The organism is Actinosynnema sp. NPDC002837 (assembly GCF_040295345.1).
Taxonomy (GTDB): Bacteria; Actinomycetota; Actinomycetes; order Mycobacteriales; family Pseudonocardiaceae; genus Actinosynnema.
On the sequence record NZ_JBEOVG010000070.1, the window covers coordinates 1 to 49,040 of the forward strand.

The 49,040-nt window shown below is 71.7% G+C and carries 43 protein-coding genes and 2 pseudogenes; 26 read left to right on the plus strand and 19 right to left on the minus strand.

Translation table 11 applies throughout. The features are described from left to right. Positions 1-138 precede the first annotated feature (138 nt). From ABTZ99_RS33305 to ABTZ99_RS33315, 3 genes are all read right to left on the minus strand, one after another. Positions 139-1,362: an ABC transporter substrate-binding protein gene (locus ABTZ99_RS33305; RefSeq protein WP_499616969.1), complete on the minus strand. Its 1,224-nt coding sequence runs from the start codon at positions 1,360-1,362 to the stop codon at positions 139-141. A 263-nt stretch (positions 1,363-1,625) separates the two neighbouring features. Beyond that, positions 1,626-2,597 (minus strand): arabinan endo-1,5-alpha-L-arabinosidase, encoded by a 972-nt coding sequence (locus ABTZ99_RS33310; protein WP_499616972.1) that lies wholly within the window; start codon positions 2,595-2,597, stop codon positions 1,626-1,628. A gap of 313 nt (positions 2,598-2,910) precedes the next feature. After that, the gene (locus tag ABTZ99_RS33315; RefSeq protein ID WP_498775528.1) at positions 2,911-3,768 is read right to left on the minus strand and encodes an alpha/beta fold hydrolase; all 858 of its coding nucleotides are present in this window, start codon (positions 3,766-3,768) and stop codon (positions 2,911-2,913) included. A 129-nt stretch (positions 3,769-3,897) separates the two neighbouring features. Here ABTZ99_RS33315 and ABTZ99_RS33320 point away from each other — a divergent pair, with 129 nt between their 5' ends. The 5 genes from ABTZ99_RS33320 to ABTZ99_RS33340 all read left to right on the plus strand — a co-directional run bounded on the left by ABTZ99_RS33320 (position 3,898) and on the right by ABTZ99_RS33340 (position 7,636). Then, positions 3,898-4,464, plus strand: coding sequence for a CGNR zinc finger domain-containing protein (locus ABTZ99_RS33320; protein WP_498775526.1), 567 nt, complete (start codon positions 3,898-3,900; stop codon positions 4,462-4,464). Positions 4,465-4,547: 83 nt separating this feature from the next. Continuing rightward, positions 4,548-4,835, plus strand: a complete 288-nt coding sequence (locus ABTZ99_RS33325) for a hypothetical protein (RefSeq protein WP_498775524.1) — start codon at positions 4,548-4,550, stop codon at positions 4,833-4,835. A gap of 43 nt (positions 4,836-4,878) precedes the next feature. Continuing rightward, positions 4,879-5,442, plus strand: a complete 564-nt coding sequence (locus ABTZ99_RS33330; RefSeq protein ID WP_498775522.1) for a YdeI/OmpD-associated family protein — start codon at positions 4,879-4,881, stop codon at positions 5,440-5,442. 309 nt (positions 5,443-5,751) lie between these two features. After that, positions 5,752-7,212: a family 43 glycosylhydrolase gene (locus tag ABTZ99_RS33335; protein WP_498775520.1), complete on the plus strand. Its 1,461-nt coding sequence runs from the start codon at positions 5,752-5,754 to the stop codon at positions 7,210-7,212. Positions 7,213-7,219: 7 nt separating this feature from the next. Beyond that, positions 7,220-7,636, plus strand: coding sequence for an RbsD/FucU family protein (locus ABTZ99_RS33340; RefSeq protein ID WP_498775518.1), 417 nt, complete (start codon positions 7,220-7,222; stop codon positions 7,634-7,636). 55 nt (positions 7,637-7,691) lie between these two features. On the opposite strand, the gene ABTZ99_RS33345 is transcribed toward ABTZ99_RS33340, so the two are convergent. Next, entirely contained in the window at positions 7,692-8,498 is an 807-nt protein-coding gene (locus tag ABTZ99_RS33345) for an SGNH/GDSL hydrolase family protein (protein WP_499616977.1), read from the minus strand. Between the two features lie 84 nt (positions 8,499-8,582). On the opposite strand from ABTZ99_RS33345, the gene ABTZ99_RS33350 reads away from it, so the two are divergent. Then, positions 8,583-9,158 carry a TetR/AcrR family transcriptional regulator gene (locus tag ABTZ99_RS33350; RefSeq protein ID WP_498775514.1) on the plus strand — a complete coding sequence of 192 codons (576 nt, stop codon included), beginning with the start codon at positions 8,583-8,585 and terminating at the stop codon, positions 9,156-9,158. A gap of 14 nt (positions 9,159-9,172) precedes the next feature. Here the strand turns inward: ABTZ99_RS33350 and ABTZ99_RS33355 are convergent, their stop codons facing one another. Next, on the minus strand, positions 9,173-9,511 hold the full coding sequence (locus tag ABTZ99_RS33355; protein WP_498775512.1) for a VOC family protein: 339 nt from the start codon (positions 9,509-9,511) through the stop codon (positions 9,173-9,175). Positions 9,512-9,627: 116 nt separating this feature from the next. Further along, entirely contained in the window at positions 9,628-9,813 is a 186-nt protein-coding gene (locus tag ABTZ99_RS33360; protein ID WP_498775699.1) for a hypothetical protein, read from the minus strand. 173 nt (positions 9,814-9,986) lie between these two features. On the opposite strand from ABTZ99_RS33360, the gene ABTZ99_RS33365 reads away from it, so the two are divergent. Beyond that, positions 9,987-10,412 carry an Hsp20/alpha crystallin family protein gene (locus tag ABTZ99_RS33365; protein WP_498775510.1) on the plus strand — a complete coding sequence of 142 codons (426 nt, stop codon included), beginning with the start codon at positions 9,987-9,989 and terminating at the stop codon, positions 10,410-10,412. 60 nt (positions 10,413-10,472) lie between these two features. Further along, a complete protein-coding gene (locus ABTZ99_RS33370) occupies positions 10,473-10,682 on the plus strand; it encodes a DUF2795 domain-containing protein (RefSeq protein WP_499616982.1) in 210 nt (69 codons plus the stop codon). A 6-nt stretch (positions 10,683-10,688) separates the two neighbouring features. Here the strand turns inward: ABTZ99_RS33370 and ABTZ99_RS33375 are convergent, their stop codons facing one another. Together ABTZ99_RS33375 and ABTZ99_RS33380 are read right to left on the minus strand one after the other, a co-directional pair. Beyond that, on the minus strand, positions 10,689-11,909 hold the full coding sequence (locus ABTZ99_RS33375; RefSeq protein ID WP_499616984.1) for a DUF6239 family natural product biosynthesis protein: 1,221 nt from the start codon (positions 11,907-11,909) through the stop codon (positions 10,689-10,691). A gap of 4 nt (positions 11,910-11,913) precedes the next feature. Beyond that, the gene (locus ABTZ99_RS33380; protein WP_498775504.1) at positions 11,914-12,471 is read right to left on the minus strand and encodes a hypothetical protein; all 558 of its coding nucleotides are present in this window, start codon (positions 12,469-12,471) and stop codon (positions 11,914-11,916) included. Between the two features lie 1,271 nt (positions 12,472-13,742). Between ABTZ99_RS33380 and ABTZ99_RS33385 the strand changes: the two genes are divergently transcribed. Beyond that, positions 13,743-14,558, plus strand: coding sequence for a helix-turn-helix domain-containing protein (locus ABTZ99_RS33385; RefSeq protein WP_499616988.1), 816 nt, complete (start codon positions 13,743-13,745; stop codon positions 14,556-14,558). A gap of 1,001 nt (positions 14,559-15,559) precedes the next feature. On the opposite strand, the gene ABTZ99_RS33390 is transcribed toward ABTZ99_RS33385, so the two are convergent. Together ABTZ99_RS33390 and ABTZ99_RS33395 are read right to left on the minus strand one after the other, a co-directional pair. Continuing rightward, entirely contained in the window at positions 15,560-16,255 is a 696-nt protein-coding gene (locus ABTZ99_RS33390) for a TetR/AcrR family transcriptional regulator (RefSeq protein ID WP_498775500.1), read from the minus strand. Between the two features lie 435 nt (positions 16,256-16,690). Further along, on the minus strand, positions 16,691-16,972 hold the full coding sequence (locus ABTZ99_RS33395; RefSeq protein ID WP_499616991.1) for a hypothetical protein: 282 nt from the start codon (positions 16,970-16,972) through the stop codon (positions 16,691-16,693). A 1,066-nt stretch (positions 16,973-18,038) separates the two neighbouring features. On the opposite strand from ABTZ99_RS33395, the gene ABTZ99_RS33400 reads away from it, so the two are divergent. Then, the gene (locus tag ABTZ99_RS33400) at positions 18,039-18,785 is read left to right on the plus strand and encodes a helix-turn-helix domain-containing protein (protein ID WP_498775498.1); all 747 of its coding nucleotides are present in this window, start codon (positions 18,039-18,041) and stop codon (positions 18,783-18,785) included. Positions 18,786-19,211: 426 nt separating this feature from the next. Next, a complete protein-coding gene (locus tag ABTZ99_RS33405) occupies positions 19,212-19,946 on the plus strand; it encodes a helix-turn-helix domain-containing protein (RefSeq protein WP_499617030.1) in 735 nt (244 codons plus the stop codon). 139 nt (positions 19,947-20,085) lie between these two features. Here the strand turns inward: ABTZ99_RS33405 and ABTZ99_RS33410 are convergent, their stop codons facing one another. Both ABTZ99_RS33410 and ABTZ99_RS33415 read right to left on the minus strand, forming a co-directional pair. Then, positions 20,086-21,150 carry a cobalamin-independent methionine synthase II family protein gene (locus ABTZ99_RS33410; protein WP_498775494.1) on the minus strand — a complete coding sequence of 355 codons (1,065 nt, stop codon included), beginning with the start codon at positions 21,148-21,150 and terminating at the stop codon, positions 20,086-20,088. A 26-nt stretch (positions 21,151-21,176) separates the two neighbouring features. Then, complete coding sequence (locus ABTZ99_RS33415; protein ID WP_498775492.1) at positions 21,177-22,157, minus strand: hypothetical protein; 981 nt, start codon at positions 22,155-22,157, stop codon at positions 21,177-21,179. 437 nt (positions 22,158-22,594) lie between these two features. Here ABTZ99_RS33415 and ABTZ99_RS33420 point away from each other — a divergent pair, with 437 nt between their 5' ends. From ABTZ99_RS33420 to ABTZ99_RS33480, 13 genes and pseudogenes are all read left to right on the plus strand, one after another. After that, positions 22,595-28,381 (plus strand): SDR family NAD(P)-dependent oxidoreductase, encoded by a 5,787-nt coding sequence (locus tag ABTZ99_RS33420; RefSeq protein WP_498775490.1) that lies wholly within the window; start codon positions 22,595-22,597, stop codon positions 28,379-28,381. A gap of 1 nt (position 28,382) precedes the next feature. Then, positions 28,383-28,841, plus strand: coding sequence for an acyl-CoA thioesterase (locus ABTZ99_RS33425; RefSeq protein WP_498775488.1), 459 nt, complete (start codon positions 28,383-28,385; stop codon positions 28,839-28,841). Further along, complete coding sequence (locus tag ABTZ99_RS33430; RefSeq protein ID WP_498775486.1) at positions 28,838-29,344, plus strand: flavin reductase family protein; 507 nt, start codon at positions 28,838-28,840, stop codon at positions 29,342-29,344. Before ABTZ99_RS33425 ends, ABTZ99_RS33430 begins: the two co-directional genes overlap by 4 nt. Before the next feature lie 34 nt (positions 29,345-29,378). Further along, the gene (locus ABTZ99_RS33435; RefSeq protein WP_498775484.1) at positions 29,379-30,386 is read left to right on the plus strand and encodes an SDR family NAD(P)-dependent oxidoreductase; all 1,008 of its coding nucleotides are present in this window, start codon (positions 29,379-29,381) and stop codon (positions 30,384-30,386) included. 65 nt (positions 30,387-30,451) lie between these two features. Continuing rightward, entirely contained in the window at positions 30,452-31,990 is a 1,539-nt protein-coding gene (locus tag ABTZ99_RS33440; protein ID WP_498775693.1) for an acyl-CoA carboxylase subunit beta, read from the plus strand. Positions 31,991-32,111: 121 nt separating this feature from the next. Next, positions 32,112-32,711, plus strand: coding sequence for a hypothetical protein (locus tag ABTZ99_RS33445; RefSeq protein WP_499616997.1), 600 nt, complete (start codon positions 32,112-32,114; stop codon positions 32,709-32,711). Positions 32,712-32,876: 165 nt separating this feature from the next. Continuing rightward, positions 32,877-33,848 carry a carotenoid oxygenase family protein gene (locus ABTZ99_RS33450; RefSeq protein WP_499617000.1) on the plus strand — a complete coding sequence of 324 codons (972 nt, stop codon included), beginning with the start codon at positions 32,877-32,879 and terminating at the stop codon, positions 33,846-33,848. A gap of 154 nt (positions 33,849-34,002) precedes the next feature. Next, a complete protein-coding gene (locus tag ABTZ99_RS33455; RefSeq protein ID WP_498775478.1) occupies positions 34,003-34,548 on the plus strand; it encodes a TetR/AcrR family transcriptional regulator in 546 nt (181 codons plus the stop codon). Positions 34,549-34,954: 406 nt separating this feature from the next. Further along, positions 34,955-36,826, plus strand: coding sequence for an FAD/NAD(P)-binding protein (locus ABTZ99_RS33460; RefSeq protein WP_499617003.1), 1,872 nt, complete (start codon positions 34,955-34,957; stop codon positions 36,824-36,826). 388 nt (positions 36,827-37,214) lie between these two features. Further along, a pseudogene (locus tag ABTZ99_RS33465) lies at positions 37,215-37,334 on the plus strand (PEP-utilizing enzyme); the annotation flags it as partial. Positions 37,335-37,340: 6 nt separating this feature from the next. Beyond that, positions 37,341-38,339: a putative PEP-binding protein gene (locus ABTZ99_RS33470; RefSeq protein ID WP_498775691.1), complete on the plus strand. Its 999-nt coding sequence runs from the start codon at positions 37,341-37,343 to the stop codon at positions 38,337-38,339. A gap of 221 nt (positions 38,340-38,560) precedes the next feature. Then, complete coding sequence (lexA, locus tag ABTZ99_RS33475; RefSeq protein ID WP_498775475.1) at positions 38,561-39,220, plus strand: transcriptional repressor LexA; 660 nt, start codon at positions 38,561-38,563, stop codon at positions 39,218-39,220. 150 nt (positions 39,221-39,370) lie between these two features. Next, the gene (locus tag ABTZ99_RS33480; RefSeq protein ID WP_498775474.1) at positions 39,371-39,793 is read left to right on the plus strand and encodes a DUF6292 family protein; all 423 of its coding nucleotides are present in this window, start codon (positions 39,371-39,373) and stop codon (positions 39,791-39,793) included. Between the two features lie 9 nt (positions 39,794-39,802). On the opposite strand, the gene ABTZ99_RS33485 is transcribed toward ABTZ99_RS33480, so the two are convergent. Further along, positions 39,803-40,033 (minus strand): hypothetical protein, encoded by a 231-nt coding sequence (locus ABTZ99_RS33485; protein WP_499617008.1) that lies wholly within the window; start codon positions 40,031-40,033, stop codon positions 39,803-39,805. A gap of 168 nt (positions 40,034-40,201) precedes the next feature. On the opposite strand from ABTZ99_RS33485, the gene ABTZ99_RS33490 reads away from it, so the two are divergent. Next, on the plus strand, positions 40,202-41,851 hold the full coding sequence (locus ABTZ99_RS33490; RefSeq protein WP_499617011.1) for a serine/threonine-protein kinase: 1,650 nt from the start codon (positions 40,202-40,204) through the stop codon (positions 41,849-41,851). Between the two features lie 24 nt (positions 41,852-41,875). On the opposite strand, the gene ABTZ99_RS33495 is transcribed toward ABTZ99_RS33490, so the two are convergent. Further along, entirely contained in the window at positions 41,876-42,283 is a 408-nt protein-coding gene (locus ABTZ99_RS33495) for an STAS domain-containing protein (RefSeq protein ID WP_499617014.1), read from the minus strand. An 83-nt stretch (positions 42,284-42,366) separates the two neighbouring features. Further along, entirely contained in the window at positions 42,367-42,990 is a 624-nt protein-coding gene (locus tag ABTZ99_RS33500) for a hypothetical protein (protein WP_498775468.1), read from the minus strand. Between the two features lie 42 nt (positions 42,991-43,032). Between ABTZ99_RS33500 and ABTZ99_RS33505 the strand changes: the two genes are divergently transcribed. Further along, a complete protein-coding gene (locus ABTZ99_RS33505) occupies positions 43,033-43,746 on the plus strand; it encodes a MerR family transcriptional regulator (protein WP_499617018.1) in 714 nt (237 codons plus the stop codon). A gap of 79 nt (positions 43,747-43,825) precedes the next feature. Here the strand turns inward: ABTZ99_RS33505 and ABTZ99_RS33510 are convergent, their stop codons facing one another. The 4 genes and pseudogenes from ABTZ99_RS33510 to ABTZ99_RS33525 all read right to left on the minus strand — a co-directional run. Beyond that, positions 43,826-44,176, minus strand: coding sequence for a hypothetical protein (locus tag ABTZ99_RS33510; RefSeq protein WP_499617021.1), 351 nt, complete (start codon positions 44,174-44,176; stop codon positions 43,826-43,828). A gap of 373 nt (positions 44,177-44,549) precedes the next feature. Beyond that, a complete protein-coding gene (locus tag ABTZ99_RS33515; RefSeq protein WP_499617024.1) occupies positions 44,550-47,159 on the minus strand; it encodes a CHAT domain-containing protein in 2,610 nt (869 codons plus the stop codon). Positions 47,160-47,251: 92 nt separating this feature from the next. Further along, complete coding sequence (locus tag ABTZ99_RS33520; protein ID WP_499617027.1) at positions 47,252-47,461, minus strand: hypothetical protein; 210 nt, start codon at positions 47,459-47,461, stop codon at positions 47,252-47,254. Positions 47,462-48,101: 640 nt separating this feature from the next. Next, positions 48,102-48,701 (minus strand): annotated as a pseudogene (locus ABTZ99_RS33525) (RNA polymerase sigma factor); the annotation flags it as partial. Between the last annotated feature and the right edge of the window lie 339 nt (positions 48,702-49,040).

Here is a 49,040-nt window from a genome sequence, read left to right on the forward strand (position 1 = left end):
GCACTACCCCGATGACCCACGGCCACAGGAACTGGTACCCCGCCTGGCCGCCGCCCGGCTGGCGGGCCCGCTGGCGCGCACCCGCCTGCCGCGACGTGGCGACCTCGGCGCCGCGTTCCGGCGCGATCGTCGCCCGGCTCACGACCCGAGGGTCTCTTCCGCCTCGGTGAAGAACTGGTCGACCGCCTGGTCCACGGAGATGCGGCCGTACTGGAGCTCTTCGGTGATCCGGATGAACGCCTGCTCCAACGTCCCGGCGCCCTTGGGCGGCGCGGGAGGCGTCTTGCCGAACTTGTCCTTCAACCCGTCCTCGTACGCCGCCACGGCGGCCAGCGGGCCTTCGAGCTGCGCCGCCGCGCGCTGCGCGTTCGTCGGCGGCAGGCCGCGGTTCGCGCCGAAGATCTTGCCGACCTCCGGGTCGTTGACCATGAACGACACCAGCTTGGCCGCCGCCGCCGGGTGCTCGCTCTTCTGCGACACGCTCAGCAGCATCGACGGCTTCAGGTACTGCCCCCCGGCGTCCGGCTTGTCGGACGGCACCGGCCCCAGCTTCAACTCCGCCTTGGCGCCCTTGTCGTAGCGGGCCATGAAGTTGTCCCAGCCGAGGTCACCGGCGATCAGGTCCATCTCCAGCGCGTGCGAGGGCTTGATCTGGACGCCCTTCTCGATCGGCAGGGTGACCTTGGCCTCGGCCAGCGCCTTGCCCTCCTCGAGGAACTCGGCCAACCGCGGCTTGTCGAAGCCGAGCTTGCCGTCCTCGGTGTAGAGCTGCTTGCCCTCCTGGCGCAGCTGCAGCTCCAGGTTGTAGTAGCTGCCGATGTAGTTGCCGCCGCCGGGCACGCCGGTCTTCTCCGCGATCGTCTTCACGGCGGCCCGGTAGTCGTCCCAGGTCCAGCCTTCCTTCGGCTCCTCGACGCCCGCCTGGGCGTACAGCGCGGGGTTGTAGATGTAGCCCCACGTGTTGCCGCCCGTCGGCACGCCGTACAGCTTGCCGTCGATCTCGCCGGCGCCCTTGAGCCCTTCGAGCAGGTCACCGAGCTCGAGGTTCTTGCCGTCCTGCTTCTTCAGGTCGTAGAGCGCGTTGCGGTCGGAGTACTCGCGGATGTAGGCGAAGTCCATCTGCATCACGTCGGGCGCGTTGCCGCCCGCTGTCTCGGTGGCCATCTTCTGCCAGTACGCCTCGAACTCCTGGAAGCTCGGCGTGACCTTGATCTCCGGGTTCTTGCTCTGGAAGAGGTCGATCGCCTTCTGCATCAACTCGGCGCGCTCGGCGTTCCCCCACCACGAGAACCGCAGCGTGGCGGGACCGGCCTTGGTCTCGTCGCCGCCGCCGTCGCCGCTGCCGCCGCAGGCGACTGCCAACAACGCGACCATCGACGTCGCCAGGACTCGGCCTCTGAAACGTTTCAGTGCACCCATTCGGATAACCCTCCGGTCTCGACCGCTTCCCGACGTGACGCGCGGCGCAGCAGGGAAAGCGCTTTCCGGGAGGCTACGAGCAGGTTGCGCGAACGTCAATGCCCACTTTGGAAGCCGTGCGGCCGCCGAACGGGCGTCGCGGACCGCGGCCGTCGCCACCGCCCACCGCGAGCCGCGGCGGACGGTGGCGGACGGCCGGTCGGCGATCATCGGACGTACGGCCACCCTGCGGAATCGAAGGCCAGCAGGTTGATGCCCAGTCGGGACGCGCCGTCGTCACCGTAGTAGTGGTAGACGAGGATGTCGCTGTCCACGTCCGAGAACACGTCCTGGTGCCCGGTGCCGTGGACGCTGCCCTGGCCGGCGAGGATCTCCGTGCCGCCGCCGGAGGTCATGGCCGTGCCGTTGCGGGCGACGTAGGGGCCGGTGACGCTGGTCGACCGGCCGACCATGATCCGGTAGGTGCTCTGCGCGCCGCGGCAGCAGTAGTCGAACGACACGAACAGGTAGTAGTAGCTGCCGCGCTTGACGATGTTCGGCGCCTCGATCGCGCCGCCGTTGCGCCCGGCGATGGCGCGGATCGTGGAGTCGGAGCGCAGGCCCGTGGACGGGTTCAGCGCGATCATCTTCAGGCCCGACCAGAACGAGCCGAAGCTCAGCCACCAGCGACCCTGGTCGTCCACGACGAGGTCGGGGTCGATGGCGTTGAAGTTGTCGCTGGTGCGCGTCTCGATGACCAGGCCGCGGTGGGTCCACGTGCCCGCGTTGCCGCTGGGGCTGGTGGCCAGGAAGATCGCCGACCGGTTCGAGCCGAACGACGAGGCCGAGTAGTACAGGTAGTACTGCCCGTTGCGGTAGGAGATGTCCGGCGCCCAGAGGTTGCGGCTGCCGTTGGTGTAGGTGGTGGTCCAGGAGGCGCCGTTGGGGAAGGCGGCGCCCGCGTTGTGGAAGGCGGTGCGGTCGGTCGAGGTCTTCAGGCCGATGCCGTCCGCGGTGTGCGCGACGAGGTAGCTGCCGTCGGGCCTCTTGACGACGCTGGGGTCGTGCACCCGGATGTCGCCGGTGACCACGCCTGGTCCGGGGTAGGCCGACGCGGGCGGCGCGGCCACGACGGTCACGCCGGTGACGGCGAGCGCGGTGACGAAGGTGGCGAAAGCGCGTTTTCTCAGTGCAGCCACGGGTTTCCTCGATGCTCTCGGGGTGGACTGGACGCGGCGGCGTTGGTGTCCTGAATGGACTACAGCGGTGCTGGGAGCGGGGAGGCTCGGCGTCTCGACCCGGCAGCGAACGGCCTGCGCGGACTCATGCTTCGCCTCCTTGCGAGCAGAATCGTGACGCGCCTCCGGTCGCCTGCCGGGTCGGCCGGACTGGGAGCGCTTCCTGGGCACCGTAGCGCAGGCCGGTTGAGGCGGGCAAGCCTGCCTGTTAGCGATAACAGGCAGGCTGTGCACCTGGGACGGCTGTCGCTGTTAGCGCTCACAGACCGCCTGATCAGCCCAGGACCCGCCCGAGGAAGCCGCGGACGTACCCGGCGATGGTGTCCAACTGGTCCTCCAACGCGAAGTGGCCGGTGTCGAGCAGGTGGATCTCGGCCTCGGGCAGGTCGCGCCGGAAGGCCAGCGCGCCGTCCGGGCCGAAGATCTCGTCGTGGCGCCCCCACACCGCGAGCAGCGGGACCTGCGTCTCGCGGAAGTACCGCTGGAACGCCGGGTACGCGTCGAGGTTGTTGCGGTAGTCCCGGAACAGGGCCAGTTGCACCTCGGCGTTGCCGGGCCGGTCGAGCAGGGCCTGGTCGTGCGCCCAGGTGTCGGGGTCGATCCGGCTCGGGTCCTTGACGCCGTGGGTGTACTGCCAGCGGGTGGCGTCGAGCGTGAGCAGGGCCCGCACCGCCGGTTCGGTGTCGGGGCCGGGGTTCGTGGCGTAGGCGAACAGCGGCTCCCAGAACGGGGTGAAGCCCTCGGTGTAGGCGTTGCCGGACTGCGTGATGACGGCGGTGACGCGGTCGGGGTGGCGTGAGGCGATCTTGAGGCCGATGGGTGCGCCGTAGTCCTGGACGTACAGCGCGAACCGCCGCACGCCGAGGTGCTCCAGCAGGCCGAGGGTGATGTCGGTGAGCGCGTCGAACGTGTAGTCGAACTCGTCGACCGACGGCGCGGCGCTGTGGCCGAAGCCGACGTGGTCCGGCGCGATCACGCGGTAGCGGTCGGCGAGTTCCCCGATCAGCCCGCGGAACATGTGCGAGCTGGTGGGGAAACCGTGCAGCAGCACCAGGACGGGGGCGTCGGCGTGGCCCGCCTCCCGGTAGAACACGCGCTGCCCGCTGATGTCGGCGTACCGGTACGAGGTCATCGGCTGCTCCTGACTCGAGGGATCTAACCGTTCTAAGTCATTTGAACGGTTAGGTACGGCGCTCAGGCAACCAGGTCCGTGTTAACCTGTCAAGCGACTCAGAACGGTTAGACCAGGGAAGGGGAGCCGGTGCTCGGTGCCGATGACGCCGTGACCGGCGCGTTGCTGGCCAAGGGCTGGCCCGCGCGCCCGCTGGCGGACCAACCCCTGGGCATCGACCTGCTGAACACCCGGTGGGTGGTCGGCGGTGTCGCCTACGACCTGCTCGACCACGACGACCTCACGGTCGCTTGGCTCGCGGACCGGGAGCTCCCCTCCGCCCGGCCCGTGTCGCGGCGACCGCTGCGCGAGGCCCGTGCCGCGGTGGCCGCCGTGATCGCGGACCCGGCCGACCACGCCGCCCTCAACGCCCTGCTGGACCACGGCCGGGTGCGGTTGGCGGTCGACGAGCGCGGCCGGGTCGAGCGGGACGACGTGCCCGACCCGCGGTGGCGTGCGGCCTGGGCGTGCCTGCGCGACTTCGTCGTGGTGCGCGAGGCGGCGCCGGACCGCGTCCGCAAGTGCGCGAACCCGGAGTGCGTGCTGCACTTCCAGGACGTCTCACGCACCGGCAGGCGGCTGTGGTGCTCGATGACGGGCTGCGGCAACCGGCTCAAGGCCCGCCGCCACCACAGCCGGGTGCGCGCCACGCCGTGACCGCTGTCAGGTCGGCGGCGTGGCGTGACCGCCACGCCTGACGCCCGTGCGTCAACCGGCGGCCGTTGGGGTATGGCAAGGCCATGACGGACCAGGAACCGCTGGACCTCGGCGCGACGGAACTCCCGGAGGCCGAGGAGGCGCGCGTCAGGCGTGCGCACGACCTCGACCGGCCGGAGGTGTTCGACCGGCGCAACGACGTCGACCGCAGGTCCCGGACCAGGGCGAACCTGCTGCCCGAGGAGGAGCGGACCGGCAGCGCCGACCCGGAGGCCCAGGCCCGCGAGGTGCTGCGCGACTCCGACGTGCGCACCGAGATCCCCGAGTCCGCGCCCGACACGATGGCGGAACGGCGCGAGTCCGATGCCTGAAAGTGCTCACTCGGTGAGCACTTTCACCCCGCACGATGGGTCCATGAACGCGCTCACCGACACCCGGGCCCTCGACTTCGCCGACGCCGCCGAGTGGGAGTCGTGGCTGGCCCGGCACCACGGCACGAGTGACGGTGTCTGGCTCAAGATCGCCAAGAAGGGGTCGGGCCGGACGTCGGTCACCATCGCCGAGGCGCTCGACGTCGCCCTGTGCTTCGGGTGGATCGACAGCCACCGCAAGGGCCTCGACGCCGAGCACTACCTCCAGCGCTACTCGCCGCGCCGACCGGGCAGCTCCTGGTCGCGGGTCAACGTCGAGAAGGCCGAGGCGCTCATCGCCGCCGGGCGGGTGCGCGAGCCCGGCTTCGCCGCGATCGAGGCGGCCAAGGCCGACGGCCGGTGGGACGCGGCCTACGAGCGGCAGCGCGACGCCACCGTGCCGCCCGACCTGGCCGAGGCGCTGGCCGGCGACGAACGCGCGCGCGAGGGGTTCGAGCGGCTCGACCGGACGCGGCAGTACGCGTTGTTCCTGCGGCTGATGAAGGCCAGGACGCCGGCCGCGCGCGCCGTCCAACTGCGGCGGATCGTGGCCGAGCTGGCGGCGTGACCGGCGAGTCCACAGTGGATCTTCAAGTGGGGGCCGGGTGGGCGGACGGGGGAGAGTCGCGTCCGCCCACCCGGCAAGTCGGTGCTCGCGTTGTCGGCGAAGGTAGCGCAATGTTATCGCTAACACCAGCCCTGGCCGCAGAACACGTCGGTAACCAGCCGCTTTGGCGCGCGAAGGTGAAGCGGACGCGGCTCGCCGGTTCCGGGACCTCAATCGTCTCGTAAAGAGGTATTGAGGCGCGAGGACCTGCGCTGTTAGCGTTAACAGTGCCGCATTCGCATCCCGACGCGCCACGATGGAGTGGAACCGATGAACAGTGCCGTTCTCCGGTGGAGGGCCCGCAGGCTGGCGGTGGTCGCGGTGGTGGCCGTGACCGCTCTGGCGGGGCTGGTCGTCACGCCCGCCGCGCACGCCTCGCCGGCCGTGCAGTACACGAACCCGCTGGCGAACCAACGGGCCGACCCGCACATCTTCAAGCACACCGACGGCTACTACTACTTCACCGCGACCGCGCCGGAGTACGACCGGATCGTCCTGCGCCGCGCGACCACGATCCAGGGCCTGGCCAGTGCCCCGGAGTCGGTGATCTGGCGCAAGCACTCGTCGGGTGAGATGGGCGCGCACATCTGGGCGCCGGAGATCCACTTCATCAACGGCAAGTGGTACGTCTACTTCGCCGCCGGCCGGACCGACGACGTCTGGCGGATCCGCCCGTACGTGCTGGAGAACTCCAGCGCCAACCCGCTGACCGGCACTTGGACCGAGCGCGGCAAGGTCAACGTCCCGTGGGACACCTTCTCCCTGGACATGTCGACCTTCGTGGTCAACGGCGTGCGGTATTTGACCTGGGCGCAGGCCGAGCCGGGCATCTCCACGAACTCCAACCTCTACCTCGCCCGCATGGGCTCCACCCCGTGGTCCATCACGGGGTCGGTGGCCAGGCTGACCGTGCCGACGCTGGCTTGGGAGACCCGCGGCGGGGTGAAGGTCGCCGAGGGGCCGTCGGTGATCCAGCGCGGCGGCCGGGTCTTCCTGACCTACTCCGCCAGCGCCACGGACGCGAACTACTGCCTCGGCATGCTGACCGCGTCGGCGTCCGCCGACCTGCTCAACCCGTCGTCGTGGACCAAGGGCGCGAACCCGGTGTTCGCGTCCAACGCGTCGACCAGTCAGTACGGTCCGGGGCACAACTCGTTCACCGTCTCCGAGGACGGGCAGAGCGACATCCTCGTCTACCACGACCGCAGCTACCGCGACATCTCCGGCGACCCGCTGCGCGACCCGAACCGCCGCACCCGCGTGCAGAAGGTCTACTGGAACTCCGACGGCACGCCGAACTTCGGCATCCCGGTCGCCGACGGCGTCACGCCCGTGCGGCTCAAGTCCTACAACTACCCGGACCGCTTCGTCCGGCACTGGGAGTACCGGGCGCGGGTCGAGGCGGACGTCAACCCGCTGGCCGACTCGCAGTTCCGCGTCGTGACGGGCCTGAACGGCTCCGGCACGGTGTCGCTGGAGTCGACCAACTTCCCCGGCTACTACCTGCGGCACCGCAACCACGAGATGTGGGTCGAGCGCAACGACGGCAGCGCCGTCTTCCGCGCCGACGCCTCCTTCCACCGCCGCGCGGGCCTGGCCTCGGGCTCCGCGGTGTCCTTCGAGTCGACCAACTTCCCCGGCCAGTACATCCGCCACAACGGCACGACCGTCAACCTGACCACCGCACCCGACGCCGTCGCACGCGCCGACGCCACGTTCATCCTGGAGTGACCGAAAAGTGCTGCGCTTCCCGTTGATCCACCCGCCGCTGCTGCACGCCCTGGCCACGGCGGGCCACGGGTCCAAGGTCCTGCTCGCGGACGCCAACTACGCGCACCGGACCAACGTCCACCACCGGGCCGAGGTGATCCACCTCAACCTGCGCCCGGGCCTCGTCACGGTCGACGAGGTGCTGGAGCCGGTGCTGTCGGCGATCCCGGTGGAGGCCGTGCACACCATGCGGCCCGACGACCTGGGCACGCCGGAGGCGTGGACCGACTACCAGCGGGTGCTCGGCCCCGACCTGCCGCTGCAACCGTTGGCGCGGCAGGACTTCTACGCGGCCTGCCGCGCGCCGGAGCTGGCGGTGTGCGTGGCGACCGGTGACGGCCGGCACTACGCGAACGTGCTGCTGACGGTCGGCGCCATCTCCTGATCCCCGGTCCCCCGACCCGCGTGCGCCGGCGTGCGCGCGGGTCGGGGGACCGGACCTACCGGCCGGGGTCCGGTGTGGACAGCCACCCGTCGACCAGGTCGGTGACGATCGCGCCGCCGCGGTCGCCCAGGTGGACGTGGTCCACCAGCAGGCGCAGCCCGTTGCCCCGCGCCACCTCGTCCCACTCCCGCCCGAGCAGGTAGTGCTCGGCCGCGGCCAGGTAGGCCACCCCGAAGTCGAACCCGAACGGCGTCGGCTCGTCGGTCCGCTCGCGCAGCGCCTCCACCATCCGCTCGTGCACGGGCAGGTAGGACAGCCCGGCCACGGCGGCGACCTCCTCGATCGCCGCGTTGTAGCCGCGCAGCTCCACGTTGAGTCCGCCGTCGAGGTCCTCGCCCAGCGGCGGCAACGACAGCAGCGCGATCCGGGCGGTCGTCCCGGCCTGGACCCGCGCCACGATCGCGCGCAGGTTGGCCCGGTACTCGTCGAGCGGGACGTCCCCGCGCACGTCGTTGGTGCCGATCAGCAGCGTGACCGCGTCCGGTCGGCACGCCACCACGTCCGCGTCGACTCTCGCCAGCAGGTCGGCAGTGGTGTTGCCGTTGACGCCCGCGTTGACCAGCCGGTGGCCGCGCTCCCGCAGGGCGCCCACCCAGTCCGCGCCGAGCGTCCCCCTGGTCATGCTCGCGCCGGCCGCGACGACGACCGGCCCGGACCCCGGCACGCCGTCCCCGCCGCACGCCTCGGCCGGCGGGTTCACCGGCGACCGCACGAACGTCAGGTACCCCACGGCGCCCGCCACGCCGAGCACTCCCACCAGCACCGCGCACAGGGCGATGACCGCCCGCTTCCTGCTCCACATGCCGTCCCCCAGAGAGGTTAGTGAACACTAGCCCCTATCGTGAGCTAGTATTCACTAACCTGTCAAACGGCGAGGTGGGACGGCATGGGCACACGGGAGCGGATCCTCGACGCGGCGGCGGAGATCCTGCGCACGCGCGGCGTCGCGCAGGCCACCACCAAGGAGATCGCGCACGCCTCGGAGGTCTCCGAACCCACGCTCTACAAGTACTTCGGCGACAAGGAACGGCTGCTCCTCGCCGTGCTGGAGGAACGGCTGCCCGGCCCGTCCCGGGTGTCGGTCCGGCCGGGGGAGGGCGACGTCGAGGACAACCTCGCCGAGCTCGCGCACGCGGTGCTCGACTTCTACCAGCGGTCGATCCCGATGCTCGCCGCGCTGCTCTCGGACCCGCAGCGGATGGCCGCCCACCGGGTGGCGATGAGCAGGCACGGCGGCGGTCCGGAGCAGGCCGCCACGCCGTTCGCCGAGTACCTGCGGGCCGAACGGGCGCTCGGCCGGATCGCGTCGGACGCCGATCCGGACGCGGCGGCGTCACTGCTCGTCGGCGCGTGCTTCCAGGAGGCGTTCCTGCGCTACTACGCCGGAGGTCCGGATGCCGCCGCCGCACCACGTGCGCACGCCGAAGCCCTGGCCCGCGCGGTCGTCAGGCCGCTGCGCTGAGGCGACGGGAGAGTTCAGCCCAACGGGCTGTGCAGGATCGCCGCGTACCCGTCGGGGCCCACGGCCACGCAACGCCGCTCGTGCGGGCCGGTGGTGATCTCGCCGACCTGGAACCCGAGGGCCTGCGCGCGGGTCCGTGCCTCGTCCAGGTCGGGCACCTTCACCAGCATCGCCGGGCCGTCGTGGACGCGGTCCGCGCCGGACAGGGCGAACCGCCCGCCCGCCACGTCGAACTGCGCCCAGCGGTCGCCGTCCACGAACGTCGGCGCGACGCCGAGCAAGGCCGACCACCGCTCGACCGCGCCGGCGAGGTCGTCGGTCGGGACAACGGGGGCGATGCGTTCAGCGGTCACGTGATCGACGTTAATGACGCCGCACAACGCGGTCAACGCCCTGGCGGCGGATCGAGCAACAATGAACAAGGCACTTCGGACGGTCCGTGCCGGAACCGTCCGAAGTGGAGGATCGGCTACCGCGGTTCGTCGATGCCGGGCACGGTCACGTCGTCGTCCGCGGGCGGCTCGGGATCGCGCCACTCCTCGGCCCGGCTCGGGCGGTTGCCGCGCAACGTGCCCTCCAGCTCGTGCTTGAGCTCGTCGTCCTTGACCGGGCCGTGCTTGCTGCTCTCGCGGTGCATGGGCGCGTCCTCCTCCATGCTCCTGGGGATGGGTGCTTGCCCGGGTGGAATACCCCGGCGCGTTCGGCCGAACCGCGCTCACCCGTCGGCCTCGCCACGGACGGTGTCGATTCACCCGATCGACTCAGCATGGGCGGTGCCCGACCGGGGTACTTCCCACTGAGACGACCAGGTAAACGGGAGGTGGCGTCGTGGTCGAGCGGCTGACAGTCCGACGCCGAGACCCCGGCACGGGCCCCTGCTGCGGGCCGGATCCGGTGGTGGAGATGGACGTGTGGTGGGATCGGATCGGCCGCAACCTCGGCCGGGACTGGGACCTGGCCACGGCCGACGAGCGGCCCCTCCTCGTCGACGTCGCGGTGACCGAGCAGGCCTACTTCTTCGCCACCCTGCTGCACGACGTGCGACCGCGCGACGTCCGGGTCGAGATCCGCGACCAGGACCTGCGGTCCGACGGCACGCCGATCCGGCGTGACCGGGTGGGCATCACGGTGCGCCCGGCCGATTCCCCGCGCAGCTACTACTACTGCGCGACCGTGCCGGCCGAGGTGGACGTGGAGCGGATCGACGCGTGGCTGCTCGACGGGATGGTCGTCGTGCGGGTGCCGACCAGGTAGGCGTTTCGCGGACGGGGTCGGGGGTATCGCACCGGCAGGCGCGAAAGAGCTGGAGGAGTCATGGCCGGGACGCTGACCCGCGACCACCTGAAGGACTGCCTGACCGACGTCGACTTCCCGGCGAGCAAGGACGACCTGCTCGACGCGGCGATCCGCAAGGGCGACCCGACCGCGGTCCAGGCGCTGCGGGCGATACCGGAGACCGACTACGCGAGCCTGCACGAGGTGTTCGGGGCGGTCGAGCTCGGCGGTGGCGACAAGCCGCGGTGAGGGCCGTCAGCCGGACCAGGCCGCGAGGCCCGAACGGGACGGCGTGGCGCCGGGGAAGGCGGCCGACAGCGTCTGCGCGTACCGGCGTGCCTCGGGCGTCGTCAGGTCCGGCGGCGCCAGCCACGGCGCGAGGTGGTGCCGCGTGCCCGGTGGCGGTGTGCCGCCGAGCACCAGGACTTCCGAAGAGCCTGGCGTGATGGCGTAGCCCAGGCGTGCGGCCTCTTCGCGCACGACGGCCTCCGCCTCGGCCGCGCGCCGCGAGTCGTCCGCCACGACGGAGAACGGCCCGCCGATCGACGCGACCTCCGCGCGCAACGCCACCGAGTCGGCGCCGGTCAGCCCGGGCCACGGCAGGTCGCCGCGCTTGCCGGTCAGCTTCGCCGCCAACACCGCCGACGCGTACTCCGGGCCCTCCGGGCCGCGGATGTCCGGGCCGGTCCACGCCACGCGGCCGGTGTCCACCGGGACGGTGGTCCGGGTGCCCTCCCGGTCCAGCCAGAGGTCGCTGCGCCCCTCCGGCAGCCACACCAACGCCCACCGGCCCGTGGTCCCGTCCCGCGTCTGCGCGGGCACCAAGGCGTTCGGCGCGTTGCCGACCGAGAGCGGTGCGTCGGTGGTGTGCACGATGTTCCAGCCGGGCATGTGCGGCACGACGAGCACGTCCACCGGGCTCTCGCCGAGGGCCACCCGGGTCAGCAGCGGGTCGCCGGCGGCCGGGGTGGCGAGCTGCCCGGCGATCGTGACCTGGCCGAGGCCCGCCAGCAGGGTCACGCCCACGGCCGCGCCGACGACGCGCACCACCGCGGTCGGCGGGCACAGCGCGAGCCAGGACACCGCGACGAACGCGGCCATCAACGTGATGTAGGCGAACGACGACGGCGGTCCGGCGAACCACGTGCCGGCGGCCACCGTCGCGAGGACGGCAGCCACCACCACGAGCCGGCCGATCACCGGCCGCTCGACGCGCAACGCGGGAGGCACGGCGAGCAGGCCGATCAACGCCACCGCGGCCAACGGCGGCATCCACGACGCTTCCGCGATGAGCAGCACCACGACGCCGCCGATGCCCGCGAACCCGGTGACCGCGCGTCGGGTCGACAACCCCGACGCGGCGGGCACGAACGGTCGGGCCAGGGCCCAACCGGCGACCACGGTCACCGCGCCGAGCAGGATCAGCCGCAGGAGGGTGAAGCCGAGCGGCAGGCCGACGGCGCCGTGGTTGTGCATGCGATCAGGCCGCTGCGCCGACCGCGCAGGTGCACTGCATCTCCGCGCGCTCCTCGCGCGTCGGCCGCATGTGCAGCACCATCGCGATGACCATCGGGATGAACACCACGGTGTTGTAGAACAGGTGCAGCTCCACCCGCGGGATGATCAGCTGGATGATGCTCGTCGGCGCCGGCTTGCCGAGCAGGTTCGTCGACGCGGACGCCTGGATGATCAGCAGCAGGTGCTCGATGTGGTGCCAGAACTGCAGGCCGAGCGCGACCGTCCACCACGTCTTCGAGCGGCCGACGAACCCCTTGCGCAGCGCGAAGAGGAACACGAGCATGACCAGCGCGTAGCCGTAGTGCATGACCTCGGACGTGACCAGCCACGGGAACCACAGGCCCAGCGCGCCCTTGGCCTGTGGCACGGGCCAGCCTAAGGCGTAGATCTGCACGGCCTGGGTGATGTGCTCCACCCAGTGCGCGACCACGATCAGCGTGAAGGCGTAGAGCGCGGGCTTGTGCCGGAGCGTGTTGAGCGGACCACCCGTGGAATGGGTATGGGCTTGAGTGTCGACCATGGATTTCCTCCTGCTGCGCCGGCCTCGGTCGGGCCGATTGCCCTGACCAGCGACGATACCGGGTTCGGGACGCGCCAAGAACGCCGTTGTGCGGAGTGCGCAATCGTGGAGAAGGTCATTGGTCCACGCGCCGGTACGGTGGTCGTCCCCGATGACCGCGCGGCAACCGCACGTCGACTGTATAGCGTTCCTATGCGCTGCTCCTCTTCTGGTTTGCGGTTGTGGTATCAGCTCTCACGGCCCTCGCCGGTGGCAGGAATGCACACTTTCGCCGGACGCGGGATTGCGCGGCGCGTGCTATGGCCGGCGGGGTGTGGCGAGCGTCCGACCCGGTTCTAGTAGGAACTTCATACCAGCAAGTTGCTTTTTAGGACCAAGATCGGTAGCGTGTGGTTCACGACGTCGACTGCGGACCGAAGCTTCGGGGGTGCCGGTGGCCGCGACCTTTCAGGTCGTGTTGCCGGGCACCGCGATGGCCGGATTCCGTGCCGATGCCGTGCTCCGACTCCGCGACGGGACCCCCAGCTCGTCCGAGCGGAGCGCACGGGCGGTCCGCTGAGTGACCGCCGCTGGCGCGGATGGGCTGGTACCGGCCCATCCGCGCGGCCGCACGCGCGTACCCCGCGGGCCCCAACCCGCCGGGTGCGCCGTGCTGTGCTGTCCCGGGTTCGCCCTGTCGCGCAACGGGATCGGCGTGGTCGGGCCTTGGTCGCCGGGTCGACGGAGGGTCGCGTTGGGCGGCCGTCGTCCGCGTGAATGGCCGGTGATGGCCGGAATGGTCGTTGTGCGGCGATCGGGCGTTGTGCGCGCGTTCATCCGGGTGGTGGTCGGCGCATCTTCGGGATTGCGGCATTCAGGCTGAAGCGCGCGGCGGCTGATCGCCGATATATCCATGGGGACGACCTCCGGCGGCCGATCGGGTGGTCCGGGGTCCGACCGGGCGACTGGGGCCGCGGTCGCCGGCGTCACCCGAAAGGCGCAGTATCCGACTCCAGTTGATGACGGAATGTGAGTCCGGGGTCGGCGGTAAATGGAGGCGAGCGGCGTTCACGATTCCATCGGATGGGGCAAGGGCTCATCACCGGACGTGCTCGTCAACCGCATCCTTGCTGCTTGTGCGCGCTGTCGCGCCCCTGGTAGCTTGCCGGAAATCGTCAGCACGGGGGGCACTGGGGTTTCACTGGGGATTTACTGGCGGTTCACTGGGGGACCGCGACAGGCTGGTACGCCGATTCATCGCCGTTCGATGAGTCGGCCGGCCGGTCGGGGTGATGCATTCACCGGTCATTGACTACGAATTGGGGGTCGTAGTGGAAGGTGTAATTGAACGTGCCGTGGGTCGGGTCATCGACTTCATGCACGAGAACCTGGGTGAGCAGTTCACGATAGACGACATGGCCCGCACCGCCATGTACAGCAAGTTCCACTTCTCACGAACGTTCCAACGCGTTACCGGCGTCTCGCCCGGCCGATTTTTGGCCGCGATCCGGGTGCAAGAGGCCAAACGGCTGCTCGTGTGCACCTCGTTGACCGTGACCGACATCAGCCATCGGGTGGGTTACACGAGCGTCGGGACGTTCAGCTCGAAGTTCCGCGCCAGTGTCGGCGTTCCGCCGACGACGTACCGCCAGCTGGGCGGGCTGACCGAGCCGACGCCGCTGCCCAGGCGCAGTCCCGACAACCGCACGTCCACCGTGCAGGGTGAGGTGCGCGCGCCTCTGGGTTGTCCGCCCGCGATCATCTTCCTGAACCTGTTCCCCGAACGGGTGCCGCGCGGGAAGCCGGTCCACTGCTCGATGCTGCAACGGCCGGGACCGTTCGTGCTCACCAACGTGCCGCCGGGGACTTGGCACTTACAGGCCCATTCCGTGGCGCTGGGCCGGGGCGGCGCCGTGCCGGACCGGGGGTCGTTGGGCCGGAACCGCGTGCTGAACGTGGGGTCGTGCGGTCCGGTGGTGGTCAGGCCGGGTGCGCGGGTCGAGAACGTCGACCTGAACCTGCGCCCGATCGACGCGCTCGACCCGTCGGTGCTGCTCGCGCTGCAGTACATCCGCACGGTGGCGGTGGACGCGGCCGCCGCGAGCTGACGGCGCTTCCCGGATTACCCGCCGCCCCAACCGGGACGGCGGGTCATCGTCGCGTGCCGAGTCGGGGCCCCGGGCCCCAGTCGCGCGCTGCGTCGGACTGTGGGGCCGTCGCCGCGCCGAGTCGGGACTGCGGGGCCGGCGCCGCGCGTCGAGCCGTCGCCCGGGCCCTCGTCGTGCGCTGCGTCGGACTATGGGGCGTCGCTGCGCGCTGAGTCGGGTCACTTCCCCGGAGCCGAGCTCGGACTCCGCGGCACACCCGGGGCGGGCGAATGGCCCAGTGATTCGCGAATGGCCCAATGCCCCTTCGGAGCGCCGTAGCCATCGGCCGCCGCGTGGAATGTCCCAGGACCAGCCGGGGGGAGCAGGAATCACTCCGGACCGTGAGGGCCCGAACCCACCACGGCGTTCACCCGATTGCGAGTCGCGCCAACGCGCGACACAACGCGTGACCCCGCCAACCCCCGCCAACCCCGCCACACGCGGTCCAGGAGCGCCCGATCCGCTACCAGGACCGCTACCAGGACCGGGCCTGGCGCGGATGCAAGACGACCTCCCGCGCCGCACCGCGCAGGTAACTTTCGCATCGTTGCAAATCAATATGAATCCGCCCGCCACCATCCGCATCCCGTCGTGTCCGAAGTGGACGATGCACGACCTCGTGACGCACCCGGGTTGGTCGACGCCTGGCGGACGTTGGAGCTGGGCCTGGGCTCGGATGTCGACGCGCGGATCGACGGCGGTGGAAACAGCCCCGCAGTACCGGTGATGGGCGGCCCGGTCGCTGCCGGCGTTCGTGCGAGGCCGGTTCGCCTGATCTGCCGGGGCCAGGCCGTCGGGTGCACGCGTTCGCGAGGGGGCGGTTGCCCGGTCCGTTCGGGCCGGGTGCCGGGTGGTTCGCAGGTCTGTTCGCCGGGTCCGCCGTCACCTGCCCGTGGAGGCGGGCGGTGCGGTCCGCTGACCCGTGGAGGCGGGTGGTGCGGTCCGCTGGGCCGTGGAGGCGGTCAGCGGCGGGTGCCGGTGACGGCTCCCGCGGGCTCCGAGTCGGCCCCCGCCTCGCGTCGCCGGCGCTTGGTCGACGCCGCCATCGAGGCGGCCACCAGGGCGGGATCGTCGCCGACGCCGATGAGCAGGCCGTTGAGGATCGAGTCGTAGCAGCGGTCGGCGTCGACCGGGTCGATCAGGTAGCCGCCGAGCTCCAGGTTGACCAGGCCGTGCGTCGCGATCCACATCTGGTGGGCGATCAGCAGCGGGTCGTTCTGGCTGAACCGGCCCGACTCGATGCACCTCGTGGCGCAGTCGACGACCGTGACCAGCGTGTACCGGCCGTACTGGCGGTCGTCCTCGGTGAGGGAGAAGCCGGCCAGCGACTGCCCGCCGAACATCACCGCGTACAGGTGGGAGTTCGCCTTGGCGTTCTGCCGGTAGGCGTACCCCAGCAGGATCATGTCGGCCACCGGGTCGTCGGTCCGCCGCACCTGGGCGAACTGGCGCTCCAGGCGCGTGAAGCCCTCGTGCACCATCTCCCGCACGAGGCCGCTCATGCTGCCGAAGTGCGTGTAGACGGCCATGGTCGACGTGCTGGCCTCGGCGGCGATCTTCCTGGTGGACAGCGCCTCGGCGCCGTGCTCGGCGAGGAGCCTCGCCGCGATGTCGACGAGGGCGGCACGGGTTCCGGGATCCAGCTTGCGTGGACTCACCTTGACAGTGTTGCACAACGCCGTTATTCTTTGTGTAACGTTGTTATGCTAACTTGCGGCATCCGTGTGACTTTTCCACGCCCCGAACGAGGGTGGACGGCACCCGGACGAGCCCGGCACCGCGGTCGGACACCCCCAGGTCCGCCCCGGAACGGTCGGATCGTCGCGGCGCGTGGTCAAAGGTCTCGGAGCGTGTTCGCGCTGATCGGTCGCGCGACCGGGCGCTCGCACGGGTCGCGCCGGGTGTGTCGCGGCGGCGAGGCCGCGCCGACGCCCGGCACGGCGGTGACGCGGCGTGGTGGCCGTGCGTCGACACCGGACTCGTCCCTCGCCGGACCGTTCGGCAAGCCGAACCGACATCCGTCGCGCTCTTGCGGAGCGCGGCTCCATCACGGTGCAAACCCAAGCGAGAGAAGGAGAACGGCCGACAGCCGTCTACAGTGGAGCGTTCCACCGCCGCGCCGCCGGCGGCGGGGTGGGGCGAGGCAGCGGTCGGGGGATTGCCGCTGCCCCGCCCGTGGTGGAGCGGGCGACTCGGTGCGCCGACCTCTCCTCCACCACCGCGGGCGCCACCGCGGAGCCGGCCTGGGGTGCCGAGTCCGCGATGGGCTTGAGGAAGCTGGTCGCCCTGGCGACCACGGCGATCGACGACGGGTGCGGGGGATCGGCGGAGCCGCCGGTGGCCCGCGGGCCACCTGTCCGCGGTTCTGCGCTCATTCCCACTTCCCGTTTCCGGCCCCGGTGATCGGCGTCGGGGCGCCCGGCTGTCGGACGTTCGCCCGTGGCTTCGGTCGACGGTTCAGTTCATGTAAGGGAACCATCCCTAGCATCTGGTCCGGGCAACGCTAACGCAGGTCGCATCGGTCAAGCAAGTGGTGTTCTTGCGGGCGTTCGCGGGTTCGCGGGGGAATGGGAGGAATCGGTCGCGAAGCTGTCGGGCATAACGCCGGGCAGTCGGCTTTCGAGCGTGATCGACGGCCTGGTTCCCCGGCCGGGCCGGCGGTGTGGACGGCTGTGTGGACGGCTGTGCCGGCCTGCGGGATCCCGATGTGGGTCCACGATCCGGGAGCTTCGGGGGAGTGCGCCGACTTTCGCTCGTGGAGCCGCGACAGGGTCCGGAGCGCTGGTAGGCTAATGGAGGGAATCGTCGGGTGGAATTTCCCGGCGGCGATCACTGCCCGTGATGCCGGCCGACGTGGCATCGTTCATCAGGGGCAGGGGAGCGGTGGCCGTCGGGGCCGACCGGGTGGCCGCCGGGTGACGGCCCGACGCCGTGCGGCGACCGTTTCGACGCCTGTCAGGCGATCGGTCCCGCCGCCGGCGGGCACGGGTGGACGTCGACGGGCGTGGTTCCCGTCGGGATCGGGTGGGGCCTTCGCGGTGGCCGCTCGAGTGGTCACTCTTCGTGACCGAGGACGGGGCGCTTCGGTGCTCGGATGCGTCCGCGTACCCCCGTGCGGCCCTGTCGGTTGGGCACAACGGCCCACAGTCGTCTCGCAGATTGCGGTTCTGGTTCCGGGGTAATTACCAGCGGCACCCGGCCCTGCTAGCGTCCTTCACGGTGCGGAGTTATGGGGGCTTCGCACAAAGGCCATCTGGGGTGGTGAAGATCGGGCCAGCGAGAAGTGCCGCCGTATTCACGAAAATGGGTGGGTACGGATAGGTTCGCGCCGCACCGTCGCGGCTTTCCCAACGGCTCCCATCAGCCGGTTCGTGTTGATCCGGCTTGTCGGCGCCGTGCCGCGAATGATCCGATCGCAATTCAGGCCGAAAGGTAAATACCGTGCACGATGCCGTCCGTCGCGCCATCAAACTGATGCGCTCGAACTACTACGAACCACTTACGCTGCGCGATGTCGCAGCAGCCGCGCTGGTCAGTCCGTTCCACTTCTCGCGTTTGTTCCACGCGACCGTGGGCATGCCGCCGGGCCGGTACCTCGCGGCCGTCCGATTATTCGAAGGCAAACGGCTGTTGTTGACCACGTGGATGACGGTCGCCGACATCGTCTCCACGATCGGGTACAGCAGCGTCGGCACGTTCACCACCAGGTTCACCCGTGCGGTCGGCCTCTCGCCGACGCAGTACCGCAACCCCGAGGTCAGCGGTCTGCTGGCGGCTGTCGCGCTGCCGGACTTCGACAACCCGCTGGAGACCGGCTCCCGCGTGTTCAGCGCGATGCCGACGCCCCGGTACGGCGGCAGCGGTTCGGTGGTCGGCACGCTGGAGGTGCCCGCGCAGGCCGACGCGTCGGAGGTGACCGTGGGGATCATCGACGACCTGATCCCGGCCTTCGGGCCGGCGCCGAGCACGCTGGTCGAAGGTCCGCTCGACCGCGAGCTCGTGGTCGGCGCCGCGGCCACCCGCTGCATCGCGGTCGCGTTGCGCGGCGCGAACCCCCGTCCCGGGGTGGGGCTCGCCGGTGGGATGGGGCACACGATCGCCGTCGGCGCGGGGGAGCACCTGCGGGTCAACGTCCGGTTGCGCGATCGGGCCCAGGAGCCCGCGGCGGTCGGCGCGGGGTGGCGGTAGGCGTCATCGCCGGCGCCCCGCACCGCAAGGGTGAAGTAGACCGGTCCGGACCCGGGGAGCATCCTCGAGCGGACCGCCGGCCGCGGCGGCCGGACAGCGACGGGAGGACACGTTGGCCAACCTGCACCGGTCGCCGCGGCGTCGTGTCCTGGCGCCGTTCGGGTCGGGAACGGGTTCCCCGGTGCGCGGCCGCACCGGGTGGGCACGGGTCGAGGGGGACGGCGTCGGGCGGCGCCGGCCGGACCTGGTGGGGGATCACGCGGATCCGGCCGCGGCGTGCGGTCGGTCGGCGGGGGTCCGACTTGGGCTGACGGCGGGCCACCGCGAGCGGGAGACCGCTGCCGTTCGGGGCGCTCGCCGGTACCGCGTGAGCGAGGGGGATGGAGGAGTGTTGTGCAGAGTGCGGTAGAGCGCGCGATCGACACGATGTGGAACCGTTACCACGAGCCGCTTTCACTGGACGACATGGCGGACACCGCGATCTTGAGCAAGTTCTACTTCTCCAGGGTCTTCCGGACGCTGACCGGCACGTCGCCGGGCCGGTTCCTCACCGCGGTCCGCCTCACGAAGGCCAAGCAGCTGCTGCTGGAGACGTCGTTGAGCGTCACCGAGATCTCGTACATGGTGGGGTACAACAGCCTCGGCACGTTCACCAGCCGCTTCACCCGCAGCGTCGGCGTGCCGCCCGCCCGCTACCGCGCGCTGTCCTTCGGCGGCATGCTCTCGCTGTCGTCGTTCTCCGGACCCGCGAGCGGGACCCGGGCCGGCGCGGTGGCGGGGTGGGTCGGCGTGCCGGAGACCGGGACGCCGGTGCGGGTGTACGTGGGGGCGTTCAAGGACCCGATCGCGCAGGGCATCCCGGTCGCGTGCGACATCCGGGACGGCGCGGGGCCGTACCGGCTGGAGGCGATGCCCGAGGGCAAGTTCCACCTCCGGGCCGCCGTGGTCGCGGTCGACGACCTCGACCCGAACCCGTCGAAGAGACGGCCGCTGTTCGTCGGCGGCACCGACGCCGTCACCGTGTCGACGGGTCGGACCGCGGAAGCGGACATCGAGACCAGGGCGGCGTGCCCGCTGGACCTGCCGATCCTGCTCGCGCTGCCCGAGCTCGACACCCGCAACGCGCCCGACGCCGAACTGGCCGTGCCGTCACCGGGCTAGCACGCCGATGCCCGACGCCCTCCGCCGCCACCCCGGTCACCCGCCGCGCCGAACGTCCGGTGTGGACGGTGCGGCGCGGGCCGTCCGGGCGAGGACGTCGGCACGGCCGCAAGACCGTGCCGACATCGCGCGGCGCCGATCAGGCTCCGAGCGCCTCCGCGGCCAGCCTCGTGCCCTCGACGCGCGCCGAGATCTTGGCGAACGCCGTGTCACGCGAGGTGGAGGTGTCGTCGGCGAACGGGGCGAACCCGCAGTCGTCGCACGTGCCGAGTCGCTCCACGGGGATGAACTCGGCCGCCTCCAGCACCCGGTCCCGCACCTCCTCGGCCGTCTCCACCCGGGGGTCGATGGAGTCGGTCACGCCGATGAAGATCCGCGCGTCGGCGGGCAGGTGCTCCTTGATCACCGCGAGCACCCGCCGGCGGTCGGGTTCGCTCGCCAGCTGCACGTAGAACCGGCCGGCCTTGATCCGGAACAGCTCCGGCAGCAGCTCGGCGTAGTCGACGTCCGCGCTGTGGGTGGAGTCCCAGTCGCCGCCGGGACACGTGTGCACGCCGATCCTGGCCCGGTCCGCCTCGGAGAACCGCTCCAGCACCGCGTTGTTGAGCGCCACGAAGTCCCGCAGCAACCCGCCCGACGGGTCGAGCTTGAGCGACAGCCGTCCCTCGGTGAAGTCGAGCTGCACCACGGACGCACCCGCCTCCAGGCACGCGCGGATGTCGGCCTCGGTCTCGTTGACGAGGTCGGCGGTGAACTCCTCGCGCGAGTAGCCGTCGATCCCGTCGGCCGGGTAGAGCAGGCTCAGCGCGGACGGCGCGATCACCGGCTGCTTCACCGGCAGCGACGTGAGCCGTTGCGCGTTGCGCAGCTGGTCCACGGCGTGCGCGGCGTAGCGGAACGGCCCGCTCGTGAGCACGGGCAGCTGCCGGGTGTGCCCGTCGGCGAACGGCACGACCGGCCCGCCCGCCGCCAGGTCGGCGATGCCCGCCACCGGGTAGGTCAGGAAGCTCGGCTTGTCCTGCTCGCCGTCGGTGACCACCGGCGAACCGGTGGCCTCGAACCGGCTGACGGTGTCGGCCAGCGCCTTGTCGGTCAGCGCGCGCAGCTCGGCGGCGTCGATGCGGCCTTCCGCGTGGTCGCGGAAGCCCTGCACGAGCTCCGCGGGACGCGGAACGCTGCCGATCGGCTCGGTCGGAATGCCCATGTTCGTCCTTGTTCCCCTCGAAGTGGTCAGGCCCACGGAGCCGTCGGGTACCACGGGATGATCTCCCGCCGGGCCAGCAGCCTGATGTCCCAGTACATGAAGGTGAAGACGCCGGCGACGATCAGGGCGACGGCGGTCACAGTGGCGATCCTGCTCGGTTTGGCGGTGAGCCACCGCTGCAAACGGCCGCCCGTGAAGTAGGCCAGCGCGAGGAACAGTAGGGCCATGATGATGATGTTGCCAACCGACTGGAGGGTGAATGCGGCGGCGCCGTACAAGGGGTTGCCGCTCTCCGCCGCGTCGCGGAACATCTTCCGGAACAGGCCGAACGGGCGACCGATCAGGAATCCGCCGATCAGCACGCCCATGAACACCATCGGCGCGTTGGGGAACCGCTGGGAGATCTTGCGGAACGGGTCGCGCACCAGGCCCAGCGCGGCGAGCCCCAGGTAGAACATCACCAGGCCGATGACGCCGAACACGATCAGCGACTGGATGCTGCGGCTGCTCAGCGTGCCCGGCGCGTTGGCCGCGGTGGAGAACTGCGGCATGCGCGTGCCGATGATGCCGACCAGCACGCCGTACAGCGCGGACACCGGGATCATGCCGACGGCCAACCACCCGATCGGCTTAAGCGTGGCGGCGAGCTTCGCCCACCGCGACCCGGCGGAGCCGAGCATCGGGGCGACGGCGCCGAACGCGGCGATGTTGCACGCGGTGAACGTGCCCGCGATGCCGCTGACGAAGGCGAACGCGATGCCCGCCGCGATGCCCTGGATCGGGGTTTCCTTGGCGTCGTGGCCTAAGAGCGAGTTGGCGACGTTGTCACCGATCACCGAGTCGACGAAGTGGGCCGACCACACGACGGTCAGCAGGAAGCCCGCGATGGAGGCGAGCAGGACGATGAGCCCGCGCCTGCGCGGGAAGTTGCCGGTGACGAACGTCGACGTGCCGACGGTCGGTGTCAGCTCCAGTTGGTCCTTCTGGTTGGTGCCGGTGCGCGCCATGTGATCCCTCTCCGGAGCGGGTGGTGCGGGGGACAGGAGCCCCTGGTGGTGAGCGGCGCTCGTGGGGCCCGGGAAGCATCTCAGTGTGATGCAACGTGGATTTCTTCATTCGTGCGCACTTGCTGAGCCGAACGGATCGACCTCGCCGGGTCGGGCTCCGGCGACCGGGGGAGTCGACGGGTCCACCGGTCCCCGACGCGGCGGGCGGGGGAGCGGACGCTGCGGCCGCGTGACCGGGTCGTTGCGCGGAGAAATCGAATCACGCTGTTATGGAAAAGCGCAGGTCACAGGGCAAAATAGGAGAAGCAAGTCGTCGGTTGGTCGTGCAGTATTAAGTCGAGCACATATTCCGAAGTGCCGTGAGCCTTTGTCGCGTATGCGCACGGCCGTTTAACGGATTATCCCGAATCCCCGATGTCCACAAAGACGGTGAAAGCATGAGCAGTGAGCGGATCGCAATCGTCGGCATCGGCCTGCGCTACCCCGATGCCGGTTCCACAGGGGAACTGTGGGAAAACGTACTGGCCGGTCGTCGGGCCTTCCGCAGGCTGCCCGACGAGCGGATGAACCAGGCGGACTACTACTCCCCCGACCCCGAGGCGCCCGACCGCTTCTACAGCACGAAGGCCGCGGTGCTGCGCGACTTCGAGTTCGACCGCGTCCACTACCGAGTGGCGGGCAGCACGTTCCGCTCCACCGACCTGACGCACTGGCTCGCGCTCGACGTGACCGCCCAGGCGCTGGCCGACGCGGGATTCCCCGACGGCGAGGGCCTGCCGAAGCGGTCCACCGGCGTGGTGCTGGGAAACAGCCTCACCGGTGAGTTCTCCCGCGCGAACATCATGCGGCTGCGCTGGCCTTACGTGCGCCGCACGGTCGCCGCGGCGCTGGCGGGCAAGGGCTGGCCCGAGGACGAGATCGCGGGCTTCCTGAGCGAGCTGGAAGTGGACTACAAGGCCCCGTTCCCGGAGATCAACGAGGACACCCTGGCGGGCGGCCTCGCGAACACGATCGCGGGCCGCATCTGCAACTACTTCGACCTGCGCGGCGGCGGCTACACCGTCGACGGCGCGTGCTCCTCGTCGTTGCTGTCGGTCGCCACGGCCGCCAAGTCGCTCGTCGAGGGCGACATGGACGTGGCCATCGCGGGCGGTGTCGACCTGTCGATCGACCCGTTCGAGGTCATCGGGTTCGCCAAGACCGGCGCGCTGGCCAAGCGCGTGATGAAGGTCTACGACAAGGACTCCAACGGCTTCTGGCCGGGCGAGGGCGCCGGTTCGCTCGTGCTGATGCGCGAAGAGGACGCCCTGGCCAAGGGCGCGCGCATCTACGCGACCATCGCCGGCTGGGGCGTCTCCTCGGACGGCAAGGGCGGCATCACCCGCCCCGAGGCCGACGGCCACCGCCTGGCCCTGCACCGCGCCTACGGCCGCGCGGGCTACGGCCTGGAGTCGGTGTCCTACTTCGAGGGCCACGGCACCGGCACGGCGCTGGGCGACGAGACGGAGATCGAGGCGCTGTCCTCGGCCCGCCGCAACGCCGACCCCAACGCCCGGCCCGCCGCGCTGAGCACCGTCAAGGGCAACTTCGGGCACACCAAGGCCGCGGCGGGGGTCGCCGGACTGATCAAGGCGGCCCTCGCCGTGCACCACCAGGTCATCCCGCCGGGCACGGGCCACTACGACCCGCACCCGAAGCTGACCGCCGACGACGCGGTGATGTACGTGCCGCTCGAGGCCGAGCTGTGGCCGGAGGACCAGCCGGTGCGCGCCGGCGTGTCGGCCATGGGCTTCGGCGGCATCAACACCCACATCGCCCTGGAGGCCGCGCCCGACGCGCCCCGCCGCGAGCAGCTCGACGTGCGCACGAAGGCGTTGGTCGCCGGTCGCCAGGACGCCGAGGTGCTGCTGTTCGACGCGCCCGACCGCACGACGCTGAAGGACCGCGTCGCCGAGGTCGCCGCCCTGCTGCCGAAGCTGGCCTTCGCCGAGCTCGGCGACCTGGCGTCGGCGCTGGCCGCGCGGCTCACCGGCTCGTCGCTGCGCGGCGCCGTCGTGGCCCGCACGCCCGAGGAGGCCGAGCGCAAGGTCGAGAAGCTGATCGTCGCGGTGAGCGAGGGCACCACGCTCTTCGACGCCGCCGACGGCGTGTTCCTGGACGACCGGGCCGCGGAGCCGCGCCTGGCGTTCCTGTTCCCGGGCCAGGGCTCGGGCCGGGGCGCGGTCGGCGCCATCCGCCGCCGCTTCCCCGTCGCCGAGGAGGTCTTCCAGGCCGCGGGCCTGCCGACCGACGGCGACCAGGTCGCCACGGAGGTGGCGCAGCCGCGCATCGTCGCCGGCTCCCTCGCCGCGCTGAACGTGCTGCGGGAACTGGGCATCCAGGCGCACACGGCCGTCGGGCACAGCCTCGGCGAGCTGACCGCGGTGCACTGGGGCGGCGCGCTGAGCGCCAACCGGGTGCTGTCGCTGGCCGCCGAACGCGGTCGCGTCATGGCGAGCGCCAGCAAGGGCGGCGGCGCGATGGCGGGCCTCGGCACGACGGCCGAGCGCGCGCTCGAGCTGGCGGCGGGCGAGGACGTCGTGATCGCCGGCTACAACGGCCCCGCGCAGACCGTGCTGTCCGGTCCGGCCGAGGCCGTCGACCGGGTGTGCGCGGTGGCCCGGGCTGCGGGCGTGCAGGCGACCCGCATCAACGTCTCCCACGCGTTCCACTCGCCGCTGGTGTCCCCGGCGTCGGAGGCCATGGCGGAGCGGCTGGTCGACTTCGACTTCGGCCGGCTGATCCGCCCGGTGCACTCCACCGTCACCGGCGACGTGCTGGAGGCGGGCGCCGACCTGCGCGAGCTGCTGCGCGACCAGATCACCCTCCCGGTCCGGTTCCACGAGGCCGCCGCCAAGGCCGCCGCGACGACCGACCTGGTCGTCGAGGTCGGCCCCGGCCGCGTCCTCACCGGCCTGCTGGAGGAGATCGCCCCCGACAAGCCGGCGCTCTCCGTCGACACCGACAGCGGGTCGCTCACCTCGCTGCTGACCGTCGTCGCCGCCGCGCACGTGCTCGGCGCGCCGGTCCGCACGGACGTCCTGTTCAGCGACCGGGTCATCCGCGACCTGCCGCTGGACGGCTCGATGACGTTCCTGGCGAGCCCCTGCGAGACGGCTCCCGCCCTCGACTCCGCCGTGCGCACGGCCGAGCAGGCCGCCTCCGCCGCGGCCAAGGCGGCGAAGTCCGAGACCGCCACGGGTTCCGACGGCGAGTCCACGCTGGAGCTGCTGCGCCGCTTGGCCGCGGAGCGCGTGGAGCTGCCGCTGGAGGCCATCACCGCGAACACGCACCCGTTGGACGACCTGCACCTGAGCTCCATCACGGTCGGCCAGCTGGTCAACGAGGTCACCCGCAGCCTCGGCCGCCCGGCCCTGGAGGGCACGACCAACTTCGCCACCGTGCGGATGGGCGAGCTCGCCGAGCTGATCGACAACCTGGCCGACACGGCGCACACCGACGAGCGCGACAACGGCGAGGTGCCCGGCGTCGCGCCGTGGGTGCGGCCGTTCCTGGTCGAGCACGTCGAGCGCGAGCTCGTGGCGGCGGCGCCCGGACCGGTGGGCGAGTGGACCGTCTACGCGCCCGAGGGCCACCCGCTGGCCGAGCCGCTGAAGGCCGGCCTGCCCGGCGACGGCGTGCTCCTGCTGCTGCCGCCGGAGGGCGGTGACGCGCACGTCGGCCTGTTCCTGGAGGCCGCGCGCGACGTGCTGGCGTCCGGTCGCAGGCTCGCGGTCGTGCAGCACAAGCTCGGCGCGTCGGGCCTGGCCCGCACGCTGCACCTGGAGGCGCCGCACATCCCGGTGACGCTGGTCGACCTCGCCCCCGAACAGTCCGGCCCGGACACCGACGCGGTGCGCCGGGTGGCGGCCGAGGTCGCGGCCACGACGGAGTTCTCGCAGGCCCGGTACGACGCCGACGGCGTGCGGACGGTGCCGGTGCTACGGGCGGTGTCCGGTCAGGTGGCGCCCGACTCGCCGGGGGGCACCCCGCTCGACTCGGACGACGTGCTGCTGGTCACCGGTGGCGGCAAGGGCATCACGGCCGAGTGCGCCATCGCGATGGCCACCGACTCGGGCGCGTCCCTGGCGCTGATCGGCCGGGCCGACCCGGCCGCCGACCCCGAGCTGGCGGCCAACCTCGCCCGGATGACCGCGGCCGGGATCAAGCACCGCTACGAGCGGGCCGACGTGACCTCCGCCGAGCAGATCGCCGTCGCGGTGGCGAAGTTCCGCGCCGAGCTGGGCGAGGTGACCGCCGTGCTGCACGGCGCGGGCCGCAACGAGCCCAAGGCGTTGACGGGACTGTCCGAACAGGACTTCCACGCCACGCTGGCGCCGAAGATCGCCGGCCTCAACGCGGTGCTCGACGCCGTCGACCCGGAGCAGATCAAGCTCCTGGTCACGTTCGGCAGCATCATCGGCCGGGCGGGCCTGCGCGGCGAGGCGCACTACTCCACCGCCAACGACTGGATGAGCGAGCTGACCGTCGACTTCGGCGTGAAGCACCCGCACGCCAGGGTGCTGGCCCTGGAGTGGTCGGTCTGGTCCGGCGCGGGCATGGGCGAGCGGCTGGGCGTGGTCGAGGCGCTGATGCGCGACGGCATCACGCCGATCTCCACCGACGCGGGCATCGCGGTGCTGCGCGAGGTGCTGGCCGACCCGACCGTGGGCCCCGTGCTGGTGGTCTCCGGCCGCGCCGCGGGCCTGCCGACGTTGGAGATGGCGAGCACCGAGCTGCCGCTGGCCCGGTTCGTGGACCGCGTGCTGGTCCACTACCCGGCGGTCGAACTGGTCACCGAGGCCGACCTGTCCGACGGCAGCGACCCGTACCTGGGCGACCACCTGCTCGAAGGCGACCTGCTGTTCCCGGCGGTCATCGGCATGGAGGCCATGACCCAGGTGGCCAGTGCCCTCACCGGGCACGAAGCGCCGCCGATGCTGGAGGACGTGGAGTTCCTGCGGCCGGTGGTCGTGCGGCCGGGAGGCTCGCTGACGGTGCGCATCGCCGCGCTCGCCCGCGACGCCGAGACGGTGGACGTCGCGATCAGGGCCGAGGACACCGGGTTCTCCGCCGACCACTTCCGGGCCCGACTGCGGTTCCCGCGGCCGGCGATCCCCGGTGACGTGGTGGACGGCGCCCCCGTGCTGCCGCTGGTGCCGGTCGACCCGGTCACCGAGCTGTACGGCAGCGTCCTGTTCCAGGGCAAGCGGTTCCAGCGGTTGCAGGGCTACCGGCGGGCGAGCGCCCGGCACGCGGTGGCCGAGGTCGCCACGACCTCCGTGGCCACCTGGTTCGCGCCGTTCCTGCCGCAGGACCGGATGCTGGCCGACCCGGGCACGCGGGACGTGATGATGCACGCGATCCAGTGCTGCGTCCCCGACGCCACGCTGCTGCCGCAGAGCGTGGAGCGGCTCTACCTGGCCGCGCCGGTGGACCAGCTGGCCCAGTACGTGGTGCTGGACGCCCGCGAGCGGTCACAGGACGGCGACAGCTACACCTACGACCTCGACGTGCGCGACCCCGAGGGCCGGCTCGTCGAGCGGTGGGAGGGCCTGGTGCTGCGGGCCGTGCGCAAGCGCGACGGCGCGGGACCGTGGACGCCGACCATGCTCGGCTCGTACCTGGAGCGCTCGCTGGAGCGGGTCCTGGGCGGCAGCCGCGCGGTCGTGGTCGAGCCCGACCCGACCGACGCCTCGCCGGAGCGGCGCGCGCAGACCGCGCTCGCGCTCAGCCGGGCGCTGGACCGCCCCGTCGAGGTGCGCTACCGGCCCGACGGCAAGCCGGAGGTCGACGGCGCGGAGGTGTCCGCCTCGCACAGCGCGGGCGTCACGTTCGCCGTGGCGGCCGCGGGCGGCACGCTCGGCGTGGACGTCGAGGAAGCCGTCGCCCGGTCGGAGGAGGACTGGACCGGTCTGCTCGGCGACGACCTGATCGCCGTGCGCGACCTGCTCGCCTCCGAGGTCGGCGAGACGGCGGCCATCTCCGGCACCCGCGTGTGGAGTGCCCTGGAGTGCCTGCGCAAGACCGGTTCCACCACGCAGGCGCTGACCGTCGACCGGGTCCACCCGGACGGCTGGGCCGTGCTGTCGACCGGCGACGCCAAGGTCGCCACCTGGGTGACCACCGTCATCGACCGGGCCGAGCCGGTGGTGTTCGCGGTGCTCGTGGGCAAGGAGAGCTGACATGACCGACTACTACGAGATCCGGCACACCGTCGGGTTCGAGGAGACCAACCTCGTCGGCAACGTGTACTACGTGAACTACCTGCGGTGGCAGGGGCGGTGCCGGGAGATGTTCCTGAAGGAGAAGGCGCCGAGCGTGCTGCGGGACCTCCAGGACGACCTCAAGCTGTTCACCCTCAAGGTGGAGTGCGAGTTCTTCTCCGAGATCACCCTCTTCGACGACCTGTCGGTGCGGATGCGGCTGGAGGAGCTGACCCAGACGCAGGTCCAGTTCAGCTTCGACTACGTCAAGGTCACCGGCGGCCAGGAGGTCCTGGTCGCCAAGGGCAGGCAGCGGATCGCGTGCATGCGCGGCCCGAACACCAACACGGTGCCTTCCCGGGTGCCCGAAGACCTGCGGAAGGCGCTCGCGCCCTACGCCGAGGCCCCGGCACTCGCCCGTGCCGGGCTGGGGGGATGACGGACATGTACGAGGCGGCGCCCACGATGGAGGAGACCTCGCTGCGGGAGGCCATGTCCCTGTTCGCGACCGGGGTCACGGTGCTGACGGTCGGCGGCGAGCGCGCGCACGGCATGACGGCGAACTCGTTCACCTCGGTGTCCCTCGACCCGCCGCTGGTGCTCTGCTGCATCTCGCACTCGGCGGTGATGCACGACGCGATCGCCAACGCCAAGCGGTTCGGCGTGTCGATCATGGGCGCGGACCAGCGGGACACCGCGAAGTACTTCGCCGACAAGCGCCGGCCGCTCGGGCCGGAGCAGTTCGACGCGGTGGACTGGATCGAGGGACCGCACACCGGCGCACCGCTGCTCAACGGTTCGCTGGCCTGGCTGGAGTGCGAGCTGGTGCAGTTCTACGAGGGCGGGGACCATACGATCTTCGTGGGGCAGGTTCTCGGCTCCAGTCGCGGCGCGAGCGCGTCGGCGCTGCTGTTCTACAGCAGCTCGTTCCACCAGGTCTGACCCGCGGGTCCGCCCGCTTCGGGAGGGAGTGCACATGCTGGTGACCGTCACCGGGGGTACCGGTTTCGTCGGCTCGCACACGGTGGCGGAGCTCGTGCGCGCCGGACACCGGGTCCGACTGCTGGTCCGGGACGCGGACGCGGTGGACGCCGCCACGCGACCGCTGGAGGTGCCGCCCGACGCCGTCGACGTCTTCGTCGGCGACGTGACCGACGAGCGGTCGGTCGACGCGGCGGTGCGCGGCGTGGACGCGGTGGTCCACGCGGCGTCGGTGTACTCGTTCGACCGGCGCAGGCGGGCGGAGATGCTGCGGACCAACGCACACGGCACGGAGGTGGTGCTCTCCGCCGCCCGCCGTGCCGGTGCGGGCCGCATCGTCCACGTGTCGAGCATCGCGGCCCTGTTCGGGCCCGGTGTGCGGGTGATCCGCGAGCAGTCGCCCGTCGGCGCGACCCGGGAGCCGTACGCGGCCACCAAGGCCGCGTCGGAAGCCATCGCGCGGCGGCACCAGGAGGAAGGGGCGCCGGTGGTCGTCAGCTACCCGCCGCCCCTCCTCGGGCCGCACGACCCGAAGCTCGGCGACCAGGTCGAGCGGCTGCGCAACACGTTGCGCGGGATCATGCCGATGTGGCCCTCGGGCGGGCTGCAGATCGGCGACGTGCGGGACACGGCGGCGCTGCACGCGGCGCTGCTGTCCCCGGACGTCACGGGCCGGCACTTCGGGCCCGGGCACTACCTGACGATCAGGGAGTACCTCGACGGCATCAGGAAGGCCACCGGTCGCGCGTTGCCGGCGGTCTTCCTGCCCGCCGCGATGATGACGCCCGTCGGGCGGCTCGTCGACCTGGTGCAACCCTTCTGGCCGTGGCACATCCCCGCCGAGTACGGCGCGATCGCCACGGTCGGCGCGGCGGTCCGGGTCGACCCGGCCGCGAGCACGCTCGACCTCAAACCCCGTCCGTTCGCCGACACGGTCACCGACACGGTGCGGTGGCTCGCCGACACCGGTGCGGTGACCGATCGCCAGGCAGGCCGACGATGACCACTTCAGGGATCGACCACGTCAACGGGCACTCGGACTTCCGACCCGAACTGCCCATCCGCACGATGGACCTGTTGCGGGAGCGCAACGACGACCTGCGCGACCGCGCGGTGTCCAACGCCGAAGCGGTGCGCCGGCAGCGCTCGCTCGGCAAGCACACGGCGCGTGAACGCCTGGACATGCTGCTGGACAAGGGTTCGTTCACCGAGATCGAGCTCTACCGGCGGCACCAGGCGCACGGCTTGAAGGTGTCCGAGCACCGCCCGCACACCGACGGCGTGGTGGCGGGCTCGGGCACCATCGAAGGGCGGCGCGTGTTCGTCTACGCGCAGGACTTCACCATCTTCGGCGGTTCGCTCGGCCAGGCGCACGCGGCGAAGATCCACAAGGTGATGGACATGGCCATCGACACCGGCTCGCCCATCATCGCGCTGAACGACAGCGGCGGCGCGCGCATCCAGGAAGGCGTGATGGCGCTCGACGGCTACGGCGGCATCTTCCGCCGCCAGGTCGAGGCGTCCGGCGTCATACCGCAGATCGCGGTGGTGCTCGGCCCGTCCGCGGGCGGCGCGGCGTACTCGCCCGCGCTGGCCGACTTCACGTTCATGGTGCGCGGCACGGCGCAGATGTACCTGACCGGTCCCGACGTGGTGCAGGCCGTGTCGGGGGAGAAGGTCACGCACGACGAGCTGGGCGGGGCGTCGGTGCACGGCGAGCTGTCGGGCGTGGCGTCGTTCGTGCACGACGACGAGGAGTCGTGCCTGGAGGACGTCCGCTACCTGGTGTCGATGCTGCCGTCGAACAACCTGGAGCCACCGCCCGCCCGCGAGCCGGTCGGCGCGGTGGACGACGTGCGGCCGGAGTTCGCCTCGATCGTGCCGGTCGAGCCGAACAAGCCCTACGACATGCGCACGCTCATCGAGGAGCTGGTGGACGACGGGGAGTTCCTCGAAGTCCACGAGGGGTGGGCGCGCAACGTGGTGGTGGCGTTCGGCCGGATCGACGGCGCGGTCGTGGGGCTGGTCGGCAACCAGCCGCTGGTGTTCGCGGGCGTGCTGGACATCGAGGCGTCCCAGAAGGCGGCGCGGTTCGTGCGGTTCTGCGACGCGTTCGGCATCCCGCTGGTGTCCCTTGTGGACGTCCCGGGGTTCCTGCCCGGCACGTCGCAGGAGCACGCGGGCGTGATCCGGCACGGCGCGAAGCTGCTCTACGCCTACTGCGAGGCGTCCGTGCCGCGTATCCAGGTGATCGTGCGCAAGGCGTACGGCGGCGCGTACATCGTGATGGACTCCCGGTCCATCGGGACGGACCTGGCGCTGGCCTGGCCGACCAACGAGATCGCGGTGATGGGCGCGGAGGGCGCGGTGAACGTGATCTTCCGCAAGGAGCTCGCCGCGGCGGCCGACCCGGACGCGCTGCGGGCCGAGCTGCTGGCGGAGTACTCCGAACAGCTCGTGCACCCGTACTACGCGGCCGAGAGGGGCCTGGTCGACGACGTGATCGACCCGGCGCACACCCGGTCCGCGGTCGCGCGGGGTTTGGCGATGCTGCGCGACAAGCGTCGCCCGACGCCGGCGCGCAAGCACGGCAACGTGCCGCTGTAGCCCGCGGCACCTCCCAACGGCACCTCGTCCCACAGCGAGGTGCCGTTGCCGTGTCCCGGCTCGGTTCAGCCGGACGACGTGCGCCGGCCAACGCCGCAGGGGGCGTAGCCGTCCCATAGACATGATCGACGAACGCGGACACATCGACGCGACACGGCTGCCTGAGGACGTCGTCGCGCTCCTCGACGCGCTCAGCCCCGGTGAGAGCCTGGTCGTCACGAGGGACGGTGTCCCGATCGCGACGGTCACCGCCACCGCCGAACCGCGCGGGGACGCCGGGCCGGACCCGGCGGTGCACGACGTGACCGTGGTCGCCACCGCGATGAAGCTGTCCAGGTCGGCGCGGGCGTCGCTGTCGGCCGCCCTCGGCGAGGACTACATCGTGCTCGACCTGCACGCGGCGCCGAAGACGGCCGACGTGCTGCTGGCGCCGCCCGGCAGCCCGCAGCTGATCGGGCTGCTCCGGTCTATGTTCCCGAAGGCCCGCGTCATCGTCACCGAGGTCGAGGACGACGGCCTCGCGGTCAGCTACCACGGTCCCGTCCGGCGCATGCTCGACGCCGGCGCCGACGGCTACCTGACCTCGACCACCATCGGGCGCCTGGCGCGGCAGCTCGACCACGACGTCACCCGGCACCGGAGCCTCGCCGCGGGCGGCGCCACGACGATCGCGATCGAGTCCGCCACGAGCGCGCCGGACCCTCGAGGTGACCAGTTGTGACCACCGGGTGGGCCACCACGTCCTGTCCGCGAGACGTGAGGTTGGCGCAATAGGCCGTACGGGTACACGTGCCGCCAGGGGCCGGATCGGCTTGACGAGGTTCCATAACGCCGCTATAAATGGTAGTAAGACAGTGTTATGGAATGTGAGGACGGGGTGGTTGGCGTGGTCGCGTCGGTGCGGGAGGTCGCGGAAGCGCTGGTGGTGCGTGGTGCGCTGCCCGCCGGGCTGGACGGTGCGCTCGTCTGGTCCGGCAAGTACGGCGTGTCGGGCGTCCGGCTCGGGCCGGACGGCGCGCGGTGGTACCGCGGCCCGAGGCCGGCCGCCCTCGTGCCGGCCGACCTGCCCTCCGGCGCCACGATGGCCCGCCCGGTCTTCGACGGCGGGGTGTGGCACACGGCCATGTCGCACCCGGACCTCGGTTACGCCGAGCACGTCACGCTCGGCGACGACGGCGAGGTGCTGCGCGCCGAGCCGTTCCCGCTGGAGGGCGCGCCCCGGATGCGTGCGGTCGGCGTGACGGACCGCTTCGTGGTCGTCTTCGACTCGGCGCCGTACTACAGCCGCGCCGCCGACCTCGTCGGCCTGCGCGACCCGTACTCCGGCCCGGCCACCGGCCCGACGCGCATCGGCCTGCTCGCCTACGGCCGGCCGCTGTGGTTCGAGGTGGCCGAGGGCGAGGTGCTGTCCCTGGTCAACGCCTACGAGGACCTCGGTCGCGTGGTCGTGGACGCGGTCTGGGCGCCGGGCGTGCTGCGTCGCCACACGCTGGACCTCGCCACCGGCGGCGTGCGCCAGGTCGAGCTGCCCGCGATGGACGTCGGCGTCGTCGACGACCGCCTGGCGGGCCGCCGCCACCGCTTCGTGTTCGGCACGGCGGGCGCCGCGATCATCCGCCACGACGTGGCGATGGGCTGCACGTGGCGCCGCGGGCTCGCCACCACGCCGAGCCAGCCGGTGTTCGTGCCGAACGGCAAGGACGAGGGGCAAGGCTGGGTGGTGACCGTCGCGGGCGACGAGGTGCTGGTGCTGGACGCGGCCGACCTCGCGGGTCCGCCGGTGGCGGTGGTGCGCCTGCCGTTCGAGGTCGAGGCCTCGCGTCGGGCCACGTGGGTCGCCGGCGGCGCGGAGGGGTGAGCCGGCGCGCGCTCGGCCACGGCAAGCGGGTGCAGCGGGGAATAGTGGGGCCATTGGTGCGGGAGTAGACTTTAGGGAACCGTCCCTAGCATGGCGATGGCGAGGGGAACCCGTGCATCGAACCGCTGCTGAGACCCGGTCCCACGTACTGCGAGTGGCCGGGGACCTGTTCTACCTGAGGGGGATCCGCGCCACGGGCGTGGACCTCGTCGCGGCCGAGGCCGGTGTCGCACCGACCACCCTCTACCGCCTGTTCGCGTCCAAGGACGACCTCGTCGGCGCCTACGTCGAGCGCGCCGACCTCGAGTTCCGCGCCCAGTTCACCGCCGCCGTCGAGGGCGCGGGCCCGGACCCGCGCGACCAGATCCTGGCGGTGTTCGACATCGTGCTCCGCGAGCTCTCCTCCGAGGCGTTCCGCGGCTGCAAGTTCCTCATCTCGATGGCCGAGTTCCCGGAGCCCGACCTGCCCGCGCACCACAACGCCCTCGTGGCGAAGTCGTGGACCAGGGCGCGGATGCGCGAGCTGACCGACGAGCTCGGGGTCGAGGACCCGGACGCGCTGGCCGACCAGCTGATGCTGGTCTTCGAGGGCCTGCACGCGTCGGGCCAGTCGTTCGGCCCGGACGGTCCCGCCAAGCGGGGACGGGGGCTGGCCGAAGCCCTCCTGGCGTCCGCCGCGCCGCGGCCGAACGGTTCCTGACTCCCGCCCCGCCCGCTCGTGAGAGGTCGTCGACGCGTCGCCGTCGGCGGCCTCCGCTGTTTTGTCCGCATTTTTGCGGACTCGGTGACCTCCAGTCGTGCGGCGAATTGTCAAGCACCTGTGCGGTAATGGCTTCGGGAATGCATCGATATCCCTCGTGATCGGCCCCGGATCCGGCCTGGCCCAGGGTGCCGCGGTGATCATCACGTAGAACCCGTCGAACGTCCGGCCGGCTTCGGGCGAAATTCCGAGGAACGATTGGGTCACGCGGCCTTCGCGGCATGTCCACCTCGCATGATCGACGGTATTCTACTGGCCGATCACCCAATGCGCGGTCCGGAACGGCGTGGCTTCGGCTCGCCGTCCGCGACTTCGGCGGGTAGCTCCAGAGGGAAACAGAGGTGGCATGGTGAAAAGCGTGGACCGGTTCCGCCGGGTTGTCGTCGTCGGAGCGGGTCTGGCCGGCACCGCGACCACCATCCGCTTTCTCAGGTTCGCCCGCGAGCCATTGGAGGTGGTGCTGGTGGAACGCCGTCCGGACTACCGGAACTCCGGCGTGGCCTACCAGCGCGAGAGCAACCACTGGCACCACGTGTTCAACATCCAGGCGGGCCGCATGTCGGCATTCCGCGAGGACGTCGACGACTTCATCCGCTGGGCCAACCACGAGGCCGACCGGTCGGACTGGCCGGGGGACTGGCGCGACTTCGAGTTCACCGAGTCCGGTCCCGCGCCGCGCCGGATCTACCAGGACTACTTGGAGAGCCGCCTCGCCGAGGCCGTCCGCGAGGCGGCGGCGGGCGTGAGGCTGGTCGAGGTCGACGGGGAAGCGGTCGACGTGGAGGTCTTCGAGGACCACGCGCACGTCGTGGTGGAGGGCTTCGTCGACCTGCCCGACGGCGCCGGGAGCGAGCCGGTGGTCCTCGAGGCCGACCACGTCGTGCTCGCCACCGGGCTGGAGACGAAGTACCCGGCGTTCGCGGCCGAGGTGCTGGAGCACCCGGCGTTCGTGCGCAGCCCGTATTCCAAGAGCGGTATCGAGCGGTTGCTCCACGTGCGCAAGGACGGCGTCGTCGCGATCGTCGGCACGTTGCTCAGCGCCTACGACTCCGCGACGCTGTTGTTACGCCAGGGGCACGAAGGTCGGATCCACATGATCTCCGGTTCCGGGCTGACGCCTCGCACCTATCCGTCGAACCATCGGCACCAGGTTCTCGAGTTACCGGCGCCGCAACTGCTCGGCGACCGCTGGGAAGGGCGGGAGGAATTCGTCCGCCGCTTCCGGGAAGAATGGGAGCGCGCGTGCGCGATCCTCACCCGTGAACATCCCGAAGTATCTCCGGTCGTGGTGACGGAACGGGTCGCCAAATCGTGGGAGCCTTATCTGCCCGCGATCCTGGAGCGCATTCCCACGGACGAGCTCCGCGCGTTGCTCGACAGCTACGGGAGCCTGTTGGCCGTGCTTCGGGTGAGCGCAATGGCTTATACCACGAATATCGTCGACGCGGCCATGGGTGAAGGCGGTCAGATCGTGCTCACCACCGGCCGCGTGCACGAGATCCGGGCCACCGGAGCGGGCACGCTCGTCCTGTCCGTCACGGGGCAGGGCGCGACGCGGACGATCGAGGCGGATCTCGTCGTCTCGAATTTCGGGCGCGAAACGAACTACGAGCGCGCGGACTCCGCGCTGTGGACGAACCTGCTGCGGAAGGAAATCGCCGTCGCGCACCGGCGCACCGGGCGCGGTGTCGAAGTCGACCCGTGCGGCCGACTCCTCGGTCCCGACGGCAGGCCGTCCGGTCCCGTTTCCGTCGTGGGCAGCCCGCGTGAGGGCGACGAGATCATCCGGAACGGTCGGACCGGCGCGTTCACGTTCAACCTCGCCGCGATCAAGAACCACTCGGTGGAAGTCGCGGCCACCACGCTGCACCGCATCGAATCGTGTTACGACGAGCAGGCGGAGGGGCTCGTCGGCGCGTTGACCGAAACGGCCGATCCCGAATTGCGCGAGGCCGTCTCGCATTCGGTCATGCTCGACGTCCGCCGAATGGCGACCCGTCGCCGTGACGACCGCCAAGCGCTGGCAGCCCTGCTGGAGGAGGCCATTCACCGGGTCCGGGACCTCGCCCCGCGCGACGGCGACGGCCCGCCGACGGACCGGGCCTTGCGGTTCGCGGTGAACTCGGCCGCCACCACGAAGCTGACGGACCTCTCCGTGACGCCGCGCGAACTCCGTTTCCTGCTCGGGCTCGAAGAGGCGGTGGAGCCGGTCGCCTGAACCGGGCTCCGCTCGGACCCGCGCCACCAATTCTGCGCGACTCCGCACCCGCCGACTACTCCGTGGTTGCCCGTGAACCCGGGGCCGACACGGCACGAATGGACCACTACCTCGCACGAGAGAAGATGCCGGGCCGGCCCGCCGACTGCGAGGCTCGGGTCATGGTTCGTCGTGTTCGACGCAAACCCGGGGCCGACGTCGTGCGCCACGACGTCGGCCCCGGAGGTCGGCAGCCAGGCCGACTCGCCCGCCAGGTCCGCAAACCGACCGGAATCGGTAGGAGGGTGCTGTGAGCCCGCGCGAGATCCCAGGGGTTCTGCTCGTCGGTTCGCCGTCGACGAGTGTTCGCGGCATCGCCAATCACACGGGAAGACCCCAGCCCGGTTCCGTGCTCGTGGTCGACGTGCTCGGCCCCGAGTTGTACGACACGATCGTCAGGTCCGCCGCCGTGGTGTGTTCCGGTGGCGGTCGGACCGGTCACATGGAATCCCTGTGCCGATCGCGGGGAATTCCGGTGCTCCGGATTCCGCACGCCGAACTCGCCGGGCTGGTCGGCGAAGTGACCGTGCGGACCGACCGCGAGTCGGTCACCCTCGGCGAGACCGACGTCACGGCACAATCCGTGGAATACCCCACCGTCACCCCGGAAGACCTGCGTTCGGTCTGCGTCGTCATCGCCGACGCGACCGACATCCAGTCCACGAATGCGATCCAACCCCGGGTCGACCAGGTGACCTCGTTCTTCATCCGCGAGGAGTTCGTCTGCTTGTCCTCGGGGCTGAGCCCGCTCGACGCGCTCCGCGCGGGCATTCCCGAGGCCGAGCGCTACGGCGCGGCGATCGGGGCGGAGCTGTGCGCCATCGTCAAGGAGCTCCTGCCGGGCCAACGCCTGGTGATGAGGCTGCTGGACCTCCGGTCCGACGACGCCGCGCAGATCACCAACGTGGTCGACGTCGACCACGAGTCCAACCCGGAACTCGGCCTGCACGGCGCGCGGTGGCTGCTGCACGAGCCGCACTACCCGCACGCGTTCCGGGCCTTGCGCGCGTACGTGCGGGAACGGCTCGGGCCGGAGGTGGACCGGTTGAGCTTCGCCGTGCCGTTCATCAACGACGAGGACGAGTTCCTGCGCCTGCGGGAGCGGCTCGACCTGTCCGACGACGTGCCGCTGTCGGTGTTCGTGGAGACCCCCGCCGCGGTGCACTCGGTGACCGGGTTCTGCGAGGCGGGCGCGAGCGAGATCTTCATGGGCACCAAGGACCTCACCCAGTTCTACCTCGCCGCGGACCGCGGCAACCACCGGGTCGCCTCCTCGTACCAGACGCGGCACCCGGCCGTCATGTCCGGGCTGCGCCAGTCCGTGGAGGCGGGCAGGCGGGCCGGGGTCCCGGTCCACGTGTTCGCGCTGGGGGCGGACGTGGGCTACTACTTCAAGCACCTGCCGACCGACCGGTTCATGATGTGCACGGCCGAACTGCGGCAACTCGCCGTGGACGCCCACGAATCACGGTGACGCGACGCCGGCCGGAGTGATCTCCGAGGTCGGCCTCCGGGTCGGAGGTCACTCCTTCGGCGTGTTCGACCCAGCAGGCCGTCCACAGTGGTCTGTGCGCAGCTCGCGGAAGTCGTGCGCCAGGAACGACGACGGCACGGTGTTCATCCGGGGAGGGGGCGACCAGTCGGTAACCACATGCCCGGGCGCGGCCGTCGGCGCCCCGCTCTATCATCCCGCAGGTGACCGCCTACGACGATCTTGACGCCTTCGGGCACCTGGACACCTCGACCCTCCCGCCACGCCAGCAGCGGATCCTCGCCGCGATCCGCGACTGGGTGGTCGAGCACGGGTACTCGCCGAGCACACGGGAGATCGGCGACGCGGTCGGCCTGCGCTCGTCGTCCTCGGTCTCCAAGCACCTGTCGGCCTTGGAGGAGAAGGGTTTCCTCAAGCGCGGCGCCGCCGTGTCCCGGCCGATGGACGTGCGCCTGTTCCTGCGCGAGCCGTCGACGCGGGAGGCCGCCGACTCGGTGCCCGTGCCGCTGGTCGGTCACATCGCGGCCGGCACGCCCATCGCGGCCGAGGAGCACGTGGACGACGTGCTGACCCTGCCGCGCGAGCTGACCGGTCGCGGCACCGTGTTCGGCCTGCGGGTGCGCGGCGACTCGATGGTCGACGCGGCGATCTGCGACGGCGACATCGTCGTGGTCAAGCAGCAGCACGAGGCGCACTCCGGCCAGATCGTGGCCGCGATGATCGACGACGAGGCGACCGTGAAGGTCTACCGGCGTCGCAACGGCCACGTGTTCCTGGAGCCGCGCAACCCGGCCCACGACGTCATCGACGGCGACCGGGCAGTGGTCCTCGGCGTCGTCGTCTCGGTGCTGCGCAGCGTCTGAAACCCCGCGCTACGGCGATCGGCGGACACTTCACGTCACCGCTTCTCATCCGAATGGCCTAATGCCCTCGGTCGTCGAGTGGATGCAGACTGGGCCCAATTGAGATGGCGCACCTGCCCTGGCGGTGCCCGTCGCGGGTGGAGGTCGTCGATGGTCGGGATCGAGGCGGACGGCCCGGAGGACCGGGGCCTGCGGCAGTACCTGCGGCTGATCGCCCGGAGGCTGGGCGTGGACCTGGAGTCGTGCTGGTACGAGTGCGCGCCGGACGCCACGGCGTACATCGCCCTCGACCAGCGGGTGCCGCGGCACCCGGACAAGGACCTGGCGCTGGTGTGGGACGAGCACACCGGGTGGTGCGCCGGGATCGAGGTCGGCCGGGGAGCGGACCTGCTCCCGTTGACCTACCTCGGCCCGCCGGTGCTGCCGCCGCCGGAGGCGGTCACGGTGTTCGTCTCGGACCTGGTCGCCGGCCGCCGCCCCGACCGCCCCGTGCCGCCCGCCATGCCGATCGAGGACCACCTGGCCGACCTGCTGGTCGAGTACGCCGACCGCGCGCCCGCCAAGACGCTCTGACCTCGGCGTTCAGTCGGCGGGACCGCGCAGCGTCAGCACGACCCGGAGCACGTGCTCGACCGCGGACGGGAACGCCGCGGCCCGCAGCTCGCCGCGCGTGGCCAGGTTCCGCGAGGCGAACTCCAGCATGCGGTCGTGGCCGACCCGGCGGACCACGAGCGCGGCGATCTCCTCCAGGTCGAGCCCGGGGTTGTCCAGTCGGGTCAGGGCGAACTCGACCACGAGCTCCTCGTCCGTCATGACCGGCTCCCTCCGACCCCTCGAGCGTAGTTGAGCAGGGGCCCGGCGGGCTTCTTCCTGCCGGCGGTGCCGGAGACCACTGAGGACTTCGGTCGACCTTCGGTCCGGTGGGCGGCAAGTTCGGCAAGTGGCGTTGCCGGCGCGGCGTCTCGATTAGCCTCTGCCGGCGTGGACAAGGTCGGCAACCGCTACACCCCGGTGGAACGTCTCGGCAGCGGCGCGATGGGCGTGGTCTGGCGGGCGCACGACGAGCTGCTGCACCGGGACGTCGCGATCAAGCAGCTCCTGCTGCCCGGCCTGGACGCGGCCGAGGTGGACGAGGCGTGCCGGCGGGCCATGCGCGAGGCCCGCATCGCCGCCCGGCTCCAGCACCCGAACGCGATCGGCGTGTTCGACGTGGTCGTCGAGGACGGCAAGCCGTGCCTGGTGATGGAGTACCTGCCCTCGCGCAGCCTGTCGGCGGTCCTCGCCGAACGCGGCGCGCTGCCGCCCACCGAGGCGGCGCGGATCGGCGGTCACGTCGCCTCCGCGCTGGCCGCCGCGCACCGGGCCGGCGTGGTGCACCGCGACATCAAGCCGGGCAACGTCCTGATCGGCGCCGACGGCACCGTCAAGATCACCGACTTCGGCATCTCCCGCGCGGTCGGCGACGTCACCGTCACCCGGACCGGGATGCTCGCGGGCACGTTGGCCTACCTCGCGCCGGAACTGGCCCGCGGCGCGGACCCGACGCCGGCGGCCGACGTGTTCTCCCTTGGGGCGACCCTCTACGCCGTGGTGGAGGGCCGGCCGCCGTTCGACGGCGGTGACAACGACCTCGGGATGCTGCACCGGATCGCCGGCGGGCGGGTCGTGCCGCCGAGGCGGTCGGGTCCGCTGACCGCGGTGCTGACGAGGTTGCTGGCCAACGACCCGGCCGCCCGGCCGACCGCCGAGCGGGCGAGCCGCGAGCTGGCCGCCCTGACCGGCGCCGCGTCGCCGACTCCGACCCCGCCGACTCCGACCCCGCCTGCTCCGACACCGCCCGGTGCCGTGCCGGCGGTGTCCGCGCCACCCACCAGGGCGATGCCGCCGGCGTACGCACCGACCGCGATCGGCGCACCTTCGATGACCGCTCAGCCGATGACCGCTCAGCCGATGACCGCGCTGCCCTTGACCGCGCCGCCCATGACCGCGCAACCCATGACCGGGCCGCCCGTGACGGCACGTCCGATGACCGCGCCGCCCGCGTCGGACCCCGGCCGCCGCAGGTGGGTCGTGCCGGCGCTCGCGGCCGCCGTGGTGGTCGCCGTCGCGGCCACCGTGCTGATCACGTCGCTGCTCGACAGCACGGGGCAGTCGGCCACGCCGGCCACGTCCGACCCGGCCACCACCCGGGCGGAGCCCTCCGACACCGACGCACCGGGCACCGACGCACCGGCCGACGTGCCCACCGCCGACGCGCCCGTCACCTCGGAGCCCTACACCACGTCGGAGGAGGCCGCCGAGCCGACCGAGACCACGCCGGACGCCGCGACGGTCGCCCGGTTCGTGCACGCCCACTTCGCCAACCTCCCGCACGACGCCGCCACGGCCCGGGAGAACTGGGCCCCGGAGAACCGGCCGTCGGAGTGGGAGGACGACCAGTTCTGGAGCGCCTACCGCGCGGTCGCCGTGAGCGGCGAGCCGGAGGTCACGGCCAACGGGTCCACCTCCACCGTCCTCGTCACCCTCGAGCTCACGCCCCGGGACGACGCCGACCCGGTCACCGAGGACTACCTCCTGACCGTCGTCGAGCGGGACGACCGTCTGCTGGTCATCGGCTTCGACGAGGCGTGAACCGGGACGGCGCGAGCCGAGGGGTCACGACGACCACCACGAGAACCCGGTGTCCGCCTCGTGCCCGGTCCGGGCGCGCACCGAGGCCAGCGCCTCGTCCTGGGTGCGGTGCAGCCGCAGCAGGTCCTCGGTGTCGGTCATGCGGATCGGCCGCGCCACCGTGCGCCTGCCCGCCACCACGGCGAACCCGGCGCCCACCACGTCGGCGCGCTGCCGTGCCTCCACCAGCACCGCGATGCCCATCGACCCGAAGAACCCCACGTCGCCCAGGTCGACCACCAACGCGGACGCCCGGCCGTTCAGGCAGGTGAACAACGCCTCGCGCACGTCGCGGAAGCTGTCGACGTCGAAGTCGCCGTGCACGGCGGCGACCACCACGCCGTCCTCACACACGTCCTCGACCGTCACCGGCTGATCGACATCCCCGTGCACTACCGCTCCTCCACCCCGATCCGGCTGCGACGCCGTCACCCACCATTACCCGCTCGACGCCCGACCGACACCGCCACTGGGACTCACGGCGTCCCGAGCTCCCGCCACCCCAGCACCCCGTACCAGACCACGACGGGCAGGTGGAGCGCGTAACCGACCTGCTCCAACGCCGCGGACGGGCCGGCCAGCCCGGTCGTCCAGGGCAGCAGCACGGACCCGAGACCGGACAGCGCGGCGACCAGCCCGGCACGGCGCAGACCAGCCGTCACGGGCAGGCACAGCGCGGCGGCCGCGGTGGCCGCCGCCCACAGCAGACCGGCCAGGTTGACGGTCCACTTGGCCACGAGCAGCACCGCCCTGGCCACCTCGACGGCCGCGGGCTCGGCGGCCAGCTGGGTCACCGCCAGGTTGCCCGCGTCGTGCAGCAGGCCCGCCAGCCCCGCGCACGCGAGCAGCCCGGCCGGCAGCGGCGCGACCCGGCGGGCGGCCATCGTGAGCGCGGCGGCGACGAGGGCCGTCCAGCCGATCACGTCGAGCCCCAGTTCGAGCAGGTGCAACGCGGTCCGGTCGCGGATCGCGGCCAGCGCGGCGGCGGGTTCGGCCGGGTTCAGGGTCAACCCCGATGGCACGACGACGGCCGCACCGGCGACCATGGCCGTGAGGGCGGTCAGCAGCAGGACACCGGTGAGCCGGTGAGTTGTGGTCATGGCCGGCGACCGTAGGAACCTGACGCAGGGGCAAGGTCAAGCATGTGGCGCATCGGGCAGTTGGCGCGGATGGTCGGCGTCTCCGACCGCACGCTGCGCCACTACGACAGGATCGGGCTGCTGCGCCCGGCCGCCGTGGACCGCGCCACCGGCTACCGCTGGTACGGCGTGGCGGAGCTGACCCGGCTGGAACGCGTCCGCGGCCTGCGCCGCCTCGGGCTGCCGCTGCGGCAGATCGCCGACCTGGTCGACGCGCCCGACACCGACCTGCGCCGAGCGCTGACCGAGCGGGTGGACGCACTGCGCCGCGACATCGCCGCCCTGTCTGCGGCCGTCGCCGCGGCCGAGGACCGCCTCGCCGTGCCGACCGCCGTCCTGCCGCAGCTGACCACGGTGGCCGCACGTCGCCTGCGGGTCGAGCGCATCGAGGTCGGCCACCCGTCCGAGCTGGGCGCCTGGTGCTCGACCACGGTGCTGACCTGGCTCGACCGCGAGCCGACGAACGGCTTCCCGGCGGCCGTGGCGACGGAACGCGGCGGCGAGCCCCTGGTGCTGCCCGAGCGGACCGTGGTGCGCGCGGTGGCCCCACCGGCGTCGGGCGTCGTCCGCGCCGGGCGGGAGCTGTTCGACTGGCTGCGCCGCCACGACCTGGCCGTGGGCGGCCCGACGGTGGAGGAGCACCTGGTCGACGCGGACGGCGAGACCGCCACGGTGCTGGAGATCCCGGTGCGCCCCGCGCCGGCCCGGTCGGCGTGAGTCGCCTCGTGCATCGGTGGTCCACAAGGGGTGCGGTCGGGAGGTGGGTGACCCTCCACAATGGACGTGATGCGCGGGATCAGCTCTTGCAGTCGTTGAAGAACGTGATCACGTCGGTCTTCTTCTCCGCCTTCGCGCACGTGAAGAGAATTCCCTCGATGCCTTCGAGCTTCAACGAGTAATCGACCTGTGCCGCGCGACCCGTCACGGTGCAATAGGCGCCGACCGGACCCTTCGCCTCAGCCGGGTTGAGACCGGCGGCGATCAACGCGGCCTTGACATCGGGGTTGTACGCACTGGCGAATCCGCCGCATTCGGCCGCGCCGAGCCTGGGCGCGGGTGCGTGCGTGTCGGCCACGGCCGCCCCGCCCCCGATCACCAGGCCGAACGCGCACAGCGTGACGAGTGCCCTGTGTCCCAAGCGTGTCATCAACCCACTCCTGCTCGTGAGGTGCCGATTCCCACGAGGCGAATACCCGGGGCCGGGACGCGAATGCCAAGGCCGACCACAATCCCACGATAGAGCCACAGCGCTGGGAGTACGGCACCCGAAAGGACTTCATCGAGCGCCTTCGCGGACGCTCGGTAGCGGCGTCCCCGATACGTGTCGGCTGTCGAGCTGTGCCGTCCGTCCACAGAGGACTGCGCCCGCCGGTCGGCGCGTGAGGTCGGGGTGCAGCGCCGCGCCCAGGGCGTCGGCGAACATCACGGGACCGGAGAAGAACACCGCGTCCGGCGCGGCCAGGCCACCAGCGGGTGCCCTCTGGAAGCCACCGCGCAAGCGCGTTAGCCCAGCAGCGGGTTCAGCCGCTGCCGAGGCAGACGAACGGCCGCCGCAACGGGTCGACCGCGATCGCGTCCGCCAGCGCCACGGCCGGTCGGGCGCCGGCGGCCAGGCTGCGGTGGTAGTCGTCCATCGCGGCGGCGCACGCCTGGTCGCCGACCCGGCTCAGCGGGGCGACCACCATCTGCGAGCCGCTGGCGAGCAGGGCGCTGGCGAAGCCCAGGGGCTCGTCACCAGGGCGGATCCGGTTGAGCGCGAGCTCGCACGCGGCCAGCACGACCTGCCGGGGCGGGTGGGCGAGTCCGGCCATCTCGTGCGCGTAGAGCGGGCCGTCGCTCAGCTCCAGCCGGGAGAACAGGGCGTTCTCCGGCTCGTGGACGCCGTGCGCGGCCAGGTGCGCGATCCCCGCGCCGTCCAACGCCTCCAGCACCGTGGCGACCGACGCCTGCCGGCCCGACATCAACGCGGCGGTGGCGTAGTGCGCGCCCAGCTTGTCGATCTCACCGACGGCGGCGGGCAGCTCGGGGCCGCGCACCAGCACCGTCCGCCCGACGGGCCCGCTCTCGGCGCGCTCCGCGGCCAGCCACGCGGTGGCCGACGGCGCCACGACGGTCGGCCGCCCGTGCAGCGTCGGCAGCACGCCCCACGGCACCGCGTACAGCGCGCCGGTCGGCACGACCACCAGCTCGCGCTCGCCGATCAGCTCCGCCAGCGGCTGGATCAGCTGCGCGTCGAGCCGGTCGGCCTGCTTGCGCGCCGACACCGACATCACCCGCAGCAACGGTTCCGGCAGGTGGTCGGGTGCCAGCGCGTTGAGGTCCGCGTTGAGCATCCGGGCGCTCTCGGCCGCCCGCTCGGCCGACCCGAGCCGGGCCAGCCGCACGTCGGAGCCGACCACGACCACCGCGACCAGGTCGTCCTCGGACGCCGCGAAGCTGACCAGCGCCCGGTCGCCGAGCCGCGCCACCACGTCGGCCACCCCGGCGACGGGACGCGGCTTGCCCCACCCGCCGGTGTGCCAGCCGAGCCGGTTGGCCTCGCGGAGGCGTTCGGCCCGGCGGGCGCGCAGCGCGGCGGTCGCGTGACCGTCGTGCTCGGCCTGGTGGATCGACTGGGTGAGGCTGCGCACCTCGGCGATCCGCTCGGCCAGCTCGGGGTTGTCGACGCGGGTCAGCGCCTCGTAGCGGTAGGTCTGGGCGCGGGTGCGCTCCAACCAGGAGAACAGCCGGCGCGCGTTGCCGCCGTCGAGCACGAGCTGGACGGCCAGCTCGGCCAGCTCCCGGCCGTGCAGCGCGGTCCCGGACAGCAGGTCGAGGCCGCCCATCCGGTCGCGCACGTGGTCGAGGTCCGTCAGGCCGGCCCGGATCTCGGCGAGCGCGGCGGCCCGCCGACCGCGGGCGAGGGCCAGCTCGGCCCGGCACAGCCGGCGCAGCATGCGGTAGTCGATCGGGGCGAGCTTCCCGGGCCGGGGCACCCGGTCGAGGATGCGCTCCGCCGCGCCCACGTCACCGCGGCGGATCTCCAGCCGCACGGCCAGCATCCGGGCGAGAGCGGCCTGCTCGGCCAGCCGCGGCACGGGCAAGGAGTCGGCGAACGCCACCGCCCGACCGGGCAGCGACCGGGACACGCGGCCGGACCGCAACGCCAGCCGGGTGTCCACGCGCAGCCCGATCAGCGTCGCGTTCGCGACGCAGGTCTCGCAGCCCCAGCGCCGCATCCGCTGCCGCGCGGACGAGGCCATGGCGCGCGCCAGGTCGAGGTCGTCGGTCATGTACGCGGCCACGGCCCGGTACAGCTCGACGTCGGCCAGGTCGCGCGTGACGCTCTGCTCGGCGCGCATCACCGGCAGCAGGGCGTCGAGCTGGTCGCCCGCCTCGTCGGCCAGGCCCGCGGACATCAGCGCCTGCGCCCGGTTCAGGCCGAGCAGCACCGGCACGTCCAGCTCCTGCTGCCGGTAGGACCGCTCGATGATCTCGTAGCGCCGCAGCGCCGCGGGCACGTCGCCGACCCGCAGGTCGAGCAGCCCGAGCGCGTGGTTCGCGTCGGCGGCGCGGTCCAGCAGCCCGTGGCGGGTGGCCAGCGCGACGGCCCGGGTGAGGTCGAGCCGCGCCTGGCGCACGGATCCGAGCCGGGTGTGCGCGGTGCCCCGGCTGCGCAGCGTCTTGACGACCAGGTCGACCAGCGACGACACCGGTCCGCCCGCGGCGAGGCGGCGTTCCTTGTGCTCGAGCGCGGAGTCGAAGGCGGTGATCGCGTCCTCGATCAACCCCGCGTTCAGCAGCAGCAGGCCGTGGTTGTGCTCCACCCGGCCGCGCAGTTCCGCCTTCACGACCGGATCGGCCACGTCCTCGATCAGCCGCCGTGCCTCGGCGAGCCCGGTCAGCCCCGCGGCCGGGCCCGAGGTCTCGGCCATCACGGTCGCGAAGGTCGAGGCCAACCGGATCCGCGTCGCGAGCCAGTCGGAGCGGACCACCGGGTCGACCGGGTCGATCGTGTCCGCCAGGCTCTGCCCGCGTCGCAGCAACCGCGCCGCCTCGTGGTGCCGTCCGGCGCAGTTCGCGTCCACGCCGCTGAGGTGCAGTTCGCGCGCTTCGCGGATGACGGCGGCTTCATCGGGAGAAGCGGTCACAGGCACACTTCTATGACATCACACAACACGGCGTGATAAAGCCCGCCGACCGGGATGCCCGATCGGCGGGCGTCATCACGCTTGACGGGTCACTACGCCGGCGGCGCGTCCGCGCACCCGCCACCCGAGCACTCGTCGGTCTCGTGAGTGTGGTGGTGGTGCGTGTGGTCGGGCTGCTGTTCTGGCTGGTCCGGCGTGGTTCCCGGCTCGACCGGAGTCGTGGTCCCGCCCTGCTGGGCGTCCTCCACGGTCTCGACGTTCTCGTCCACGAACTCGGTCTTGGTCTCGATGGGCGTCGACAAAACGATCTCCCTCCCCTGAGGATCTGTCTTGGTCGTGCCTGGCGACTCATGATTGCTCTGAGTCAAGTTCGGCGGACCCCTCGTACCGCACGAACAGGGTAATGGTGGCACAACGGCCTAACGACCGAGAGGGAATTTCGCACATTGGGTAGGCAACCCACCGTTATCGTGCGTAAACGGCCGCAACTGTCACCCATTCAGGTAGCGCACCGCGGCCGTAGTTCGATCACTGCGCCGACGTTTTGCAGCTCGCGCGTCAGGCCTCACCGACGGGCAGGTCGGCGCGGACCTCTTGGAGCAGGTGGCCGTCGCCGAGGTAGACCCGGAACACGAGCTCGACCGTGCCCTGCTCGACGGGCACCACGCGGAACCGCACCGTTCTGCCGTCGAAGTCGTCGGGCACCCGGAACACCCTGGTCAGCGGTTCGACGGTGGCGCCCTCGGCGTGCAGCAGCACGCGCACCTCCCCGGGAACGGGCGGTGCGTCGGGCCCGGAGGTCGTCATGGCGTCCCGGACCACCGGGTAGCCGAACTCCACCTCGGCCGGCGCTCCGGCGACCACCGGCGCGTCCGAGCGCAACCGCACCCGCGGGTCACCGGGCGGGTGCGGCGGCTGTGCAGGGGAGGGCAGACCGGGCCACCCGGGCTCGGCGTCGAGGTGCGCGCGCAGCACGTCCAGGCACCGGCTCCCGGTCGGGCCGGCGCTCCCGCGCCGCGGGGACAGCGCCCCGGCGACCGCCCCGTACTCCGCCCGGCCGGCGAGCGCGGTGAGCCGCAGGATTTCCTGGCACCTCCGGGACAGGCGGCCGAACGCCCGCCACAGCCGGCGGTCCCGGTCGTCGAGCAGCGCGGCGTCCTCGGGCAGGCCGTGCTCGCTCACCAGCTCCGCGGAGTCGTCGCTCGCCGCCGCTTCGCGGCGTGCCGGTGTCCAGGTCCGTTGGGCCTCACGGCGCGTCGTGACGACGAGCCACCCGGCCAGCGCACGCGGGTCGGCCGGCCGGCCGAGGTCGCGCAGCAGCGTGAGCCAGACCGTCTGCACGACGTCCTCCGCCGTGGCGCGGTCCAGCCCGTTGCCCCGGGCCACGTGCCACACCAACGGCGTCAGGTCCGCGATCAACGCGTCCAGCGCCCGGCGGTCGCCTTCGCGCGCGGCGGCCAAGCAGGCGGCGTGCCGCTCCTCGCCCGCCAGCGCCGGCCAGTGGGGTTCGGGGTCGAATCCGGTCCGCTGTGTTCCGGGCAGTGCCACCACTCCCTTTTCCGGGGTGAACAACGCACGTTCGACCGCTACACCACCACGAGCGCGCGACAAGTTGGCCGCAGTAGTGCGGTCGACAACTCGCGAGTTCGCCGGAAAGCCTTGTGCCGGATGCGAAAGCCCCGCCCTCCGCGGGCTTGAGTTCTAGGGATCGTCGCAACACCCCGAGTGTTCGGGGACGCGATGGACTTCCAGATCCGGGCCGACAGGACGGCGCAGGGGCGCAGGAAGCTCACCCGTGAACGTGAGGCCTACTTTGCGCTCATGGATCAAGGGCTGGGCAACGGCGAGGCATGTCGCCGTGTCGGAGTGCATCCGAGAACC

What these genes read in the sequence shown, in the direction of transcription:
- ABTZ99_RS33375 (WP_499616984.1), bottom strand. Translation starts at nt 11,909, where the DNA reads ATGCACAACCACGGCGCCGTCGGCCTGCCGCTCGGCTTCACCCTCCTG.
- ABTZ99_RS33485 (WP_499617008.1), bottom strand. Translation starts at nt 40,033, where the DNA reads ATGACGGACGAGGAGCTCGTGGTCGAGTTCGCCCTGACCCGACTGGAC.
- ABTZ99_RS33350 (WP_498775514.1), top strand. Translation starts at nt 8,583, where the DNA reads ATGGGCACACGGGAGCGGATCCTCGACGCGGCGGCGGAGATCCTGCGC.
- ABTZ99_RS33460 (WP_499617003.1), top strand. Translation starts at nt 34,955, where the DNA reads ATGGTGAAAAGCGTGGACCGGTTCCGCCGGGTTGTCGTCGTCGGAGCG.
- ABTZ99_RS33330 (WP_498775522.1), top strand. Translation starts at nt 4,879, where the DNA reads ATGAACGCGCTCACCGACACCCGGGCCCTCGACTTCGCCGACGCCGCC.
- ABTZ99_RS33410 (WP_498775494.1), bottom strand. Translation starts at nt 21,150, where the DNA reads ATGGGCATTCCGACCGAGCCGATCGGCAGCGTTCCGCGTCCCGCGGAG.
- ABTZ99_RS33380 (WP_498775504.1), bottom strand. Translation starts at nt 12,471, where the DNA reads ATGGTCGACACTCAAGCCCATACCCATTCCACGGGTGGTCCGCTCAAC.
- ABTZ99_RS33405 (WP_499617030.1), top strand. Translation starts at nt 19,212, where the DNA reads ATGTGGAACCGTTACCACGAGCCGCTTTCACTGGACGACATGGCGGAC.
- ABTZ99_RS33370 (WP_499616982.1), top strand. Translation starts at nt 10,473, where the DNA reads ATGGCCGGGACGCTGACCCGCGACCACCTGAAGGACTGCCTGACCGAC.
- ABTZ99_RS33425 (WP_498775488.1), top strand. Translation starts at nt 28,383, where the DNA reads ATGACCGACTACTACGAGATCCGGCACACCGTCGGGTTCGAGGAGACC.
- ABTZ99_RS33505 (WP_499617018.1), top strand. Translation starts at nt 43,033, where the DNA reads ATGTGGCGCATCGGGCAGTTGGCGCGGATGGTCGGCGTCTCCGACCGC.
- ABTZ99_RS33415 (WP_498775492.1), bottom strand. Translation starts at nt 22,157, where the DNA reads ATGGCGCGCACCGGCACCAACCAGAAGGACCAACTGGAGCTGACACCG.
- ABTZ99_RS33500 (WP_498775468.1), bottom strand. Translation starts at nt 42,990, where the DNA reads ATGACCACAACTCACCGGCTCACCGGTGTCCTGCTGCTGACCGCCCTC.
- ABTZ99_RS33315 (WP_498775528.1), bottom strand. Translation starts at nt 3,768, where the DNA reads ATGACCTCGTACCGGTACGCCGACATCAGCGGGCAGCGCGTGTTCTAC.
- ABTZ99_RS33335 (WP_498775520.1), top strand. Translation starts at nt 5,752, where the DNA reads ATGAACAGTGCCGTTCTCCGGTGGAGGGCCCGCAGGCTGGCGGTGGTC.
- ABTZ99_RS33360 (WP_498775699.1), bottom strand. Translation starts at nt 9,813, where the DNA reads ATGGAGGAGGACGCGCCCATGCACCGCGAGAGCAGCAAGCACGGCCCG.
- ABTZ99_RS33430 (WP_498775486.1), top strand. Translation starts at nt 28,838, where the DNA reads ATGACGGACATGTACGAGGCGGCGCCCACGATGGAGGAGACCTCGCTG.
- ABTZ99_RS33440 (WP_498775693.1), top strand. Translation starts at nt 30,452, where the DNA reads ATGGACCTGTTGCGGGAGCGCAACGACGACCTGCGCGACCGCGCGGTG.
- ABTZ99_RS33480 (WP_498775474.1), top strand. Translation starts at nt 39,371, where the DNA reads ATGGTCGGGATCGAGGCGGACGGCCCGGAGGACCGGGGCCTGCGGCAG.
- ABTZ99_RS33435 (WP_498775484.1), top strand. Translation starts at nt 29,379, where the DNA reads ATGCTGGTGACCGTCACCGGGGGTACCGGTTTCGTCGGCTCGCACACG.
- ABTZ99_RS33395 (WP_499616991.1), bottom strand. Translation starts at nt 16,972, where the DNA reads ATGAGCGCAGAACCGCGGACAGGTGGCCCGCGGGCCACCGGCGGCTCC.
- ABTZ99_RS33385 (WP_499616988.1), top strand. Translation starts at nt 13,743, where the DNA reads ATGCATTCACCGGTCATTGACTACGAATTGGGGGTCGTAGTGGAAGGT.
- ABTZ99_RS33325 (WP_498775524.1), top strand. Translation starts at nt 4,548, where the DNA reads ATGACGGACCAGGAACCGCTGGACCTCGGCGCGACGGAACTCCCGGAG.
- ABTZ99_RS33445 (WP_499616997.1), top strand. Translation starts at nt 32,112, where the DNA reads ATGATCGACGAACGCGGACACATCGACGCGACACGGCTGCCTGAGGAC.
- ABTZ99_RS33510 (WP_499617021.1), bottom strand. Translation starts at nt 44,176, where the DNA reads ATGACACGCTTGGGACACAGGGCACTCGTCACGCTGTGCGCGTTCGGC.
- ABTZ99_RS33420 (WP_498775490.1), top strand. Translation starts at nt 22,595, where the DNA reads ATGAGCAGTGAGCGGATCGCAATCGTCGGCATCGGCCTGCGCTACCCC.
- ABTZ99_RS33345 (WP_499616977.1), bottom strand. Translation starts at nt 8,498, where the DNA reads ATGTGGAGCAGGAAGCGGGCGGTCATCGCCCTGTGCGCGGTGCTGGTG.